This is a genomic window from Pseudomonas pisciculturae, assembly GCF_015461805.1.
Taxonomy (GTDB): Bacteria; Pseudomonadota; Gammaproteobacteria; order Pseudomonadales; family Pseudomonadaceae; genus Aquipseudomonas; species Aquipseudomonas pisciculturae.
This window is the reverse complement of sequence record NZ_JACVZE010000010.1, coordinates 53261-110931: the sequence shown is the minus strand read 5'-3', so window position 1 is coordinate 110931 and position 57671 is coordinate 53261. Positions and strand designations below refer to the sequence as shown.

47 protein-coding genes (2 of these 47 running past the window's edge) are annotated in these 57671 nt (G+C 61.2%); 26 read left to right on the top strand and 21 right to left on the bottom strand.

Features of this window, described 5'->3' with window-relative positions:
* The 11 genes from ICY20_RS24435 to ICY20_RS24385 all read left to right on the top strand — a co-directional run.
* Positions 1–1817, top strand: the 3' portion of a protein-coding gene (locus ICY20_RS24435; protein ID WP_159957363.1) for an ankyrin repeat domain-containing protein. 376 nt of this gene lie to the left of the window's left edge; the window shows 1817 of its 2193 coding nt (coding positions 377–2193); its start codon lies beyond the left edge, outside the window; its stop codon occupies positions 1815–1817.
* 102 nt (positions 1818–1919) lie between these two features.
* Complete coding sequence (locus ICY20_RS24430; RefSeq protein WP_159957361.1) at positions 1920–2159, top strand: hypothetical protein; 240 nt, start codon at positions 1920–1922, stop codon at positions 2157–2159.
* A complete protein-coding gene (locus ICY20_RS24425) occupies positions 2156–3385 on the top strand; it encodes a B12-binding domain-containing radical SAM protein (protein ID WP_194938817.1) in 1230 nt (409 codons plus the stop codon). Before ICY20_RS24430 ends, ICY20_RS24425 begins: the two co-directional genes overlap by 4 nt.
* A gap of 1 nt (position 3386) precedes the next feature.
* Positions 3387–4007: a dTMP kinase gene (locus tag ICY20_RS24420; RefSeq protein WP_194938816.1), complete on the top strand. Its 621-nt coding sequence runs from the start codon at positions 3387–3389 to the stop codon at positions 4005–4007.
* Between the two features lie 146 nt (positions 4008–4153).
* Positions 4154–6811, top strand: coding sequence for a LuxR C-terminal-related transcriptional regulator (locus tag ICY20_RS24415; RefSeq protein ID WP_228758562.1), 2658 nt, complete (start codon positions 4154–4156; stop codon positions 6809–6811).
* A 171-nt stretch (positions 6812–6982) separates the two neighbouring features.
* On the top strand, positions 6983–9067 hold the full coding sequence (locus tag ICY20_RS24410) for a hydantoinase/oxoprolinase family protein (protein ID WP_324187962.1): 2085 nt from the start codon (positions 6983–6985) through the stop codon (positions 9065–9067).
* 13 nt (positions 9068–9080) lie between these two features.
* Positions 9081–10739 (top strand): hydantoinase B/oxoprolinase family protein, encoded by a 1659-nt coding sequence (locus tag ICY20_RS24405; RefSeq protein WP_194938814.1) that lies wholly within the window; start codon positions 9081–9083, stop codon positions 10737–10739.
* Between the two features lie 64 nt (positions 10740–10803).
* Positions 10804–11694: a hypothetical protein gene (locus tag ICY20_RS24400; protein ID WP_194938813.1), complete on the top strand. Its 891-nt coding sequence runs from the start codon at positions 10804–10806 to the stop codon at positions 11692–11694.
* A 33-nt stretch (positions 11695–11727) separates the two neighbouring features.
* Positions 11728–12549 (top strand): aspartate/glutamate racemase family protein, encoded by an 822-nt coding sequence (locus tag ICY20_RS24395; protein WP_194938812.1) that lies wholly within the window; start codon positions 11728–11730, stop codon positions 12547–12549.
* 21 nt (positions 12550–12570) lie between these two features.
* Positions 12571–13926 carry an MFS transporter gene (locus ICY20_RS24390; RefSeq protein ID WP_194938811.1) on the top strand — a complete coding sequence of 452 codons (1356 nt, stop codon included), beginning with the start codon at positions 12571–12573 and terminating at the stop codon, positions 13924–13926.
* A 142-nt stretch (positions 13927–14068) separates the two neighbouring features.
* Positions 14069–16042, top strand: a complete 1974-nt coding sequence (locus ICY20_RS24385) for an avidin/streptavidin family protein (RefSeq protein ID WP_194938810.1) — start codon at positions 14069–14071, stop codon at positions 16040–16042.
* Positions 16043–16089: 47 nt separating this feature from the next.
* Here the strand turns inward: ICY20_RS24385 and ICY20_RS24380 are convergent, their stop codons facing one another.
* The 6 genes from ICY20_RS24380 to pstS all read right to left on the bottom strand — a co-directional run bounded on the left by ICY20_RS24380 (position 16090) and on the right by pstS (position 21212).
* Positions 16090–16683, bottom strand: a complete 594-nt coding sequence (locus ICY20_RS24380) for a trehalose-phosphatase (RefSeq protein ID WP_194938809.1) — start codon at positions 16681–16683, stop codon at positions 16090–16092.
* Positions 16683–17381: a hypothetical protein gene (locus ICY20_RS24375; RefSeq protein WP_159957343.1), complete on the bottom strand. Its 699-nt coding sequence runs from the start codon at positions 17379–17381 to the stop codon at positions 16683–16685. The genes ICY20_RS24380 and ICY20_RS24375 overlap by 1 nt, the downstream gene beginning before the upstream one ends.
* A 31-nt stretch (positions 17382–17412) precedes the next feature.
* A complete protein-coding gene (pstB, locus tag ICY20_RS24370) occupies positions 17413–18174 on the bottom strand; it encodes a phosphate ABC transporter ATP-binding protein PstB (RefSeq protein WP_228758572.1) in 762 nt (253 codons plus the stop codon).
* A gap of 76 nt (positions 18175–18250) precedes the next feature.
* Positions 18251–19144, bottom strand: coding sequence for a phosphate ABC transporter permease PstA (gene pstA, locus ICY20_RS24365; protein WP_122488632.1), 894 nt, complete (start codon positions 19142–19144; stop codon positions 18251–18253).
* Positions 19141–20109 (bottom strand): phosphate ABC transporter permease subunit PstC, encoded by a 969-nt coding sequence (gene pstC / locus ICY20_RS24360; RefSeq protein WP_159957339.1) that lies wholly within the window; start codon positions 20107–20109, stop codon positions 19141–19143. Before pstC ends, pstA begins: the two co-directional genes overlap by 4 nt.
* 74 nt (positions 20110–20183) lie before the next feature.
* A complete protein-coding gene (pstS, locus tag ICY20_RS24355; RefSeq protein WP_159957337.1) occupies positions 20184–21212 on the bottom strand; it encodes a phosphate ABC transporter substrate-binding protein PstS in 1029 nt (342 codons plus the stop codon).
* A 186-nt stretch (positions 21213–21398) separates the two neighbouring features.
* On the opposite strand from pstS, the gene ppk2 reads away from it, so the two are divergent.
* On the top strand, positions 21399–22316 hold the full coding sequence (ppk2, locus tag ICY20_RS24350) for a polyphosphate kinase 2 (RefSeq protein ID WP_159957335.1): 918 nt from the start codon (positions 21399–21401) through the stop codon (positions 22314–22316).
* A 254-nt stretch (positions 22317–22570) separates the two neighbouring features.
* Here ppk2 and ICY20_RS24345 read toward each other — a convergent pair whose 3' ends face one another.
* The 6 genes from ICY20_RS24345 to ICY20_RS24320 all read right to left on the bottom strand — a co-directional run bounded on the left by ICY20_RS24345 (position 22571) and on the right by ICY20_RS24320 (position 28704).
* A complete protein-coding gene (locus ICY20_RS24345; RefSeq protein ID WP_194938808.1) occupies positions 22571–23506 on the bottom strand; it encodes a FecR family protein in 936 nt (311 codons plus the stop codon).
* Positions 23503–24012 carry a sigma-70 family RNA polymerase sigma factor gene (locus ICY20_RS24340; protein ID WP_159962876.1) on the bottom strand — a complete coding sequence of 170 codons (510 nt, stop codon included), beginning with the start codon at positions 24010–24012 and terminating at the stop codon, positions 23503–23505. Before ICY20_RS24340 ends, ICY20_RS24345 begins: the two co-directional genes overlap by 4 nt.
* A gap of 228 nt (positions 24013–24240) precedes the next feature.
* Complete coding sequence (locus tag ICY20_RS24335; protein WP_159962875.1) at positions 24241–25788, bottom strand: MFS transporter; 1548 nt, start codon at positions 25786–25788, stop codon at positions 24241–24243.
* Between the two features lie 14 nt (positions 25789–25802).
* Entirely contained in the window at positions 25803–27020 is a 1218-nt protein-coding gene (locus ICY20_RS24330; protein ID WP_194938807.1) for a cytochrome P450, read from the bottom strand.
* Complete coding sequence (locus ICY20_RS24325; protein ID WP_194938806.1) at positions 27020–27697, bottom strand: HAD family hydrolase; 678 nt, start codon at positions 27695–27697, stop codon at positions 27020–27022. The genes ICY20_RS24330 and ICY20_RS24325 overlap by 1 nt, the downstream gene beginning before the upstream one ends.
* On the bottom strand, positions 27694–28704 hold the full coding sequence (locus ICY20_RS24320) for a ScbA/BarX family gamma-butyrolactone biosynthesis protein (protein WP_159962872.1): 1011 nt from the start codon (positions 28702–28704) through the stop codon (positions 27694–27696). The genes ICY20_RS24325 and ICY20_RS24320 overlap by 4 nt, the downstream gene beginning before the upstream one ends.
* A 388-nt stretch (positions 28705–29092) precedes the next feature.
* Here ICY20_RS24320 and ICY20_RS24315 point away from each other — a divergent pair, with 388 nt between their 5' ends.
* From ICY20_RS24315 to ICY20_RS24270, 10 genes are all read left to right on the top strand, one after another.
* Positions 29093–31786 carry a TonB-dependent receptor gene (locus ICY20_RS24315; protein WP_194938805.1) on the top strand — a complete coding sequence of 898 codons (2694 nt, stop codon included), beginning with the start codon at positions 29093–29095 and terminating at the stop codon, positions 31784–31786.
* Positions 31787–31795: 9 nt separating this feature from the next.
* On the top strand, positions 31796–32455 hold the full coding sequence (locus tag ICY20_RS24310; protein WP_194938804.1) for a class II aldolase/adducin family protein: 660 nt from the start codon (positions 31796–31798) through the stop codon (positions 32453–32455).
* A 170-nt stretch (positions 32456–32625) separates the two neighbouring features.
* On the top strand, positions 32626–33450 hold the full coding sequence (locus ICY20_RS24305; protein ID WP_194938803.1) for a transporter substrate-binding domain-containing protein: 825 nt from the start codon (positions 32626–32628) through the stop codon (positions 33448–33450).
* Positions 33443–34180, top strand: coding sequence for an amino acid ABC transporter permease (locus ICY20_RS24300; RefSeq protein WP_159962868.1), 738 nt, complete (start codon positions 33443–33445; stop codon positions 34178–34180). The genes ICY20_RS24305 and ICY20_RS24300 overlap by 8 nt, the downstream gene beginning before the upstream one ends.
* A complete protein-coding gene (locus ICY20_RS24295) occupies positions 34170–34841 on the top strand; it encodes an amino acid ABC transporter permease (RefSeq protein WP_194938802.1) in 672 nt (223 codons plus the stop codon). The genes ICY20_RS24300 and ICY20_RS24295 overlap by 11 nt, the downstream gene beginning before the upstream one ends.
* The gene (gene metC, locus ICY20_RS24290; RefSeq protein ID WP_228758560.1) at positions 34838–36028 is read left to right on the top strand and encodes a cystathionine beta-lyase; all 1191 of its coding nucleotides are present in this window, start codon (positions 34838–34840) and stop codon (positions 36026–36028) included. The genes ICY20_RS24295 and metC overlap by 4 nt, the downstream gene beginning before the upstream one ends.
* Positions 36025–37059 (top strand): ABC transporter substrate-binding protein, encoded by a 1035-nt coding sequence (locus tag ICY20_RS24285; protein WP_159962865.1) that lies wholly within the window; start codon positions 36025–36027, stop codon positions 37057–37059. The genes metC and ICY20_RS24285 overlap by 4 nt, the downstream gene beginning before the upstream one ends.
* Positions 37060–37085: 26 nt before the next feature.
* The gene (locus tag ICY20_RS24280) at positions 37086–39374 is read left to right on the top strand and encodes a TonB-dependent receptor (RefSeq protein WP_194938801.1); all 2289 of its coding nucleotides are present in this window, start codon (positions 37086–37088) and stop codon (positions 39372–39374) included.
* A 2-nt stretch (positions 39375–39376) separates the two neighbouring features.
* A complete protein-coding gene (locus tag ICY20_RS24275; protein ID WP_194938800.1) occupies positions 39377–40576 on the top strand; it encodes a dipeptidase in 1200 nt (399 codons plus the stop codon).
* A gap of 340 nt (positions 40577–40916) precedes the next feature.
* Complete coding sequence (locus tag ICY20_RS24270; RefSeq protein ID WP_159962862.1) at positions 40917–41354, top strand: response regulator; 438 nt, start codon at positions 40917–40919, stop codon at positions 41352–41354.
* A 110-nt stretch (positions 41355–41464) separates the two neighbouring features.
* Here the strand turns inward: ICY20_RS24270 and ICY20_RS24265 are convergent, their stop codons facing one another.
* Genes ICY20_RS24265 through ICY20_RS24255 form a run of 3 tightly spaced genes read right to left on the bottom strand, consistent with a single transcriptional unit; the run spans position 41465 to position 47129 of the window.
* Complete coding sequence (locus ICY20_RS24265; protein ID WP_194938799.1) at positions 41465–42829, bottom strand: efflux transporter outer membrane subunit; 1365 nt, start codon at positions 42827–42829, stop codon at positions 41465–41467.
* On the bottom strand, positions 42826–45957 hold the full coding sequence (locus tag ICY20_RS24260; protein WP_194938798.1) for an efflux RND transporter permease subunit: 3132 nt from the start codon (positions 45955–45957) through the stop codon (positions 42826–42828). The genes ICY20_RS24265 and ICY20_RS24260 overlap by 4 nt, the downstream gene beginning before the upstream one ends.
* A gap of 2 nt (positions 45958–45959) precedes the next feature.
* On the bottom strand, positions 45960–47129 hold the full coding sequence (locus ICY20_RS24255) for an efflux RND transporter periplasmic adaptor subunit (RefSeq protein WP_194938797.1): 1170 nt from the start codon (positions 47127–47129) through the stop codon (positions 45960–45962).
* A gap of 145 nt (positions 47130–47274) precedes the next feature.
* Here ICY20_RS24255 and baeS point away from each other — a divergent pair, with 145 nt between their 5' ends.
* The 3 genes from baeS (at position 47275) to bamE (ending at position 49838) form a co-directional block, all read left to right on the top strand.
* Positions 47275–48660 (top strand): sensor histidine kinase efflux regulator BaeS, encoded by a 1386-nt coding sequence (gene baeS / locus ICY20_RS24250; protein ID WP_194938796.1) that lies wholly within the window; start codon positions 47275–47277, stop codon positions 48658–48660.
* Positions 48661–48663: 3 nt separating this feature from the next.
* A complete protein-coding gene (locus ICY20_RS24245) occupies positions 48664–49347 on the top strand; it encodes a response regulator (RefSeq protein ID WP_194938795.1) in 684 nt (227 codons plus the stop codon).
* 104 nt (positions 49348–49451) lie between these two features.
* A complete protein-coding gene (bamE, locus tag ICY20_RS24240) occupies positions 49452–49838 on the top strand; it encodes an outer membrane protein assembly factor BamE domain-containing protein (RefSeq protein ID WP_159962856.1) in 387 nt (128 codons plus the stop codon).
* Positions 49839–49944: 106 nt separating this feature from the next.
* Here the strand turns inward: bamE and treS are convergent, their stop codons facing one another.
* Positions 49945–52011: a maltose alpha-D-glucosyltransferase gene (gene treS, locus ICY20_RS24235; RefSeq protein ID WP_194938794.1), complete on the bottom strand. Its 2067-nt coding sequence runs from the start codon at positions 52009–52011 to the stop codon at positions 49945–49947.
* A 191-nt stretch (positions 52012–52202) separates the two neighbouring features.
* Positions 52203–52955: an SDR family NAD(P)-dependent oxidoreductase gene (locus ICY20_RS24230; protein ID WP_194938793.1), complete on the bottom strand. Its 753-nt coding sequence runs from the start codon at positions 52953–52955 to the stop codon at positions 52203–52205.
* A gap of 109 nt (positions 52956–53064) precedes the next feature.
* Between ICY20_RS24230 and ICY20_RS24225 the strand changes: the two genes are divergently transcribed.
* Positions 53065–53985, top strand: coding sequence for a LysR family transcriptional regulator (locus tag ICY20_RS24225; RefSeq protein WP_194938792.1), 921 nt, complete (start codon positions 53065–53067; stop codon positions 53983–53985).
* Here the strand turns inward: ICY20_RS24225 and ICY20_RS24220 are convergent.
* From ICY20_RS24220 to ICY20_RS24205, 4 genes are all read right to left on the bottom strand, one after another.
* Positions 53951–54772: a helix-turn-helix domain-containing protein gene (locus ICY20_RS24220; RefSeq protein ID WP_194938791.1), complete on the bottom strand. Its 822-nt coding sequence runs from the start codon at positions 54770–54772 to the stop codon at positions 53951–53953. The genes ICY20_RS24225 and ICY20_RS24220 overlap by 35 nt on opposite strands.
* A 17-nt stretch (positions 54773–54789) precedes the next feature.
* The gene (gene eutH, locus ICY20_RS24215) at positions 54790–56022 is read right to left on the bottom strand and encodes an ethanolamine utilization protein EutH (protein WP_159962851.1); all 1233 of its coding nucleotides are present in this window, start codon (positions 56020–56022) and stop codon (positions 54790–54792) included.
* Positions 56023–56104: 82 nt separating this feature from the next.
* Entirely contained in the window at positions 56105–56869 is a 765-nt protein-coding gene (locus tag ICY20_RS24210; RefSeq protein ID WP_159962850.1) for an SDR family NAD(P)-dependent oxidoreductase, read from the bottom strand.
* 326 nt (positions 56870–57195) lie between these two features.
* Positions 57196–57671, bottom strand: partial view of an AraC family transcriptional regulator gene (locus ICY20_RS24205; protein WP_194938790.1) — the 3' portion only. It continues 289 nt past the right edge of the window; only the last 476 of its 765 coding nucleotides appear in the window; the start codon falls outside the window, past its right edge; its stop codon occupies positions 57196–57198.

The following is a 57671-nucleotide window of genomic DNA, read 5'->3' as shown; positions in this document are numbered from 1 at the left end:
CGATGCACGGCACTCGTTGGTGGGAAAGCCCTTTTGCTCATTGGTTGCGGGCGGCGCAGGCCCAGACTGGGCTACCGGGGCGCCTGATCCGCGACCAACTCGGCAATCACCGCGATGTAGACGTGCGGACACTTGAGCGTTGGCAAAATGGTGGACCGATCGGCAAGCTGAGTTGGCCCTACTTGGAGGCAGTGCGTGCGGCCTTCCAAGGCAGCTCGCTGAGTGAGGCACAAACCAAGCGCCTCACCGGCTGGCTCGCTATGGTCGTCTGGGTGCAGTCCTTCAGCCAATCATTACGCAAGAAAGTAAGCGCCATGGTCGACCAGCTGGAATTGCCCAAGCTGCGAACTCTTGATCAGGTTGTCGAGGATCTACACGGCACAGCGGCGCCGTTTGACGCCGACCTGCTGCAGCGGGTTGGTCCTGTAATCGTACGTCTCAATCAACTGCTTAGCGACGCCAAACAACACTGCGCTGCCATCGAACAAAACCTTAGCTTGCTCCACTCGTTGTGTGAGGTCGGGGGGCCAACTGCAGCAGCAGAATATCGGCCACTGTGGTTGTTGATGACTGCGCGGTACTACGCAGGGGTGGAACGCAAAGAGCAGGCGCTGTCCTACTTTGAACAAGCTCATCAGGCCGCCTGGTGGCGCGGTGGGCCAATCCAGCACGATATCCTTCGAGAGGCCCTGTGCTATGCGGTTGGGGTTAACGATAAGGTTCGCTCCAACCAGTACTGGGACGACTTGTACCTGCTCGGTTTGAATACGGGCCCTAAATCTGAGCTGGACAACCAGCATATGCGACGGCTATCACAAGAGTTCAACAACGTATTCGCACCGCTCAAAGCCGTAAAGCGCATCCCCGCGCCCTATCGCGACATTGTTATCGACCAACCTTTCAAGCTGTCAGCGAAGGACTTGGCCAAGCCCAATCGAATCAGCGCCGAAGCGCAAGGCAGTGTTCGCTACAGCGTATTTATGAGGGCGATCATGTTCGGGAGCCTGGCGGACGTGAAAGCACTGGTCGCGAAGGGTGCCAGCATGGACATCGTGGTCGAGGAGTCAGGCGAGCATCCGCTTATTACCGCCTTGCGAAGAGCTGAAGACACTAAAGACCTTGACGTAGTGAGGTACCTGCTGACCCTACCGATCGAGGCAAAGACGATTAACCTTGAAGCATCAACCCGCCGGCAGACTGCACTCTGGCTGGCTATAAACATCGGCGATCCCGAGATTGTCGTGTCTCTACTTGAGAAGGGCGCCGACCCGGCGCAGGCCTGCTACACCTCTGCGAGTTCACTCATCTACGCCATGGGCAAGCTCGCTGATTGCCTACTGCCGGATATGGTTCATCAGCGAGAAGCCTATCTTGCAGGGCGAACACCTGCAGACATCTACGATGCCAACGCGTCTGCGATTTTCGACATCGAGCTGGCCCCCAATAGACAGGCGCAATATGCGTTCCTTAACAACCCGATGGCTGCAAAGATCCACCAGGAAGCCATGGATCACTATCGAGGCGAGGCGCCGGCCCGGCGGGCAGTAGTGATGGCCTTGCTGGCTAACGACGCGGATCCGAACTGCCGCTATCCAGACACGAATGGCCACGATGGCTATTGGACGCCCACACTCAACGCAGCACAACTGGGGGATTTGGCGGTACTCAAAGCCATGATCAGTGCAGGTGGTGACCCCTGGCTATCCTTGGATAACGACTCGCCGCTAGCCCAAAAGGATGCCCTCTGGGCTGCGACACTCTACAAGCAGGACCATGTTGTCCAATACCTCATAGGGCACCTGCAGAGCCGGACCTAAGGCCCCCGGGCATTTTTCCATTTTTCTTTCTCTTTACTGTCGAGCCCCTCCCCCCGTCTCTGCGGCATCGTCCGCAAATCCAAACCCAGCAGAGGCGGCACCATGCACTTGAGCAACGATAAAAGCATCAACCAACTGGCCCAGGACCTATTGAAACAAGGATGGACGCTGATCAAGGGGCGCCACGGCAAGCTGGTCCCACCGTGCGGCCGCGGGCTGGTCATCGTACCCGGCACACCGGGTGACCACCGAGCCTTTCTGAACTTTCGCGGTGACGTGCGGCGGCGCCAGCATGGCCACGCAGAACGGTATCAACATGACGTCTATGGAGCTCAGCCATGAAACCTGTGGTTCTTGTATCGCTGGACTGGCGCCGCCCTCAGGATGGCCGTACCGGTCTTGGCATCGCCTCGATCGCCGCGGCCCTGCAGGCCGCGGGCGTTCCGTTGAAAATCGTTGACGCCCAGGTGAATAGCCCCAGCTTCTCGCTTGAGCAGGTTCAGCGCCAGCTAGAAGAGGCCATTTGCGAGGTAGGGCAACCTTGCCTGGTCGGGTTTGGGGTCTATGTATGGAACGACGACGCAGTGTCGCACCTGTTGCACCAGATCAAGCGACTTGACGTTACGGTAGTGCTGGGCGGCCCGCAGATTTCGTACATGAAAAGAGGCGCCCTGGAGGAGGCTTACCCAGAGGCCGATGTTTTCGTGCGAGGTCAAGGCGAAATGGCGATGGTCGCGCTTGCCACCGACGGACCAACGGTGAGCTGCGGCACCCACATGGCCGGCACTCCTGACCTCGGCGGTAAAGCCGATCACGACTTGCTTATTCTGCCCTCCCCTTGGCTGTCCGGTACCGCGCCGCTGCAGCGAAACATTCGCTGGGAAACTCAGCGCGGGTGTCCATTCAAATGCTCGTTCTGCCAGCACCGCGAGCCCGGTGTCAGGCTAATAAACCAAACATTCCATCAAGACCGCCTCGGTCGCGAACTGGCCCTTTTTGCAGCTCACGGGGTTGAACGGATATCGGTGTTGGACCCAATCTTCCACGCAAATCCACAACGTGCCATCGATATTTTGGAGCAGGCAAAGACCGCGGGGCTCACGGCGCATCTCGCCCTGCAGTGCCGCTTTGAAATGTGCACTTCTGCATTCCTGGACACACTGGATGGCCTATCCGTGACCTTGGAGTTCGGCCTGCAGACCATCATCGAAGCCGAGTACCGGGCGATTGGTCGCCCTAACCGCATGGATGTGGTGGAACGGACAATCCGCGATCTACACGCCCGCGGCCTGGACTTCGAGGTGTCCTTGATCTACGGGCTGCCGAACCAGACCTACGACTCTTTTCAGCAAAGCGTCGACTGGTGCGTGCAACAGCAAATCCCGCGAATTCGAGCCTGGCCACTTATGTTACTGCGCGGCACACCGCTCTACGAAGAACGAGAACGCCACGGCTTTGTGGAGCGAGGCGATCAGCACATACCCATCGTAATCGCGAGCAACAGCTTCACCGAAGCGGATCATGCCCGGATGGAGCACATTGCCGACATGCTTGAACAAAGGAGCTGACATGGCTGCATTCATTGCGTTGGAGGGGTTGGATGGTGTGGGCAAGTCCACCCTTGTGAAGGGGCTCGCTGAACACTTCGCGGGCGTGGCCATGAGCACTCCCGGTGATGCCCTTACACAGGCCAGGCCTCTTGTACTCACCGCTTTTGCCCATGACGAGTTGGCAAAGGCCCTGTTCTATGCCGCGAGTGTCTCCAGCCAAGGTAATGCAGCGAGACGGCAGGTCGAACAAGGGCACTGGGTGGTGATGGACCGTTACTGGGCTTCCACCATTGCTTACGCAAAAAGCCGTGGCGTGGTAGCTGATTTAGAGAGCCTTTCAAGGCATTTTCCCGTGCCCAATCTGACAATCCTGGTGCACCTTGATGAAGATGAGCGCCGAGCACGGCTATTCAATCGTGACGCGACACCTGAAGATCTAGAGACGTTGAACCCAGCTTTTCGCAACCGAGTGTTTGCTGATCTGCAGAATCGCTGCGACGGTATGGCCGACGTTACCGGGCTAGGTAAAGTAGATGCCGTTCGCACGCTGGTGAACTACATCAACACGACACTATCATCGACCTCCAGTCATCTGGGGTCGAACCCACGACCCAAGTTGTCGAAGGAGGATTACGTTTGAGCGTGGAGCCGCCCCTAACCCGCCACTTAGTTTCTGGTCGCCGCCACGCTCAACGCTTAGAAACTACGGGTAACACACTCAATCAACACACCCGGTAATTTGCTGTTAAAACGGCCCCCAATAGCCCTTCATTGGTGCGCCTCTCCATGAACCAAAAACCGCCCCTTCACTCATCCAATGCCTGGTATTGGATCAGTAAACTCACGCCTGCACAGTCAATGCTCACCTGCGTCGTGCGTGAGACCTTGCTGGCCTCGATGCATACGAACGCCCAGGTACCACTGACGCTGCTCACGGCCCCCGCCGGCTACGGTAAAACCACGGTGCTGATGCAATGGCACGCCGCAATACAGCATCAGTCACCCAACGCCGTAGTGGCCTGGCTGTCACTGGACGAGGCTGACGCAGACCCCAACCGCTTCCTTGCGTACCTGATCCTTGCGCTGGACCATGCCGGCGTTGCGCTGGCGCACTTGCCACGCCTGGCTGCCTCGCAAGCCTTGGATGTGCAACCACAACGCACGACCCAGGCGCTGCTGCGTGCGCTCGCCGAAGAGGATCGTGCGATCACGTTTTTTTTGGATGACTATCACCTCGCTGCCAGCCCAGAGGTGGGTGTGATGCTAGGTGTATTAATGGAGCAAGCTTCGTCGGGATTGCGTTGGGTGGTCGCCAGCAGGGCTCGCCCGGACTGGCCGCTGTCACGCTGGAAAGCCAGAGGCTGGCTGCATGAGATCGGTGCCCGGGAGCTGATGCTGTCTTTGCCTGAAGTTCGGGGCATCCTGGGCGATGAGTTAGATGAAATTGACCTATGCCGCGTGCACATCGCTACCGAGGGTTGGGCCGTGGCCGTGCAATTGGCACGTCTGTGGCGCACCAGCATTGACGGTTCGATGTACGGGTTAACGGCGTTCTCCGGGGGCGTTGCAGACGTCGCGAACTACCTCACCGCGCATATATTCAACAGCCTGTCCGAAGACTGCCAGGCACTGCTGTTGCAAACCTCTGTGCTGCAACGTTTCAATGCCGATTTAGCCGATGCTGTGCGCGGCAGCCACGGCAGCGCTGACCTTCTGAGGCAACTGACTCACCTCGACACGCTGCTGATCCCCCTCGACCCCGAACGCCAGTGGTTTCGCTATCACGCCTTGCTGCGCGACTTCCTGCGCCTGCGTGTCGACAGCCAACAGACCCAAACCATCCACCGCGCTGCCGCACATTGGTTGGCACAGCAGAAAGACTGGAGCCAAGCCGTCCATCACGCGCTCAAAGCGGGCGACATCCCGCTGTCGGTAAACCTGGTGGTCAGCGCAGGCGGCTGGGAATTGGTGCTACACCATGGCATTCGTTATGCCCAAGGGCTGTTGAGTCAGTTTGACGCCGTCACCCGCAACAACCAGCCAGATCTGCTCCTTCTCCAGGCCTATCTGCACGCCAAGTTGGGGGATCACAAGCTGTCAGCGCAGCTGCTGCGCCTGGCCCAAGCCTCCGTGGTCGGGGACGCTCGACTCGCGCGCGACTTTCACGTTATCCAAACCCTGGCGGATGCTTATCAGGACTGTTTTGATCGTCTTGACGCCGATATTTCGACGTTTCACAGCAGCCCTTACCCCCTCGACCAGACCCTGGCACAAGCGACATTAGAGTGCGTGCACGCACTGGCAGCCCTGACCCGTGGCGATCTGGCATTGAGCCTTCACCTCATCCAGGACGCTCACGTCAAGATGCGAGTGATCGCCAGCCCTCGTGGCGAAAATTACTGTCGTATCCATGAAGCGCAGGCGTTAGCGTTAACGGGCCACATCAATGAAGCCAACACATTGGTCGAAGACGCACTGGCTTTTGCCGACCGCCACTTTGGTCCAGAAAGTTCGTTGCGAGCATTGGTCGGCTGCTTCAAGGCACGCCAACTCTATTGGCGAGGAACATGGCCTGAAACCCAGCCTTGGCGGGATGATGGCTGGGCAGCATTGGAGCATGCCGATGGCTGGCTGGATGTTGTCGCCGTCACGGCGGAAGTCGCTTGGCGCACTCGCTTGCGCAGTCACGGGCTGCACGCTGCGCTACAGGAACTGGACCATGTGGCACGACTGGCGGGCACGCGCCAATGGCCAAGGCTATCGCGCCTGACACAGGCGTGGCGTATCGACGCCCTGGTGCAGGGAGGGCAAGTGCACATTGCACGTCAAGCCGTCCTGCAAGCAAACCTTGAGCAGATTGCCGATCACAGCGAAGACTGGCGCAGTCAGGAAGCGGCTAACCTGGCGGTCGCGCGCGTTCAATTGCACAGCGGTTTTTCGGGGGCGGCGTTGCTACGCCTGCAACGCGCCGCTGACAAGATGGAGGCTAAAGGCTTGCACCTACCCGCCTGGCGCTTGAGGTTAATGGCGTTGGCGGCCACAGGCAAAGGCCAACAGTTCCTGGCTGAAGAACTCGACAGGGCCCTGGCGCCCATTACGCAACACACCCTGCCCGGCCTGTTGCTGGAAGTCGGCCCGTGCCTGTTACCCGCACTGGAGGCCTACGACAAACCAACACCGCTACTGACTACGATCATCACGCGACTGCGTGGCTGGCGTGCGCACCCAATGCCTGCACAGTTGGCGCTCAGTGGCAAGGAAGCTCAGGTACTGGCGTTACTCGCCAGCGGGCAATCCAATAAGGCCATTGCCCAGGCACTGGATATCTCCGAGAACACGGTGAAGTTCCACCTCAAGCATCTGTTCGCCAAATTGGGCGTAGACAACCGCACCGGCGCAATCAGCGCGGCGATACGTCAAGGGCACCTGGGCACCACCGCCTAAGCCACCAACCTACCCAGGCGGGTAGGTCAAGGCGCCTATTGGACCGCAGCCTACCCGCGCCACCCATGGCCCCCTTCCAACGCCCTGCCTAGCATCGTGACCTTCAGCAACGAGGGGCACGATGTCGGCCTTCTCCTGCTTCCAATGAGAACACCCTCCAGGAGATGCACTGTGCAAACAAGCCGTAAAACCGTGCGCGTGGCCACCGACGTGGGCGGCACTTTCACCGACCTGGTGTACTTCGAAAGTGACCCGGTCACCGGCCAGCAGACCATTCGTACGGCAAAGGTCGACACCACGCCACCGAACTTTGCCCAAGGCATTCTCAATGTCATCAAAAAGGCGCGGGTGACGCTGCCGGACGTCGACTTTCTCGCCCATGGCACCACCGTGGTGATCAATGCGCTTACCGAGCGACGTGGGGTCAAGACCGCGCTGATCACCACCCGCGGCTTTCGCGACATCCTGGAAATCGCCCGGGCCAATCGCCCAGACTATTTCAACCTGAAATGGGTCAAACCCGCGCCTTTTGTGCCGCGTTACCTGCGCCAGGAAATCGCCGGGCGCCTGCACACCGATGGCCGTGAACGCGAACCCTTGGTGCTGGATGTGCTGCCCGCCATAATCGAAACGTTGCGCGCCGACGGCGTAGAAGCAATCGCCATTTGCCTGCTGCATGCCTATGCCAACCCGGTGCACGAGCAGGCGGTGTTGGCCGAGGTAAAGCGGCTCTGGCCGCAAGTGTCGGTGGTCGCCTCGCACCAGATCACCCGCGAATGGCGTGAGTACGAGCGCTCCAGCACCACGGTGCTGTCGGCCTACGTACAACCGATCGCGGCACGCTACCTCGATGAGCTGGAGGCCGGCCTGCGCAGCGCAGGCTACGAGGCGCCCCTGTACATCATGCAGTCCAATTGCGGTGTCGACAGCGTGGCCCATGCCAGGGATATCCCGATCACCATGGTCGAATCCGGGCCGGCCAGCGGTTTCTGGGCGGCCGCCGAGCTGGGACGCCTGATTGACGAGCCCAACCTGCTGGGGCTGGACATCGGCGGCACCACGGCCAAATGCGCGCTGATCCGCAACGGCCAGGTCGCGATCAAAACGGACTACTGGATCGAACGCGACCGCATCAATGCCGGCTACCCCATCATGGTGCCCGTGGTCGACCTGGTGGAAATCGGCAACGGCGGTGGTTCCATCGCCTGGGTCGACAGCTTCGACAAGCTGCATGTCGGCCCTCAATCCGCAGGCGCCCTGCCCGGCCCAGCAGCTTATGGCAACGGTGGCACCGACATCACCACCACCGATGCCAATCTCGCATTGGGGCGCATCAACCCGGCCTACTTCTGCGGCGGCGAAGTGATGGCCGATCTACGTGCGGTGGCGGATGGGTTCAGCCTGCTGAGCGAGCGTTTGGCACTGCCCGCCGATGAAATTGCCCGTGGTGTGGTGCGCCTGGCCAACAACAACATGGTCAATGCCCTGAAGCTGGTGTCGTTGAGCCGTGGCCACGATCCGCGCGAGCTGACCCTGATGGCCTTCGGCGGCGGTGGCGCGCTGCATGCCGTCGCCCTTGCCCAGGAACTCGGCGTCAGAAAGGTCATTGTGCCGCGTGGGGCTTCGGTGTTTTCGGCCTGGGGCATGACGCTGTCGGATTTGCGGCGTGACCTGTTTATCAATCGCTTTGTCGATACCACCCAGCCGCAAGCACAGGTACATACCCAGGTGTTTCTGAACGAGCTGATGGCCTCGGCCCGTGAGCAATTCATTGCCGAGGCAGTGCCTCCAGAGCGAGTCGAATTGAAGGTGCATTGCAAGCTGCGCTACCAGAACCAGGAGCACTCGGTGGAAGTGCCGCTGGAGGCCGACGAACACCTCGACCGCGACTGGGCACACATCGAGCATCGCTTCCACACGCTGTACGAGCAGCACTACACCTACTGCCTCGACGCTCCCGTGGAGATCGTCGGTTTCCATCTGGTCGCCATCGCTCAAATTGACAAGCTGACCCCCGAACCCCTGCCGGTTACCGGACGCACGCTGGAGGCCGCACGCAAGGGCCATCGCGTCGTCGATTACGCCACAGACGGCATCCACGACGCAGCCCTCTACGACTACTCCCTGCTGGAACCCCAGATGTGTTTCGACGGCCCCGCCATTGTCGAAGACGCCGGCACCACCGTCGTCGTTCACCCACACAACCGGGTGCAGGTCGACTACCTCGGCAACCTGCACATCACGATCCACGGCTGACCGGAGTTTAGCCATGCACACACTCGACATCTTTACCCGTGACATCATCCAGAACTCGCTGCAAGCCATTGCTGACGAAATGTTTGTGGCCATGCGTAAGGCCGCCATGAGCCCGGTGATCTATGAAGTGCTCGACATGGGCACCGGCATCACCGACGCCCACGGTGAAATCGCCAGCTCCGGCGCGGGTATTCCGGCCTTTGTGGGGGTGCTCGACAAAGCGGTCAAACAGATCCTGCTGCAACATGCCGGCCCTGGCGAAATCCAAGACGGTGATGTGTTCATCTGCAACGACCCCCACAGCGGCGCAGTGACCCACCTCAACGATGTGGTGCTGGCCATGCCGGTGTTTGCCGAAGGCCGCTGCGTGGCCTGGACCGCCAATATCGCCCACTGGAACGATGTAGGGGGCATGGTCCCCGGCTCGCTGTCGACCCAGGCCACGGATATCTTTCAGGAAGGCCTGCGCCTGTGCTCGGTCAAGTTGATCAGCCGTGGCCAACCGATTCGTTCGGTGTTGCAGATTTTGCAGGCCAACACGCGTATGCCGGACTTCATGGAAGGCGACCTGTGGGCTGGGGTGGCCGCCGTACGCAGTGGCGCCGTGCGCCTGCGTGAGTTGACGGCCAAATACGGCCGGGACTTGTTCTTGCTGGCAATGCGCGACTTTATGGACCTCGGCGAAAAGGTTTCGCGCAAAGCCCTGGCCGAGTTGCCCAACTTCAACCTCTCACTGGTAGAGCCGCAGGACGATGGCAGTCTATTCACGGTATCGGTGCAGATCCACGACCGAGAACTGACCATCGACCTGCGTGACAACCCCGACCAGTGTGCAGGGCCGACCAACCTCAGCCGCGACGGCGCGGTAGTAGCGGCGCAAATGGCATTCAAAGCCCTCACCGCCCCGCAAGGTGTGACTAACGGCGGTACTTTCCGGCCGCTGAATGTGCTGACCCGCCCAGGTACGCTGTTCGATGCCCTGCCACCGGCCGCCGAAGGCTTCTACTTCGAAAACCTGATTCGGGTGCATGACCTGATCCTGCGCTGCCTGGCCCAACGGTTCCCCGACCGCTTGCCTGCCGGCAATTTTGCCTCGGTGTGCGCCACCATCATCGGCGGCCGGCACCCGGACACCGGACGCGCTTTCACCCTGGTGGAGCCCCAAATCGGTGGTTGGGGTGCCGAACCGGGCCGCGATGGCAATAACGCGGTGTACTCAGGCCTGCATGGCGAAACCTACAACTGCCCGGTGGAAGTTTGCGAAGCCCGCTACGGCCTGTATGTCGAGCGTATGGCGCTCAACGTCGAGCCGGGGGGCCACGGCCAGTTCCGGGGCGGTCGCGGTATCTGTATCGACTACCGCGTGCGCGCCGATGGCAGCTTCCTGACCTGCGGCTATACCCGCTCGGTGGTGCCGCCCTGGGGCCTGCAACAGGGCCTGGACGGTACGCCCAACTACGTCGAAGTGCTGCGCGACGGCAACCCGCCGCAACGGTACGCCATGGCCAGCAGCATCCCCCTCAATGCCGGCGATGTGGTGCGGGTGCGCACCGGGGCCGGCGGTGGCTACGGCCCACCCGCCGCCCGCGACCCAGCGGCTGTGCGCGACGACCTGAAGAATGGCTACCTCGACGCGCAAACCGCCCGCGCCGTGTATGGCGTTACCCCCTGATTCAAACCCGCCGCCGCTAGGCGGCTTTCCATGCGTTCACCTAAAACAATAAGAGGGAACCGTCATGTTGCAACATCCGCTATCGCGCTTCGGCGCCGTGTGCTCGCTGGCTTTGGTGGTGGGCAGCAGCCCTTCTATCCAAGCCGAACAATTCATCGGCTTTGGCCAGCCAGGGCTGCCTGGACGCTGGGCCCTCGAAACTTTTCCAACCTTCAACCGCAACACCGCCGGCAACGTACGAGCTGGCGGCAACACGGTGCTTGCGTACTTTTCCGAGACTGGCTTTACCGACACCACCCGCGACCAATTACAGTTCTGGGTCGGTGCTGTACCCGGTTACGCCAGCACCCGCGATGCGAAAAGCGTCAGCCCATGGGGCATCGCCTCGCCCAATCTCGGCTTTGCCTACTACTACAACGTGGTCGAGCCCACCAGCGCCTACGGCGCCGATGACTACACCACGTTCTGGACCAACCCGACGCTGTCGGTCGAGTTCCCCAACGGCAATAACGAGCTCGCGGGTTATGGCGCCTTCGCCAACCGCTATGCGGTGAGCTTCAGCCTTGCCAACTACCTGCGCGTGGGTAAATTTGCCGCCACCTTCACTCCGGTCGGCATCCATTACGCCGCACGTAACCGCAACACCACCGATTTGGGCACCGGCGACCCCAAGCGCTTGCAAGGCGGTGTCAGCCTATGGCTGGCCAACGTCGCCGCCGGTTACCTCGTCACCGACGATTTATGGCTGGGCGTGCATCACGTCTACCACATCAACAATCGAACCGCCTCGGACTACGCCGAGTCGCGGGTTGGAAAAATCGGACCATCGATGACCTACACAGGTTTTTCTCAACAGGGGCTCTACCTGTCTGCAAATCTGAATGTCGACTACTACCACAGCGCCAACCTGGCCCATTCCAATGAGCTGACCATGGCGCTGGTGAAGTTTTTCTAGCCCCTTTGGCCCCACTATTCGAGGAAATACCCTATGCACACCCCAACTCCCACTCCCCCGCCACACGATGTACCCGTGACGGTGCGTTGGCTTAACCCCATTGGTTGCTCGACATTCAACGCACCGATCGCCGACCTGTTGCACGGTATCAAGCAGCCGTCGACACGCATCGAGGTGGTGTCGTTCGATATGAAACCCAGCCCCACACACCTGGAGTACCGGGCCTACGAGGCAATGACCTACGAGCGTACGGTACGCATTGCCCGCGATTGCGCGCAGCAAAACATCGATGCCCTGGTGATTGGCTGCTTCTACGACCCAGCCCTGGAAGACGCCCGGGAAATCTCCGGCAATTGCCTGGTCGTTGCCCCCTGCCAGGCCAGCTTGCAGATCGCCGATCAACTGGCTAACCGTTATTCGATCATCGTTGGACGTGACAAATGGATGGAGCAGATGCGCGAGCGCGTACGCGGCTACGGCGCGGCGGATCGACTCGCCTCAATGCGTGCGCTGGGCATGGGCGTCGATGCGTTCCAGAAAGACCCGGCTCTCACCCGTCGCAAGATCATAGAGCAAGCTTTTTTGGCCGTTGAGGAAGATGGCGCGGAGGCCATCATCCTCGGTTGCACGATTGAGTTTGGCTTCTTCGAACAGGTGCAGCGCGAGGTCGGTGTGCCCGTGATCGACCCGGTAGTTGCCGCGTTCAAGATGGCCGAAGCCATGGCGGGCATGAAGCAGCGCTTCGGCTGGAGCCCCAGCCGCGTCGGCAGTTGCGAGCCGCCGCCGGAAGCCGAAATAGAAGCCTTTGGCCTGTTTCAGGGCCCGGTGCCGATTGGTAACCGCGTGCAAGCCTAGCCCTTACTCGGAGCATTCATTATGAGCGACGTCACGCCAGTGCCCGCACAAGGCAGCTGCACCTCCACCTACACCTCCACTCGCCAAGTGGGCGATGTATTCAGAGACGTACCCCTGACCCGCGAACACCTCAAGTGCTGCCTGGCGCTGTTCTTTGTGTTCGCCATTGAGGCGTGGGAGATGATGATCATTGTCTACACCGCGCCGCTGATCGCCCGAGACTTTTCCCTGGATGCGCTCGCCGTCGGCCATTTGATCGGCGCCATGTTCATCGGCATGCTGCTGGGCTCGCTGGTCTGGGGCAAGCTGGCCGAACGCATTGGCCGCAAGGGTGCGGTCATCTGGAGCTTGTCCAGCTACGGCGTGGTGTCGCTGGCGAGCGCATTTGCCCCGGACTACGCCACGTTGTACGCGTTGCGGCTGCTGTCGGGTGTGGCGGCAGTGGGCATGATGGTCGTGACGTTTGCCCACTATCAGGAACTATTGCCCGTACGCTATCGCGGCGCGCTGACCGTGTACCTGGCCTCGGGCTGGCCAATCGGCATGCTGCTGGCGCTGGGTGCGACCGTATGGTTGATGCCCTATGGCTGGCGCACGATCATCGTGGTGAGTTCACTGGGTGGTTTGTGGGCGCTGGTGGTAGCGCGTTGGGTGCCGGAGTCGCCGTATTGGCTGGCCAACGTCAAGCGCCAGCCGCAGGCGCGCGCGGTCATTAAGCGATTAAGCCGTGGCACCGTGCAAATACCCGAGAATTGCTTGCTGCAAGTGGACCAAACGACGTTAGGGCGCCAGCGCGAGTTGTTTTCGCCGGCGTTACTCAAGATCAGCGCTTTGCAGATCCTGGTGAACTTCACCTTCTCCTGGGGCTACTGGGGTTTACAGACCTGGCTGCCGACGCTGTTGCAGCAACGCGGGCTGAGCCTGCCGCAAAGCTACGGGTTTATCGCGCTGTCGGCACTGTGCATGATCCCAGGCTACATGGCGGCATCGTGGCTCACCCATCGCTATGGCCGCAAAAACATCATCATCGGTTTCATCAGTGCCTCAGTCGTCGCGGGCTACGGCTTTGCCAATGCGCAAAGCCTGGAAATGCTGTACCTGAGCAACTTCGCCCTGGCGTTCTTCAGCTTGGGTGCATGGGGCGTGTGGGGCACCTGGATCGCCGAGCTGTACCCGACCCCGCTGCGTACCATCGGTTATGGCTGGGCGATTTTTGCCCAGCGAGTGGCCAATATCCTGGCGCCGTCGTTGATCGGCGCACTGGTGGCTTACGGCGCCTCGTTCAACATGACCACCACCTTCATCAATGCCTTCATGCTGGTCACGGTGTTACTGGTGCTGTTCATTCCTGAAACCGAGGGCAAAGCGTTGGATTAGCACGGTGCGTATCGCGCTTTCAGGCATGCGCGCTGTGCCTGGGCTGACAGCCGTCCCCTGCCCTGTGGGATTTAATAGGTGCGGAGCTCAAACGGGTCACCCATTGAGGTGACCCCATCGCACAGTAGAAACGGAATTCATCATGAACACTCGACAACAGGCTGACGGGATCACCGTCACCCTGCAACGCGGCCCTTGCCAAAATAACGGCGCCAGCCCTTGGTATACGACAGTGTTGGTCGGTACACCGGGGCAGTGCCTGAAACTGTCGCTGGACACCGGCACCAACATCACCTGGATAACCTCCAGCCTGTGCGCCCCTGACCGTTGCCAACACTACAGCGGGGGTCGGTTTGACTATCAGGCGTCCAGCAGTTTTGCCTTCACCGACTGCCTGCAACGGCCCTACAGCTTTGGCCCCTGGGGCACCCTGCAGGCTGAGTTGGGTTCGGAGGTACTGACCCTGAACGACACGAAGCTGCCCACCCAACTTATGCTGGCGGCAGACTACACCGGTGCGCAGTTTCGCCAGTTGGACTGGGACGGTGGCATTGGCTTTCCCAGCAGCAGCGCTTATGTCGACGCCAGCAGCTCGTTTGTATTTCAGACGTTGATGAACAGCGGCAAAATCGATCCGCGACAACCCTTCGTCACCTTCGACTTGAACCCTTCTTTGCGTCGCGGCGTATGCCAAATGGGCGCAGTAGATGCGAGCAAAACCGTCGGCCCGCGCCTGTTTCTGCCGTGGGCGCTCTACAACAAAGTGCGCGGTGTGGAATACATCTGGTCGACACCCTTGGTGTCTTACACCGTCGGCGCAGACGTCTTGGCCACAAACGTGACCTTCGCGCTGGACTCTGGCACATCCGGGTTCAAAGGGGATGACCGGCTGATGCGCCAAACCCTTGAGCGCATTGCTCGGGGCGGCAATCCAGAGGTTGTTCTGGGCTTCGCCGATGGCGAGATTACCCTGGGTGCCGACCTGTACAACGTCCTGATCGAGGAAGGCCCGGACCAAGGTAAAACCCTTGCGCAATTCGAGCCGCTGGGGCTGGCTGACCTGGTGTTGGTGGGTTCGCTGGTGATGGAGCATTGCTACACCGTTTATGAATATCGTGTGGTGCAATGTCGCCCTGGCACTTACTCACTGGCGCCGGTGGGCGTGTGGTTGTTCAATCGCCCGGACGGGCCACAGATTATCAGCCGCTCATCCTCACAACGTTTTGATACCCAGGCGCGCACGCTTGTCAGTAAAAAATTCGTGCTCAGCCCGACCGCAGCCACTGTCGAAACAGCCCCGCCGTTATCCGTCACGGGCACTTGGAAAAATGGCTACGGCTCAGTGATGACGTTGACGGTCGCGGGTAACGTAGTTACCGGCGCCTATCAATCGTCGACGGGCTCAACGGGGCGATACGCGATAACGGGTTATCAGTCGAGCACCTACCCATCGCAGGAAAAAGGGCTGCCAGTGGCATTGACGATCGAGTGGCACGCGCTGGATGAAGGGCCGGCGGACCCCAGTTGGCATTGGGTGTCGGGTTTGTGCGGCCAACTCCACCGGGTTACAGGCGAGGACCGGCTCAAGCTGTCGCACTTGCTCGTCGTTACCAATGACTTTCCCGATCTGGCTAATCAAGGCACGTACCTCGACAAACTGAGCTATCGACGCGTTGCAGCTGAGGCCATAGCGCCATGCAAAGTCGCGCCCGCTCTGGTTTCAGAGCAAGACAACCCGCTAAATGGCACATGGCTGGCGGCGGATGGGCATCACCTGAAACTGCACGTAAGCGCGTCAAGTCAGCAGGCTTTTGGCTGTGTCAGTGGCACGTTGACGACCCCCACAGAGCGTGTCGAGGTATCAGGTTTTACCGATATCAATGCGGGTGCGGGCGGGTTAACACAGCAATCGGTAAGCCTCGCTGCGCTGCAAAAGAGTGGTGAAGCGGCACTGACCTTGGCCGGTTCGCTGGATCTCAAGAAGGATGGATTGACGTTGCTGGCACTGTTCACGTCATCCACAACAGTGTCACAGCGCTACGTGCAGACGCAGATCAAATCGATCATGTTCAGGAGGACGCTCGGCGCTGGCGCCCATCAAATCAAGCCCTGCTGAATCGCACCCTCTTAAGTACGCAGAGCTCCCTCGCCACAGGTGAGCACTCAGCCGTTGAGGGTAATGCCCGAATAGACCGGCGCTGGCACCTTGTGCCGACGCGGTTGTTGCTGCCAGGCAAGCTGTGCCTGCACGTGGGCAACGGCTGCAAGCACCTTCTGCGCCCACTGCTCGTCTTCCGGGCTCACTACCACCACGCGAAAACCATGGTCGTGACCCTCGATCTGCACGCCTTCGGAGTCGTCCACATGCAGGTCGATATCAAACGCTGTCGGCAGTTTCGAAGGTGCGTTCGACAACCCGCGCGCCGCAAGGGCCTCGCCGTGGCGCACGCTGTTTACCACGCCATCGACGTGGATGCCATACAACAACAACCAGCGGCGGATGTAGGCCGGGGTACGGCCTGACGAGGTATAGACCCAGATACTGCAATTTTGGCGACGCAACTCACGGATCAAGGCGCGGGTGCCATTGCGCAATGGCTCGCCCAGCCAGCGGTGCACGCACTCCGGCAGCTTGCTCTCTTCAGCGGCGCTGTGGTGCGGCTGGCAGGCCAGGGTGTCATCGATATCAAATGAAATACGCACGCGCTGTGGGTTGAGCACGTTCTTTACGGTGTCGAGCACTGGATTCCTTCCCATCAGTAGCCACTCTGGTAAACAGGGGCCTGTGTGTCCCCAAGGAAAAATTGCGCCGGGTCAGCGGCGTTATCTTCCAGGAAAGCGGCGTACTTCTTTTTGATCTTGGGCAATTCGTACAAAGCCTTCACACCATGTTTAGCGGAGTTGCGAATAACCGAAGACGGGTTGAAGTAACCCTCGGCGTTGGCCAATGTCAGCACAAACGGCGCCAGCCCCTCGCGCATCAGCAGGTAGCTCACGATCAGCGAGCCACTGCGGTGATTGCCTTCGATAAACAGCTGCGGCTTGCTGAGCACCCGCACGTACACGCCGGCGGCACGCTTCCACACCGATTCACCGTGGTGCTTGCAGTACCAGCTGTGCAGATCCTTGATGCCGCCTTCCACATTGTTGAAAAAGTGTTGCTCTGTCGCCGCCAGGTGCTGGGCGTATTCTTGCCGACGCACCGGGTCTTTGCCGCAGAGCACGGTGGCGTTGATTTCCAGCATCAGGTTCAGTTGCTGAAGATCAAACAGGTCCACACCCCGCGCGACATACTCGTCAATCAGGGCATAACCATCAAGCACATTCTGCAACACCTCGTCGGTCAGAGGGTCGCGCGGCTCGTCAAAGTCGCGGCTGAGCGCAGTAAAACGGCTCTGCACCTCACGCAGGGCGCGCTCAATCGCGCCCAGATCAAGACGACGTGTTGCAGTCATTGGCAATCCTGAAAAACGGTGCATAGGTCAATCAGCTGAACTTGCCGCTGATGTAGTCCCCGGTCATTTGTTCCCGTGGGTTTTCAAAGATCTGGGCGGTAGGCCCCATCTCCACCAGGTAGCCCGTGCGGGTGCCCTGGGAAATATCCACCGAGAAAAACGCCGTGGTATCGGCCACACGGATCGCCTGCTGCATGTTGTGGGTCACCAGGGCGATGGTGTAGTCCTTTTTCAACTCGACCATCAGCTCTTCGACGCGACGGGTAGCGATAGGGTCGAGTGCCGAGCAGGGTTCGTCCAGCAACAGCACTTCTGGCTCAGTGGCGATAGCGCGGGCGATGCACAGGCGTTGCTGTTGGCCGCCGGAGAGCGACAGGCCGCTGACCTTGAGCTTGTCTTTGACTTCATCCCACAGCGCGGCGCCTTGCAGGGCGTGCTTGACGCGGTCACCGAGGTCGCCTTTGTAGCGATTAAGGCGCAGGCCAAAGGCCACGTTGTCGAAAATGCTCATCGAGAACGGGTTGGGCTGTTGGAACACCATGCCGATGTAGCGGCGCACCACTACCGGGTCGACGCCCTTGCCGTACACGTCCTGCCCGAGGAAATGCACATGCCCCTCAAAACGGAAGCCCTTGACCAGGTCGTTCATGCGGTTGAGGCTGCGCAGCACAGTACTTTTGCCGCAGCCGGACGGGCCGATAAAGCCGGTGATTTTGTTCTTTTCGATCGGCACATGGCTGTCACGTACAGCCAGGAAGTTACCGTAGAAAATCTTGTCCAGTTTGCAGTCCATGACCACAGGCGACTCGGTAACAAACGGACGGGCAATTTGCGCAGTAGATACGTTCAAAGTTCAGGTGCTCCCGTTCTTAATACTTGGGCTTGCCGAAAATACGGCTCACGATATTCACGACCAGCACGATCATTACCAGCACCAACGAGGCCGCCCATGCGAGCTCAAGCTGGTTGTCGAACGGCATGCCGGAGAAGTTGTAGATCAGCACGGCCAGGGAGGCGGTCGGGTTCATCACCGCCAGGCTGCCGTCGTGGTAGATCCAGTAGTTGCTGAACAAGGCGGTAAACAGCAACGGTGCGGTTTCGCCCGCGGCACGTGCTACAGCGAGCATCACGCCGGTGAGGATCGCCGGCATGCCGGTGGGCAACACGATCTTCCAGATCACCTGGGAGCGGGTGCAACCCATGCCGTAGGCGGCGTCCTTCATGATCTTGGGCACCATGCGCATCGACTCTTCGGCCGTCAGCACCACGATGGGCAGCATCAGTACCGCCAGCGCCACGCCACCGGCCGGGGCCGAGTAGGTGCCGGTGGTCATCACGACCAGAGCGTAGGCAAATACACCTGCCAGGATCGACGGCAAGCCGGTGAGCATCTTGGCGGCAAACCGTGCGGCGTTGGCCAGCTTGCTGTCGGGGCCCAACTCGGCCAGGAAGATCGCGGCCATGATGCCTACGGGCACTGCGATAGCGGCTGCGATGCCGACCATCACAAAAGTACCGGCCATGGCGTTACCGAAGCCACCGCCGGTCTCGAAACCAGTCGGGGGCAGTTCGGTGAACACTTCCAGGCTCAGGCGTGCACCGCCACGGGTGATCAGCATGTACAGCACAGAAATCAATGGCACGCTGGCCAGTACTGCGCCAGCCCACACCAGCGTGGTCAGCACCAGGCTGCGCAGGGCGCGGCCTTCGAACTTGCGCTGCAAGCTCGGCATGGCCGTGATGGGGGAGTTCAGGTTAGTCATTGTTTGTTACCCCGCTGGGCGTAGAGCATGATCATCGAGCCGAGGACGTTCACCAGCAGCGTGATAAACATCAGCACCAGTGCGGCGTACATCAATACCTCGATCTCGGTCGGGCCGGCTTCGGGGAAGTTCAGCGCCAGCAAGGCCGCCAGGGTGTTGGCCGGAGCAAACAGCGACAGTGAGATGTTGTTGGCGTTGCCCACCAGCATGGCCAGGGCCATGGTTTCACCCAGTGCACGTCCCAGGCCCAGCACAAGGGAGCCGAAGATGCCGGTGGCCGCAGACGGCACCATCACCTTGAGAATCGCTTCCCAGTGGGTAGTGCCCATGCCGTAGGCCGCCTGCTTGGTTTTCATCGGGACTGCCGTAAGGGCGTCCTGGGAAACCGCGGCAATGGTCGGCAGAATCATGATGGCCAGTACCAGCGCTGCTGGCAGCAAGCCCGGCCCGCTCAGGGACGTGCCGAAAAAAGGAATCCAGCCCAGTTCAGTGTTCAGCCACGCGGTGAGCGGGCGGATGGCCGGGATCACCACATAGATACCCCACAGGCCGTAGACGACGCTGGGGATGGCAGCGAGCAATTCGACGATGGTGCGAAACACCGCCGCCAGTTTTGCTGGCAAAAAGTCTTGGGTGAGGAAGATCGCCATGCTGACGCCGAAAAAGCCTGCGATCAGCAGTGCGATGAAAGCACTGTAAAGCGTGCCCCAAATCGCCGGCAGAATGCCGTACTTGCCTTGGTTAACGTCCCAGACGCTACCAAAAATCACGTCCAGGCCATGTTTTTCCATGCCGGGAAGTGCCTTGCGCCCTACTTCGAAAACCAGCGCGAAGACCAGCGCCAGCACCAGCACCACGCCAATGCGTGCAAGCCCACGGAAGGTGCGATCAACCAGGAAGTCTTTGGTAGACGGTGGTCGGCAAGCAGAATCCGGGTTAACCGGTACGACAAAAGGTGTGTTCATGGGCTAATTCCGGAACAGGGGGGAAACTCGTTCGGCGTGGCGGGCAGCGCACGCCGAAGGAGGTCTCGCGAGCCTTACTGGATGTTGGCGGACGCTTTGCGAACCTGGTCGACTACCGACTTAGGCAGCGGGATGTAGCCCATCGAGTCAGCGATTTTCTGACCTTCGGTCAAGCTGTACTCGACCATTTCACGCATGGCCTTGGCCTTGGCTGGGTTGCCGTTGTCCTTGCGGAAGATCATCCAGGTGTAGGTGGTGATCGGGTAGGACTTGGCACCGGCCGGGTCTGGCAGCCAGGCGATCAGGTTTTCCGGCATGGTGACAGCAGCCAGTGCTTCGGCACCGCTTTCGGCGTTAGGCACGACGTAGTGACCGGCCTTGTTTTGCAGCTCGGCGAAGTCGACCTTGGCCAGTTTGGCGAAGCCATACTCGATGTAGCCGATGGCGCCCGGGGTCTGGCGCACGGTGGCGGTTACACCGTCGTTTTTCGGCGATTTGATGAATTTGTCAGTGGCAGGCCAGTTGACGGTGTTGCCTTCGCCCAGTGCAGTCTTGAATTCGGCATTGATGGCCGCCAAGTGCTTGGTGAACACGGCAGTGGTACCGCTGGAGTCAGCACGTACGACCACAGTGATCGGCATGTCGGTCAGTTTGATGCCTGGGTTGGCGGCGACGATCTGCGGGTCATTCCACTTGGTGATCTTGCCCAGGAAGATGTTCGAGTAAACATCACGCGGCAGCTTCAAACCCTTAGGGCTACCCGGCAGGTTGTAGGCCAGCACGATTTCGCCAGCGGTCATCGGCAGCAACTGAGCGCCTTCGGCCACCTTGGCAATGTCTTCGTCTTTCATGGCCGAGTCGCTGGCGGCGAAATCAACGGTCTTGTTCAGGAAGTCCTGCACACCTGCGCCGCTACCCTTGGATTGGTAGTCAACGGTGACACCTTCGGTTTTCTTGCTGAAATCCTTGAACCAGGTGAGGTAGATCGGAGCCGGGAAACTTGCGCCGGAGCCGGTCAGGCGGATGCTTTCGGCAGCAAACACCGAAGTGGCACTAAGAGAAACCGCAACGGCGAGTGCAGCAGACTTCATCAGACGTTTCATTCAGGAAAATCCTTGTGAATTTCGGGCTCGGGCACTCTGCAACATTCTTGTTACGCTTTTATGAACGTGGAATGGCAAATTGCCGCGTTTGCCTCTTCCACCCCCTCGAACAGGCCTTTTGATGTCATTGGTTGGTAACAAATTGCGTCTATGAATTTGCCATCTCCCCCCACGCGAGCGGCACCCATGTCCTCAGTAGAAGACGCCTTGATGCAACGCATCCACCGCGAATTGCTGGATCACAGCGATGAAGAGCTGGAACTGGAACTGTCTGAAGACGGGCATGACCTCAACGCGCTGTTTGATGACCACGTCGGTGAAAGCCCCGAAAAAGCTGCCCGCCGGATTTATTTCAGCGAGCTGTTCCGCTTGCAGGGCGAATTGGTGAAATTGCAGAGCTGGGTGGTCAAGACCGGCCATAAAGTGGTGATCCTTTTCGAGGGCCGCGATGCTGCGGGTAAAGGCGGCGTGATCAAACGCATCACACAACGTCTCAACCCGCGAGTGTGCCGGGTGGCCGCCCTGCCCGCTCCCAATGACCGTGAACAGACCCAGTGGTACTTCCAGCGTTATGTGTCGCACCTGCCGGCCGCTGGTGAAATCGTGCTGTTCGACCGCAGTTGGTATAACCGCGCAGGCGTTGAGCAAGTCATGGGCTTTTGCAATGACGACCAGTACGAAGAGTTTTTTCGAACCGTGCCGGAATTCGAGCGCATGTTGGCCCGCTCCGGCATACAACTGATCAAATACTGGTTCTCCATTTCCGACCAGGAGCAACACTTGCGCTTTTTGAGCCGCATCCACGACCCGCTCAAACAGTGGAAGCTCAGCCCCATGGACCTCGAATCCCGCCGGCGCTGGGAGGCCTACACCAAGGCCAAGGAAATCATGCTAGACCGCACCCACATCGCCGAAGCACCGTGGTGGGTGGTGCAGGCCGACGACAAGAAGAAGGCCCGACTCAACTGCATCAACCACCTGCTGGGGCAGATGCCCTATGAAGAAGTGGAGTTGCCGGTGATCGAGCTGCCCCAACGCGTGCGGCACGAGGAATATTCGCGCAGCCCCACGCCGCCGGAACTGATCGTGCCGCAGCTCTACTGATCCCAACCAAATCCAAATGTGAAAGTGGGCTTGCCCACGATAGCTGTGGCTCAGCCACCACCTGTGCAAGCTGACCCACCGCCATCGGGGGCAAGCCCCTCCCACATGGGCTTGGCGGTGTACCTATCTCCTGAGCCTGGCCAGATCCAAATGTGGGAGGGGCTTGCCCCCGATGGCGCTGGGTCAGTCAACACAAGCATTGGCTGATACACCGCTATCGGGAGCAAGCCCCTCCCACAAGTGGTCTCTGTGCCTTAAGCTCGCGCTCCAATCAACACAACCACATCCCCCCACTGGCGAACTGTGATCGGCAAGCTCTGCTCCAGTGCCTCCAGCGTCTGGCGCGCATCATCCAACGGAAAGCGGCCTGTCACGCGCAACCCCGCCACCCTGGCATCCAACCGCACAATGCCACTGCGATACGGCCGAATCGCATCCACCACCGTGGCCAGCGTCTGGTTACGCACCACCAGCCAGCCGTCGAGCCAGGCGGTTTCGGTCGCGGCCATGGGCACTTGGGTGAGGATGCGCTGGTGATCGAACAGCGTACTTTGGTGCATGGCGATGCGTTGCTGGGTGCCGCCTTCGAAGTGCAGCATAGCGTCAGCGTCCAGGGTGACCAAACGCATAGCACTGCCCTGCTCGCTCAGCATCAGCCGCCCACGGGTGGTGCTAATGCGACCCGCTCGGGTGTCGACCTGTAACGGGCGCAGCGCATTCACCAGCATTTCACCGGCACGTAATTGCAGGCTGTGCGGCTCGGCTGATGGTTGCGACAGCACCTGGCTGCGGGCGTTGAGCTTGAGGGTGCTGCCATCGGCCAGTTGCCAGGTACGCCGCTCAGCGGTGCCGGTGGCGTAGGTTTGCCCCGCTTCTTCAAACCGCGACACCCACCCTACCCCCGCCGCCAGCCCTACGGCACACAGGCTGGTGCGCAGAAAGGCGCGACGGCTGTTGGGCTGTTCCAGGCTGCGTAACAGCTGCGCGCTTGAACGGCCGCGCCACGGCGAGGCCTTGAGCTGATCGAGGCCGGCGATGAGTTGCTGGTACACCTGGCGATGATGAGCCGAGGTGCTGCGCCATTCGTCCAGCGCATCCTGTTGCGCAGGGGTGAAATCACCGGACTGGAGCTGCACCAGCCAACCGATGGCCTCCTCGGCCACCGGGTCGTTCAACGGGTGTTTGCTCACTCGCTCAACCCCACATAACAGGCACGCAGGGCCTGGGTCATCAACTGGTGAATACGCCCCAGTGACAGCCCCAGCCGTTCGCTGATCTGCGTGTAGGTCATGCCATCCAGCTGGCTATGCACGAACACCGCCTTCGCTTGCCCCGACAACCCATCCAGCAGGCGGTCGATGGCCAGCAGGCTCTCGATCAGTATCAACTGCTCCTGGGGCGATGGGTGCACGTGCTCCGGCACGTCGGCGAGGATCTGCAAGTAGGCTTTTTCCAGGTCGCGACGGCGCCAGCTCTCGTACATCAGGCGTTGCGCGATGGTGGTCAGTAGCGCGCGCGGCTCGCGGATTGCCGTGGGGTCGGGCAGCATCCACACCTTGAGGAAGGTCTCGGCGGCAATGTCCTCGGCGCTGTGGCTGCAACCGGTGCGGTACGACAAGCGCGCGCACAGCCAGCTGTAGTGCTGCTGGAAGATCTGCCCGATGAGTCGGGTCTTGAGCAAGGCATTCGGGTCCATAGGTCCATAATCTTCATGGACTGCACACGCCAGCGGACAAGTGGTGGTGGGCCTGTCGGGTTGAGGTAGACCTGCATCCTGGCAGGTGAATCCAGTTTGCCCCAGTGGGCTTCGCTAGATAAAAGAATAAAAACAGTTAACACACTGCATTTTTTGCATAACCGTCGACAACCTTTCAGCCACGTAAATACTCCGCCTGCAACCCTCGCAGGCGGTGTAGCAACGCGGTCAGTGGGTTGCCAGTTGTGCCTCGGTACGCTCCTGCTGACGCAGCGGGCGCACCAACCAGGTGACCACCAGGGTCAGTACCAGCAGAATCGCCGCCAACACCCACAGCACGCCGTGGAAGGCACTGTCATAGCCGCCGATAAACAGGCTGTGCACGGTGCCGGCCTGTTCGGTGTTCAGCGCTTGCAACGAGCCGGTGAGATTGCCGGCAGCCACTTCGTCGACCCAGCGTTGCAGCGTGCTGGCGTCAGGTGCCAGGCGACTCAAGGCGCCGCGCAGTTGGGTGTCGAGCAAGGTCGCCAATAGCGAACCGTACAAGGCCACTGCAATTGCTTCGCTGCCCAACCGGAAGGTGTTGAGTAACCCCGCCGCCATACCGGCTTTTTGCTCTGGTACGGTCTTGAGAGCCAAGCCATCGACCAGCCCGGCCGACAGCCCCATGCCGATACCTACCAGCAACAATGGCAGTGCCAATTGCCACAGCGTCACACCCACCTGGCTGACCAGCGCCAACGCCACCACGCCCACCAACAGCGCAAGCAGGCTGGCCTTGAGAATGCCGATGGCCGACACCCCGCGCGCCGCCCATTTGCCCGCCAGAATCGGGCAGAACAGCATCGGCACCGTCAGCAGCAACATCGCCAAGCCCGCATGGGTCGCGCTCAATTGCAGCACGCCAAACAGGTAGCTTGGCAGGTAAGTCAGCAGCGTCACGAAGCCAAACGACGCCGCAACGGTGACCAACGCCAGCCCCACAAACGGCCCGCTCGACAGCAACGACAGGTCGAGCATCGGCTGCAAATGGCGCCGCTCTTGCCAGGTAAATAGCGCCAATAACACCGCTGCCACCGCCACCAGGCCCAGCACGCCAGGGCTGGTCCAGCCCCACTGCGAGCCCTGCACGATGGCCACCATCAATGCCAACAACGCGAGTACAAACAAGGTCGCACCGGGCACGTCGAAACGGGCGGTACGCTCAGCCAGTACGCCGTCACGGGTGATCAACGGGCTGCCCAACAACACAATCAACAACGTCACTGCATGGGCCCAGAAAATCGCGCGCCAACCGACGCTGTCCAGCAGCAGACCGGACAAGGTCGGCCCCAGGCTCACCCCCAGCCCTGCCACGGTGCCGAACAAGGCAAACGCCCGCAGCCGCGCCGGGCCCTCAAAGTGGGTGGACAAAATGGCGATGCCACACGAGAAAATCGCCGCCGCCCCGATACCCGCCAGCCCCCGCGCCGCATCCAGCAGCCACGCACTCTCGGCCACGGCCGACAGCACGGAAGCCACCACATACAACGACGCCCCGGCCACAAAGCAACGTTTGCGTCCCAGCCGATCAGCTAGCGCGCCCCACGCCAGGGTGAAGCAGGCAAACGCCAGGTTAAAGGCATTGACCACCCATTGCAGGCTGGTCAACGGCGCCTGGATATCCGCGCCAATCGCCGGCAACGCCAAGGCTGTGCCAGAGATGGAGCTGGGTACGACGAAAATCGCCAGCAGGATAATGGTGAGTAGAGCCGTATCGGCAAACGAGTTTTTCATGGGTCCTTCCAGGGTCAGGTTGAAGTGAAGCCGTGCACCGGCAAGCGGGCAGGACGGCGCAGGATAATGCCGTCGACCCAGGGCACCTGGTCCGCCGGCACCGCCAGGCGCAGGTTGGGGAAGCGTTGCACGAGTATCTGCAACACCGTGGTGATTTCCAGGCGCGCCAACGCGGCGCCCATGCAGTTGTGCATGCCGTAGCCGAACTGCAAATGCCGGGCGTCGTTGCGGTCCAGGCGAATCGCCAAAGGCTCGGGGAACACCGCCGGGTCACGGTTGGCCGCGAACGCGTCGGCATAGATGATGCTGCCTTCGGGGATCAGCCCCCACGGCCCTTCCAGGTCGACACTGGCCAGGCGCGGGAAGGTCGAGATAGTGCCCAACGGGATCACCCGCAGCAGCTCTTCGACGGCGTTCGGGATCAGCGCCGGGTCATCGACCAATTGCTGCCACAGTTGCGGCGCGGCCAACAGGGTGTACACCGACTTGGTCAGCACGGTGAGGATGTTCTGGTCGCCGCCGATCAGCACGCCCAACAGAATACCGACCAGCTCCTTGTCATTGAGCGGCGGCTCGCTGTCGGCGCGACTGGCGACGAAACGCTGGATAAGGCCGTCCGGGTGAGTCGGCCGGGCGCCGGTCACCAAGTCGGTCAGGTAGTTGTACACGCCCCAGAACTGGTTGAGCAGCTCGGGCACATCGGCATCCGAAGCCACTTGCACGGTGTGACTCAAGGGCCGGTAGTACTCGCGGTCGCTCAACGGAACGCCGAGCAACTGGCAGTCCACGGTCGCGGGGATATGGTCGAGTACCTGGGCAAACAAGTCCGCACCGGGGGCCTGGCGTTGCAGCACGTCGAGGCGTTCATGGGTGGCTTGCTCAGTCCTCTCGCGCAGCACCGTGACGCCACTGGGGCTGAAGTCCCGAGCGACCACTTTACGCAGGCGGCCATGGTCGGGAATGTCGTTGTTGAGCAGCAGCTCCGGCGGCGTGATGGTGGGCAGAAAACTTGCACCGTCCTCTTCGTTGCACGGGGCGCGGATCGCGCGGTTGTCCAGCAGCAACGCCTGCACGTGTTCGTAACGGGTCAGGTGAAACGCCAGATGGCCGCTGGGCAACAGAATCCTGGGCAAGCCATTGGCCGGGCTGGCGGGTTGATAAGCGGGCGGCGCGTCCAAGTTGGGAATGCGCGCAACGGTAACCTGGGGTTCGGCAATCACGGCGCTATTCATCAGGCAGGCTCCACGACGGGTTGCAACAGGCTGACGCCCGTGAGGCGCTGCAACTGGGTGAGCGCTTGATGGTTGTCGGCGAAATGCAGCACTTGCCAGCCCAATGCACCGGCGGCTTCGATGTTTTCGATGACATCGTCGATCAACAGGCTGTGTTCGGCGGCCACGCCTGAGCGCGTAATTGCTGCCTGAAAAAATGCCGTTTCGGGCTTGCGGGTGCGCTCCTGGCTGGAGTCGACGATCAAGTCGACCACCTCGTCCAAGCCCACCATGGCGCGCCAGTGCTGCTCCCACTCCACCACGTTATTGGTGAGGATGCCGACGCGAAAACCGGCGCGTTTGAGCGACCGCACTGCCGCCACCAACGGCGCATTGGCCGGCACGCCAGCGAACCATTGCGCGCCGAAGGTTTGCAGGCGGGCGCGGCTCAAGTCGATGTGCGGGTCACGGCGGCGCAGCGCCAACTCCAGGCGTTGGCCCCAGTCCTTTTCGCTGAGCAAGGCACTCTCGACCGGCGCCAGCATGGGCACACCCAACTCATCGGCCACATCGCTCATGGCCTGCTGCAACACACGCGGGGCCAGGCCGGTCTTGACCTGGTACTGCTCAAACAACGCGGGGATGGGCGGCGACAACACGCCGCCGAAATCGAACCAGATAAACTGCAAATCGCTCATCGCACACCCCCTGCCACCAGCGTCAACGGCTGGGTAGCGACCAGGGGCAGCAACTCAAGCTCGGCAGTGGCGATCACTGCGCCGCCCTGCTCTACCTCCAGCGCAAGGCTGATACGGCCGTGTTCATCGCGGGCCAGGCGATTGAGGTCGGCGCGCACCCGCGTGGGCAAGCCGAATTCGCCAAAGCGGGTGAACACCACATGGCAACTGGACAACAGCAGTTGCTCCGGGCCGGTCTGCAATTGCCGGTCGGCCACCACCAGGGCGACCTGCCGGAAGCCTTCGAGCAGCAACATGCCGGGGATATGGTCCAGGGGGTGGTCGAAGATCGCCGGGTTGTTCAGGTCGACGATCAGCGGCGCCACCAGGCTGTCGGCGCCCTGCTCCAGGTCACGGCCCAACACCACGTTATTCAACCAATGCCGGCCCACCGCAGAGGGGCTCAAGGGAGGTGGCAACTGCGCCAATGGGTCGGCATCGGCGGGTATGGCCGCGAGGCCACGGGCCCGCATTTTGTTCCACGCCGCGCCACTCATCCAGCGAATGCTCATGCGCTCATGGCGGGCGGCCACTTCGCCGTTAATGCTCAGCGACATATTGAGCGTCACGCCACTGCGCTCGCCATGGCGCAGGTATTCGTCCACCACATACACGTCGATCTGCGCCGATGCCGGGCGATCGCCCACTACCAGTAAACTACGCTCGGTCACGCGGGTGACGCTGTCCAGGTAGATGAACTTGTCTTGGGCGCTGACATCGAGGAACGCATGGGAAATATAAATCGACGCCTGACGAAACACTTCGAGCAACAACAACATGTCGTAGTGCGCGGCGCGGTGAGTATGTTCACTGAAGTAACTGTGGGTGCGCGGTAGTTGCGCGCTGCAACGAAAGTGCCCTTCTTTCACTAACTCCGCACCGGTCAGGAACACTTCGCTGACGGCAGCACGGTGCACCATGCTGCGGGGCACGGTGTTTTCACAACGAATAGCCAAGGCTTCAGACATAGCAATCTCCTCCTTTGATTACGGAGGGAAGGCTACGCTGAAACGTTTTTTCGCCGCTACTGACCGAACGGCTAGGTAACTGTAGTGCTGGCACTTTAGACATGGGCATCTGTCTCCTGGTGAGCTTTTCCGTAAGCGTGCAGACCGCCCTGCAAGTTCACCACGGCGAACTATGCAGGCATTGCGCGGACAACCGGTGCTGGCTGTCAGTACCCTTGTGCAGATACTCCCTTATATTTTCACTGCACACTTAGATCAGTTTGTTCGAAGCTTATGCGCACAACAAAATCATCTAGGCACCGAACTAAGCGTTCTAACTTAGTACTGAAAATTTGCCTGCGAAGTTGCTCAAGGTCGTAAAGAACATCACGACCCGGAGCAGATTGGCATGTTGAAAACAGGATTCACCCTGGCCCCGTTGGCCTGCGCTTTGGCCTTGGGCGGCCTGGCGCTGCCAACACTGGCGCTGGCCCAGACTGAGGCGGCGTCGGTGCAAAACGTCATCGACTTCAATATCCCAGCCGGGCCCTTGGATGAAGTGCTGCTGAGCATTTCCCAACAGAGCGGCCATTCGATCGCGTTCGACCCACCCCTGGTAGAAGGCCGGGCAAGCCGGGCGATCCAGGGTCGCTTGAGCCAGGCACAGGCATTGGGGATTGCCTTGAGCGGCTCACAGTTGGGCTTCAGCCAGGCCGCCAGCGGCGCGGTCTTGATTCATCGCCTCGCCAACACCGCCGCACCGGCCGCCGCGATCAGCAGCGAGCCCCAAGCGCCGCGCCTTAAATCCGTCGAGGTGATCGGCACCCGGCGCAGCGACGTGACTGCGCTGCAAAGCGCCGCCCCGGTGGATGTGATCAGCAGCGAGCAACTGGAGCGCGCCGGCACCGACAACCTGGCCAAAGCCCTGGAAACCCTAGTGCCGTCAGTGAACTACCCGCAGGTCAACGGCACCGATGGCGTGTCGTCGCAGCGGCCGGTGTCGCTGCGCGGGCTGGCGGCCGACCAAGTGCTGGTGCTGGTCAACGGCAAGCGCCGGCATGCCTCGGCCTTCGTCAACACCAAGGCCACTATCGGGCGTGGCTCGCAAGCAGTGGACTTATCGACCATTCCCGTCAGTGCCGTCGACCATATCGAAGTGCTGCGCGACGGTGCTTCGGCCCAATACGGCTCGGATGCGATTGCCGGGGTGGTCAACATTGTGCTCAAGGAGCAGGACCACGGTGGCGCCGTAAACAGCACCTTTGGCAAGTACACCAAGGGCGACGGGTTTCGCCGCTCAGTGGGCGGCTGGACCGGTTTCACCTTGCCCGGCGATGGTTTTCTCACCCTCAGCGGTGAAGGCCTGCGGGCCGAGCGCACCTCCACTGGCGGCACCGATGGGCGCCAGTTCTACCCAACAGGTGACGCGCGCGAAGCGGATGCCGACCGGCACTGGCGCTACGGCTCGCCGGGCCTTGAGGACTGGAACCTGGCCCTCAACAGCGGCCTGTCCTTGAACGACCGCGTCGACCTCTACGGCTTCGCTACGTATCAAGACCGCACCGGCGAATCCCAGGCCACCTTTCGCCGCCCCATCGATGCCAACAACCTGACTGACGTGTACCCCAACGGCTTCTTACCACTGCTGGACGTACGCTCGCGGGATGCTTCGGTCACGGGCGGCGTGAAGATGCGCGATGACCGCCTCGGCACCTTTGACCTGAGCGCCAACTACGGGCGCAACCGCATCGACTACCACCTCAGTGATTCGCTGAATGCGAGCCTCGGCCCCAGCAGCCCCACCCGCTTCAATGCGGGCGCGCTGGTCAATGAGCAGACCAACGTCAGCCTCGACCACGTAAAGGAATTCAAGGTGGGCTGGGGTGCCGGCCCCCTGGTATTTTCCAGCGGGCTGGCCTGGCGCAACGAGTCGTATGAAGTGATCGCCGGCGACCTCGCCTCCTGGGTCCATGGCACCACACTGCCCGCCCGCGCTGGCGGCGCCCAAGGGTTCCCCGGCACCCAGGACAGCGACGAAGGCCGCTATGCGCGCCACGTGTTCGGCGGCTACCTGGGCCTGGAGCAACAGGTCACCGAGCAACTGCAACTGGGCCTGGCCGGGCGTAGCGAGCATTACGACGACTTCGGCACGACCACCACTGGCAAGCTTTCCGCACGCTATGACTTCACCCCGCAGTGGGGGCTGCGTTCAACCGTGAGCAGTGGCTACCGCGCGCCCACGCTGGGCCAGATCGGCACCTCGGCGACCCAGACCGAATTCAAGGCGGGCGACCCCACCGCGTACCAAGTCGGCACCGTCAGCGTGAACACACCGGTAGCCCGCGCCCTCGGTGCCAGCGACTTGAAGCCGGAAAGATCCACCAGCCTGTCCCTGGGCGTGGTGTGGCAGCCCATCGAGCGGGCCAGTGTCAGCGTCGATGCCTATCACATTCGCATCAAGGACCGCATCGCCCTGTCCGAAACCCTCAGCGGCACACAGGTCAGCCAGATTCTGGCCAACCAGGGCTATGGCAACTACTCCGGTGTGAGCTTTTTCACCAACGCCCTCAACACCAAGACCAGCGGCGTCGACGTGGCCGCCCACTATCGCCTCGACCTGGCCGACGCCAGCCAACTGACCCTCAACGGCGCCTTCAACTACAGCAAGACCCAGGTCACCGACATCAAGGGCAACCCCGGCCCGTTGGCCGGTAGCGGTATCACCCTGATCAACCGCGAAGCCCTCAGCTACGTTGAAAGCGCCTCGCCCAACAGCAAGCTGATACTCGGTGCCGACTGGCGCAAAGGCCCGTGGCAGGCGAGTTGGAACACCATTCGCTACGGCACCTACACCCTCGACTCCAACCTGGGCGAAGCCCGCGACCAGACCTTTTCGGCGCAATGGGTGAGCAACGCCAGCGTGTCCTACGACATCACCCAGGCCCTGACCCTGACCCTGGGCGGCAACAACGTGTTTGACAGCTACCCGGACAAGATCGACGTGGCCAACCGCTTCGTCGGCGGGCGCGTGGCCTACCAGAGCATCTCCCCGGCGGGTGCCGAAGGCGCCTTCTACTACGTGAAAGCCGACTACCGCTTCTGAGGACTTCCCATGAGTTTTGACCCTGTGCGTTTTACCCAAGTGTTCGAACAAGACTTTGCCCAGGCCAAGCAATTGCTGATCAAGCACCAGGTGTTGTCGGCCAATGAGGCGGGCAATATCAGCCTGCGTATTCCCGGTGAGCAACGCTTGGTGATTGCCTCGTTGAGCGGGGCCGACAGTGGCGTGGCGGCGATTGTGGATTTCGATTTGCAGCACAGCCAAGGCAGCCTCACGGACAACCTCAAGGAGGTGGCAGTGCTGCACGCGGCGATCTATCGCGAACGGCCGCAGGTGAATGCGGTGATCCATACGCACTCGCCGTATCTCACCGCTTTCGCCATTGCGGGGCGGCCGCTACGGGCGCATGCCACGCAGTTGCTCGGCGTGTTGGACGAAGACCAGGAGATTCCGTTGACGGCCTGGGGCCCGCGTTATGCGCCGCAGCCGGTGGTGGATGCCTTGCGTGAGCACCCGCGGGCGCCGGCGGCGTTGTTGGTCAATCACGGGCCATTTGCCTGGTCTGAATGCGACGTCCTCGCGGCCACGCGTTTGCTGATCAATCTGGAAGAAGCGGCGTACCTGACGTTTCTGGCTGCTCAACTGGGCACACCCCAACCGTTCCCCCAAGGCGCGGCGCAGCGCTCACGCCTGGGTTGGAGCGCATCATGACCAATACACCGCCGTCCAAATGTGGGAGGGGGCTTGCCCCCGATAGCGATCTAGCAGCCAACCCAATTCCATCAAGCGCAACACGGTCTAAATGTGGGAGCGGCGGTGCGACGATTCGACTTGCTCGCGAAGGCGCCCTTCAAGCCGCCGAGCCTCTCGGATTAGCCCGAGTGCATCTCTACTCCTCCTTGGCCTTGGCGGCGTTATTAGCGGTGGGCTCGCTTCCCGCTTTCGCCGAACCCCTCCTGGAACGCGCACAATCGCGTGGCACCTTGAACGTCTGCACCAGCGACGAATTCCCCCCCTTCAAAACCCTCGATGCAGACGGCAAACCCTCCGGTCTGATCATGGATTTGATCGTCGACCTGCAACACCAACTCTCCACCCGCGTCGGCCAGCCCTTGAAGCTTTCACTGGTGCAGGTCAACCCGCTGAACCGCTTGCTGTTCCTCGATCAAGGCCGCTGTGAAGTACTGGTCACGTCGTTACTCGACACCCCCGCCCGCCGCCTCGAAGTCGATTTCGCCAGCCCCGGTTTCTATAGCTCCGCCGCCACGGTCTTCGCGCCCAAATCCACAGCCGTTTCCGATTGGGAAAGCCTGCGCGGCAAGACCCTGTGCGCACCCGCCACCAGTGTGTGGGTACGCCCATTCGAAAGCCGCTACGGCGTGCAATTCGCTTCGTTCAATGGCACCGCCGAAGTGCGCAAAGCCGTGGCAGACAGCCGTTGCCTGGGCGCAATGGGCGACGACGCCTTGTACAGCGCCCTCGCCCGCCAGCCGGAGTGGGCCGATTACGAGGTGAAGCTGCCGGGCCAAGACCCGGCGCCGTGGGGCATTGCACTGCGCAAGGGCCAACCGGAGCTGCTGGCGGCGGTGTCGGGCATTGTCGAAGGTTGGCATGCCAATGGGTTGATCATCCAACTGGAGCAGCGCTACGGCCTGGCACCCAATGCCTGGGTGGCGCAGCAGCATGTGCAGGCACGGCATGAGTGAAGTCAGCCTGCGTCTGTGGCTGGAACAGCATGGCGTGCTGTTGAGCATCCTGTGGGACCCAATGGACCGTGAGCGCTTCTTGCTGGGCCTGGGCCTGACCTTGGGCTTGTCGGTGGCGAGTATCGGGCTGTCGCTGTTGCTCGCAGTTTTCGGTGCAGCAGGCCTGGGTTCACGCCATCCGGTGTGGCGCGCTATCAGCGGCGCTTACGTCGCGTTGTTTCGCAACACCCCCCTGCTGGTGCAATTGTTTTTCTTCTATTTCGGCGTAGGTGCGCTGCTGCCGATGGTGGACGGCGTGCGCCTGCTCAACGGCACGCAGTGGGCGATCATCGTGATCGGCCTGCACAACGGCGCGTTCCAGGCACAGAACCTGCGCGCCGGGATCGACGCCGTACCACGCTCGACGCTCAACGCGGCGGCCGCCCTGGGGATGCACGGGCGCACAGTGTTGCTGCATATCGTGCTGCCACTGGCCCTGCGCAACAGCCTGCCAGCGATGGGCAATACGGTGGTGCAGACGATCAAGTCCACCTCGATTGCCTACGCGATTGCCGTGCCGGAATTGCTCTATGCGAGCAACCGGATCTGGTCTGACAACTTCAATGTCGCCGAGATGATGCAGGTGCTGTTGCTGGTGTGGCTGCTGCTGATTGGCGCCAGCAGTTGGTTGCTGCGCCGCCTCGAAGCACGCCTGCGTCTGCCTGGCCAGGAGTTGCCCAATGCCGCCTGAGCCGTTTGTGTTGCTGTGGCAGTGGGCGCCGGCGCTGCTACAAGGCTTTGGCCTGAACATTCTGATGGGCGTCACGGCGATGCTGGTGGCGACCGTCGCCGGTGTATTGCTCGGCAGCGTGCAGGTCAGCGCCCACGCCAATTTGCGCCGGGCCGCCGGGCACTTAAGCCGTTTGCTACGCAACCTGCCATGGCTGGTGGTGATGTTCTACGTCGCCTACCTGTTGCCCTATGAAGTGCACTGGGCCGGGCGTTGGTGGCAGTTGCCGGACTGGCTCAAGGTGGCACTGGGCCTGGCGTTGCCGGCCATCGGCTACGTCTCGGAGATCGTGCGCGGCGCGGTGCGAGCGGTGCCGATCGGCCAATGGGAAGCGGCCCAGGCCTTGGGGTTACGCCACGGCCAGGCACTGCGCTACGTGATCATCCCGCAGACCCTGCCGAGCCTGGTTGCGCCGTGGGTGAACCTGTATTGCGCGGTGACCATGTCTACCTCCCTGGCCAACTTGCTCGGGGTGGAAGAATTGATGACCACCGTACAAACCCATCTCTCGACCCAATTGCGCAGTGACCTGCTGCTACCGGCCTACGGCTTGGTCTTTGTCGCGTTCTTTCTCTACATCTACCCCCTTTCACGTTGGGCCAAACGGCTGGAGCGGCAATGAGCATGCGCGACGATACCTTACTGACCCATCTGGGCCGCGACCCTGCCCACCACGCAGGCACTGTCAATACGCCGGTGTATCGCAGTTCCACGTTTATCTGGCCCGACACCAGTACCCTCGCCGATCATCTGGCCAATGCGGACGACCCGCACTATCGCGGCCATATCTACGGCCGCAACGGCAACCCCACCACCGCGGCGTTCGAAGATGCCGTGGCCCAGTTGGAAGGCGGTTTTCGCGGGTTGATCATGCCCAGTGGGTTGGCGGCGATTGTCGGCGCGGTGCTGGCGGTAGCACGGGCCGGCGACCATATCCTGGTGACCGACAACTGCTATTGGCATGCGCGCCAGGTGTTTGACCAGATTCTGCCGCGCTACGGCATCCAGGCCAGCTATTTCGCGCCGATGCTTGGCGCAGACATCGCTGCCTTGATCCAACCGAACACCCGCCTGGTGTACGCCGAAGCCCCCGGCTCCAGCACCTTTGAAGTACAAGACATCCCCGCCCTCGCCCGTGTTGCCCATGCCCATGGCGCGCTATTGATGCTGGATAACACCTGGGCCACGCCGCTGTTCTTCAAGGCGTTCGAACACGGCGTGGACATCTCGATCCATGCCGCCACCAAGTACTTGGTGGGTCACAGCGACGCCATGCTCGGCGTGATCGTGACCACTGAGGCCTTGTACGCCGGCGTGCGCGAAACCGTGCGGCAATTGGGCTACATCGCCAGTGCCGACGACGCCTACCTCGGCCTGCGGGGCCTGCGCACCCTCGGCGTGCGCTTGCGTCAGCACGAAAGCAATGCCCTGGCCGTTGCGCGTTGGCTGCAACAACGCCAGGAAGTTGCCCAGGTGCTGCACCCTGCATTGCCGGATTCCACGGGGCATGAGGTGTTCAATCGCGACTTTCTCGGCTCGACGGGCCTGTTTGGCGTGGTGCTCAAACCCATCTGCGAAGCCGCGACAAAGACCTTTCTTGAAAGCCTCCAGTTGTTTTCCATGGGCGCCAGTTGGGGCGGTTTCGAAAGCCTGATCCGCACCCAAAAGCCCCACCCCACCGCACAGATCGCCCCCGGCGTATTGCTGCGCTTGCATGTGGGCCTTGAAGCGGTCGAGGACCTGATCGCCGACCTGCAACAAGGCTTCGAACACCTGAGTCACCCACCATCATCAAGGAGTCTGCCATGAGCCAACCATTGCCTACCCACTACAGCATTTGCCCGCTGTTGGTCGCGTCCAACATCGCCGTGGAACTCGGCTGGCTGGATGAGGAATACCAGCGTGTCGGCGCCGAGGCGATCTATCTGCGCTCGCTGCCCGACAACCAGGGCTGGCTGCCCCACTTCACTCACGGTGAAGCACGCCTGATCCGCGACGGCGGCGCAGTACCGGCGCTGTGGGCACGTGCCGACCAGGCCGACACGCTGCTGGTGGCCACCACCGCCACCCAACGCGCCGGCCAGGTGCTGGTGCGTGCCGACGGGCGCATCCGCCAGGTGGCCGACCTGTTCGGCAAGCGCATCGGTGTACCGGTCAGCCGCAACAAGGCGCGGGTGGATGTGCTCAAGGCGTTGGCCGAGCACGGCCTGTTCAACGCCCTGCAACTGGCGGGGCTGGAGCCGTCGCAAGTACGCCTGATCGAACTGGAAGACGAAGGCGACCCCCACACCTTGCAACCCGCCATAAAGCCTTCGGCATTCTGGTCGCAACTGCATGGCCTGCACGGCAAGCCCGGGCACGAGGTGCGCGCCTTGGCCGAAGGCCGCGTGGACGCAGTGCACATTGCTGCCGGGCATGTACCGGCATTGCTGGCCAGCGGCGAATTCACCGTGATCGAAGACCTGGAACGCTACCCGGACTGGACCCTCAAGAACCATAACGGCCCCTACGCCACCACCGTCAACCGCGCCTTTGCCGAGGAACACCCGCAGGTGGTGGTGGCGTTCCTGCGTGCTGCGATCCGTGCCGGGCGCTGGATCAACCAGCACCGCGATGCCGCCGCAGAACTGTTCACCCGGGTCACCTTCCTGCCGGATGCGGCCTTTATCCGCAGTGCCATCGCCGAACTGGATTTCGTACCGCAACTAGGCCCCCAGAACCTCGCCGCCCTAGAGCTGAAAAAGGACTTCCTGGTGCAGCGCGGCTTCTTGCAGAACGACTTCAGCGTGCACGAATGGGCCCAGCCCGAGTTTCTCGCCCAGGCCTACGCCGGGCTCTGACGCCACACTTTTGCCAAGGACCGACAATGATTGCTCAGTACCGCAAGACCCTGCTCGTCAGCTTGTTGCTGGCCGATACAACGTGGGCGGCACAGGCCGCCAGCGACACCGAACCGCAACTGAGCAAAGTCGAGGTGGTGGGCGCACGGGTAACCGAAGCCAGCGCCGCCATCGGCGAAGACAAGATCAGCAATACCCTGGCCATCTCACACCAGGCGCTGCAATCGGCGCCGGCCGGTACGTCGGGGCTGAAAATGCTCGAAGCCCTGCCGGGCTTCAACGTGCAGGTCAACGATGCGCTGGGCTTGTACGAGTTCGGCAACTCGGTGTTTGTGCGGGCGTTCAACCTGCAACAGATCGGCTTCTCTATCGACGGCGTGCCGTTGGGTCGTACCGACCAGTTTGGCGGCAGCCCGATCTATCGTTACGTCGACAACGAAAACACCGAACGGGTAACGGCCTCGACTGGCGCTGGCGATGTGTCGCAATCGGGTTATGCATCGCTTGGGCCCTATGTGGATTACCAAACCAGCAACCCGGCGCCTGAGCCCGGCGTGAGTTTGTCTTACACACTGGGTAGCGACAGCCTGCGGCGCAGTTTTGTCAGGTTGCAGACCGGCGAGCACCAGGGCCTGTCGGCCTATTTCAGCCGTTCGAAAATCGACGGCGACCTATGGCGCGGCCCCGGCACCATCGACCGTGAACACTTGGAAGCCAAGGTGCGCTACCGCTTCGGTGATCGTGACGAAGTGTGGCTGCGCGCCGTGCACAACTCGTTCTATGACTATGACTCGCCCTACGTCAGCATCGCCCAGTACGAAGGCACCGCCAACGATCCATTCGGGCGCTCCGGCCGAGATTTCGCCTACCTGGGCAGCCTGCCGAACCTGCCCGAAACCGTACCGGGGGTGCGCTACAGCAACACCAATTACAACCAGTACTACAAACAGGCGGTCAACCAGCGGCGTGATACGTTGTACAGCCTGGGCGGCCAGTTCGAGATCCGCCCGGATTTACTCAACTACACCACGCTGTACTACGAGGCCAAGAAAGGCTTTGGCGTATCCCCCGAGGCCTACGCCACCTCGCTGGCCCTGCACAATGCCGAAAGCAATGTGGACGGCCTGTTCGCACCCAGGGGCGTGCAATACGGATTGTCGTCCCTCAGCGGTCACCGTTTTGGCGGGCGTACCGGCTTGCAATGGGAAGTCGGCCAGCACCAGATCGATACCGGCCTGTGGGCCGAAACCGATGTGTTCAACCGCCAGCAGGCGCGCTACAACCTCACCGATGGCAGCCCGGATGGCACGCCGTTGTTCAATGAGCCCGTACACCGGCAAGGGGATTTCAGCTCCACGCGCAACTCGCTGCAATACCACCTCAAAGACACCTGGACCCTGCTCGATGACCGCCTGCGCCTGCAATTGGGTTTCAAGAGCCTGAACCTCAAGTACCGCATCGAGGGCTACCGCAATGCCGGCGACTACATCAACAATCGCCAGCCGCGTATCAGCACCCAGTGGAACGACGCCTTCCTGCCCCAGGCCGGGTTGGTCTACAACCTCACCGACGACACCCAGGTGTTTGCCTCCTACTCCGAAAACATGGCCCTGCCCCGTGGCGCCGACGATATCTTCCGCGCCGCCAGCCCCAGCGCACCGCCACCGGATGCCGAGCGGGCGAAGAACTACGAGGTGGGTTACCGCATCAACCGCCCAACGTTCAACGCTTCGTGGGCGCTGTATCGCACCGACTTCGACAACCGCTTGCAAGCCTTCGCCTCACCGGTGCCCGGCAGCAGCCAGGTAGAAACCTACTACCAGAACGTCGGCAAGGTGCAGGCTTATGGCACTGAATTGAGCGGGCAATGGAAGCCGCCCGTGCTGTCGGACAAGATTGTGCTCAATGGCAACCTGACCTACAACAAGTCCACGTTCCAGAACGACGCCGCCGGCCTGTCGATCCGCGACAACGATGTACCCGACAGCCCGCGCTGGCTGGCCCAGGCCGGGGTTACCTACGAGCTGGCGCCGTGGGCATTGCTGAACTTCTCGGCGCGTTATATCGGCGAGCGCTACAGCAACTTCACCAACAGCGAATCGGTGCCCGGCTACACCCTGTACAACGCCTACCTGGACCTGGGTGGCGAGCAGCTGCATTACGGCCCGCTGAAAAACGTGAAGCTGCGTTTCAACATCGACAACCTCTTCGACAAGGACTACCTGGGCTACATCCTCACCAGCACCAGCGGCCCCGCCGTGTTCCGGCCAGGCTCACCGCGCACCTTCCAAAGTACCTTGAGCATGGAGTTCTGAACATGACCAAGCGCCTGCTGTTACTTGCCCTGTTGCCGCTATTGGCCAACGCCCAGACCAACGTCAGCCCCAGCACCCTCGCCCTGCATCAACGCTTGCTGGTGCTGGACAGCCACCTCGACACACCGCTGACCCTGACCCGCCCCGGTTGGAACATTATCGAACGCCATGAGTACCGTCAGGACGGCAGCCAAGTCGACCTGCCGCGCATGCGCGAAGGCGGGTTGGACGGCGGCTTCTTTGCGGTGTACACGCCACAAGGCCCACGCACCGAGGAAGGCCGCGCTTATGCCAGCGCCTATGGCTTGGCCACCCTCACCCGTATTCGCGATGTGATCGACCGCAACCCCGACAGCTTCGCCCTGGCCCTTACCGCCGACGATGCCCGGCGCATCGCTGCCCAAGGCAAGCGCGTGGTGTTTATCAGCATGGAGAACGCCGACCCACTCAGTTCCGACCCCGAACTGCTGAACACCTACTACCGCCAAGGGTTGCGCATGCTCGGACTGGTGCACTTTATGAACAACGACCTGGCGGACTCGGCCACCGCCCTGCCGGAATGGAAAGGCCTGAGCCCAAAGGGCCGCGACCTGGTGCAACGGGCCAACCGCCTCGGCATTTTGCTGGACGTGTCCCACGCCAGCGATGCGGTGTTCGACCAGATGTTGGCGTTGTCCACGGCACCGATCATCGCCTCCCACTCCAGCAGCCGCGCGGTCAACCCGCACCCACGCAATCTGGACGACAACCGGGTGCGCCAACTGGCGGCCAAGGGTGGGGTAATTCAGGTCAACGCCTATAGCGACTATCTGATCCCGCTCAAGCAAAACCCGGAACGCAACAAAGCCATGGCCGCATTGGGGGCGCGCTTTCACAACCTCGCGGCCCTGAGCCCGCAGCAGGTCAAGGACCTGTATCAGGAGCGCGACACGATCAATGAACGCTTCGCCCAGCCCAAGGCAGACCTTGATGTGTTTATGAAGCACCTGCTGCATCTGCTGGAAGTGGCCGGGCCGGAGCATGTGGGGATTGGTGCGGACTGGGATGGTGGTGGCGGGCTTACCGACCTTGAAGATGTGAGCCAACTGCCGGTGATTACCCAGCGGTTGTTGGATGCCGGGTATACCGAGCAGCAGGTGGGGAATATCTGGAGCGGGAATTTGCTGAGGGTGCTACAGGCGGCGCAGTCAGCTGCCTTGTGAGCGAAGCGTAAACATGTGAGAGCGGGCTTGCTGTGGTGAGGGGGGTTGCCCCCCGATGGGTTCACTGGAGATCCAATAGGGTTGCTTCGCAGCCCAGCGCGGGACAAGCCCGCTCACCACAGCCCGCTCCCACATTTGGGTCCAGGTACATCAGCAATACTTTCTGTGGCTGATGCATCGCCATCGCAGGCAAGCCAGCTCCCACAGGGGATCGGCGGTGTACTCAGTGTTCAAGCCTGGCACACATCCCAGTGAGCATTTTAAGAACTGTCTTAATCCAATCCTGACCTGTCATCGCTACGCTAGGCCCCTCCAAACCGTACGCTGACAGGTAGTGCCCATGATCGATAAACAGCTGCGCATTCTTATCGTGGACGCCTTGCACGCCCATGTCCTGCTGATTGAGAAGATGCTCAACCGTTTGGGTTACTACGCGATTGCTACCGCTTGCAGTGCCACTGAAGCGGCGAAATTGAGCCGTGCCGGGTTGGCTCCGTTCGATGTGTTGCTGGCGGCTGATCACTTGGTGCGACGGCCGGAAACGGGCGGCTCTTCGTTTGAGGTCTATGGCATCGAAAACGCGTTTATCTACAGCCGCCCTGCCGATAGCCAGGACGTGCATTTCGTGCGCCACGGCGAGCAATACTGGCGTTATGGTTTGCCCGAATACCTGATGTTGGAATGGTTCATGGCTCGGTCCAAACGCCGGGCGCCCGAGGTCTTTTTTGATCTCCCCGCAGCGCCTTGTTACTGTGACCTGCCCTCTGGCAGACGCTGACAACCCAGGGGCAGTGGGCCAGTGCACGCTATAGTGACTGACCCACCGCCATCGGGGGCAAGCCCCCTCCCACATTGGCCTCCTTCCACAGTTGGATTGGTGTGTGTCAGTTATTGCCAGCCACCGCCCATGACTTTATATAAGGTCACGCGGTTGCTTTGCTCGGCCAGGCGCAAGGTGATCAAGTCCTGCTGGGCGCTGTACAGCGAGCGTTGGGAATCGAGCGCTTCGAGATAGCTTTGGTAGCCCCCACGATACAGCGCATCCGACAGCTCGAAGCTCTTCTGGCTGGCATCGGTCAACGCCTGCTGCGCCGCCAATCGCTGGTCCAACGTGCTACGCACTGCCAACGCGTCCGCCACTTCCTTGAACGCGGTTTGCAGGGTTTGTTGATAGGTCTGCACCTGAATCTCCTTCTCGACCTTCGCCCCATCCAGCGTGGCGCGGTTACTGCCGGCGTCGAAGATCGGCAGGCTGATGCTCGGCGCAAAGGTCCAGGCACCGCTGCCGGCCTTGAACAGACCGGATAACGCCGAGCTCGCCGAGCCGGCATTCGCCGTCAGGCTGATGCTGGGAAAGAACGCCGCACGGCCCGCGCCGATATCGATATTGGCCGACTTGAGGCTGTGCTCTGCCGCTAACACATCAGGGCGGCGCTGCAACAGGCTCGACGGTAACTCGGCCGGCACCTGCACCAACGCGGCCGCCGATTGCAGGCGAGTGCCCGGTAACAAGGCGTCGGGGATGTCGCTGCCTACCAGCAGGCGCAAGGCGTTGCGGTCCTGGAGAATCTGGCTCTGGTACTGCGCCACATCGACCCGTGCCGACTCGACGGTGGTTTGCGCCTGGGCTACGGCGAGTGCTGCCGAGCCGCCCAGTGCGTGGCTGCGCTGGGTGAGTTCATAGGTGGCTTGCTGACTGGCCAAGGTGTCTTCGGCCAATTGCAGGCGTTCGTTGTCAGCGGCCAGGGTCAGCCAGGCGGTGCCCACTTCGGCCACCAGGCTGATCTGAGTGCTGCGCTTGGTTTCAGTAAGGGCCAGGTAGGCTTCCAGCGCTTCGTCTTGCAGGTTTTGCACGCGGCCGAACACGTCCACTTCGTAGCTGCTCAGCCCCAACTGTGCGCTGTAGTCGTGCGTGGTGCCGGTGCTGGCGGTGCGTGTGTGGGTGCCGCTGACACCTGCATCAATCGTTGGAAACGCCGCCGCCCGCTGGATGCGGTACTGGGCCTGGGCCTTCTCGATGTTAAGGCTGGCCAGGCGCAGATCGCGGTTGTTGGCCAGGGCCAGGGTTTGCAGTTGGGCCAAACGGCTGTCGGTGAAGAACTGCTGCCACTGGATATCCGCCGCCACTTCGCCGTTGGCGGTGGCTTGCCACTCAGTCGGCACCGGGGCCTCGGGCTGCTGGTAATCCGGCGCCAGGTTGATGCAGCCACTCAGGGCCAGTGCGGCCAGGATCGGCCAAGGGAACCTCATCATGCGTCACCTTTCTGGACGGTTTGGGTTGCGGTGCTCACGCGGCCAAAGCGGCGGCGGATCAGCACAAAGAACAGCGGAACAAAGAAGATCCCCAGCACCGTCGCGCTGAACATGCCGCCCAGCACGCCAGTACCGATGGCACGGCGGCCAGCGGAACCTGCGCCGCTGCTGATGGCCAGGGGCAGTACGCCAAACATGAAGGCCAATGAGGTCATGAGGATCGGCCGCAGGCGCTGGCGCACGGCGGTGAGTGTCGCATCGCGCAAGCTTGCGCCCTGCTCTTGCAGGTGCTTGGCGAACTCGACGATCAGGATCGCGTTCTTCGCCGCCAGCCCCACGGTGGTCAACAGCCCCACCTGGAAGTACACGTCATTGCTCAAGCCGGTAAACCGCGTTGCGAGTACCGCACCGACCACACCCAACGGCACCACCAGAATCACCGAAAACGGCACCGACCAGCTCTCGTATAACGCCGCCAGGCACAAAAACACAAACAGCACCGATACCCCGTACAGCAACGGCGCCTGTGAGCCCGACAAACGCAATTGGTAAGACTGCCCGGTCCACTCATAACCGATGCCCTGGGGCAGTTGCTTGGCGATGGCTTCCACTGCGTCCATGGCATCGCCAGAACTCACGCCGGGGGCCGGGTCGCCGACCACTTCCAGGGATGCGCTGCCGTTGTAGCGTTCCAGCAACGGCGAGCCGTAGCTCCACGAACTGCTGGCGAAGGACGAAAACGGCACCATCTCGTCATTGCTGTTGCGCACAAACCAGTGATCCAGGTCCGCTGCCTGCATGCGCGAATCCGCGGCTCCTTGCACGTAGACTTTCTTCACGCGGCCTTGGTTGAGGAAGTCATTCACATAGCTGCCACCCAAAGCAGTGGACAAGGTGGTGTTGATGTCGCTGGTGGTGAGGCTCAAGGCACCGGCCTTGCGGTCGTCGATGGTGACCTTGAGCTGCGGCGTATCGTCCAGGCCGTTGCTGCGTACACCTAGCAGGCGCGGGTCTTGTTTTGCCAGTTCGATAAATTGCTCACGGGCCGCCACCAATGCGTCGTGGCCCAGGCCGCCAAGGTCCTTGAGCTGCAAGTCAAACCCCGAGCTTTGCCCCAGGCCACGCACGGCCGGTGGCTGCATGACGAACACATCGGCATCGCCAACGCTTTTCAGTGCCAGGGTGGCACGCTGGGCAATCGACGCCGCATCCTGGCCACTGGCAGAGCGCTCGCTCCAGTCCTTGAGGCGGATAAAGGCGCGTGCGGTGTTCTGGCTGTTACCGCCCATGCCCAGGCCGGTGATGCTGATCATCGCCTCGACTTCAGGCTGCTTGAGCATGTAAGCCTCAAACTGGGTCATGACCGCCTGGGTGCGGCTGTCGGTGGCACCCACCGGCAACTGGATCTGGGCCATTAGAATGCCCTGGTCTTCATCCGGCAAAAACGAGGTGGGCAGGCTGGCGTAACCGGCCGCCATGGCCAGGGCCACCAGCGCGTACACCAACAGGCTGCGGCGCCCGCGTTGCAATACCGCGCCGACCAAACCTTCATAACGCGCCGAGCATCGTTCGAAACTGCGGTTGAACCAACCGAAGAAGCCCCGCTGCGTGCCATGGGCGTCGGCGGGTTTAAGCAGCGTGGCGCACAGCGCCGGTGTCAACGTCATCGCCACCAGCACCGAGAGCACCATGGCCGAGACGATGGTCACGGAGAACTGCCGGTAGATAATCCCGGTGGAACCGCCAAAAAACGCCATCGGGATAAACACCGCGCTCAGCACCAGCGCGATGCCGATCAATGCGCTGGTGATTTCCGCCATGGATTTACGCGTGGCCTCAAGGGCCGGTAGCCCCTCTTCGCTCATCACCCGCTCGACGTTTTCCACCACCACAATCGCATCATCCACCAGCAAGCCGATGGCGAGTACCATGGCGAACATGGTCAGGGTATTGATCGAATACCCAAACAGCGCCAACACCCCAAAGGTGCCGAGCAACACCACCGGCACGGTGATCGCCGGAATCAACGTGGCCCGCAGGTTTTGCAGGAACAGGAACATGATCAGCACCACCAGCACAATGGCCTCGCCCAAGGACTTGACCACTTCCTCGATGGACAGGCTCACGAACGGCGTGGTGTCGTAGGCGATCACGTTTTTGAGCTGCATTTCGGTCGGGTAGTACGGTTCCATTTCCTTGAGTTTGGCCTTGACCGCCTCGCCCACGTCCAGCGCATTGGCGCCCGCCGCCAGTTGCACGCCCATGGCCGCGGCCGGCTTGCCGTTGAGGGCCGAGTTGACGTCGTAGCTCTCGCTGCCCAGTTCCACCGTCGCTACATCGCCCAGCAGCACGACCGCGCCGTCGCTGGTGGACTTGACGACTACATCGCGAAACTCCTCGGCGGTTTGCAGTTTGCTGCGGGCGGTGATGGTGGCGTTGAGTTGCTGGCCCTTGGCGGCGGGCAATGCACCGAGTTGGCCGGCGGACACTTCAGTATTTTGCGCTTCAAGGGCAGCGCTGACGTCTGAGGGCATCAGCGCGTACTTTTCCAGCAGGGCCGGGTCGAGCCAGATGCGCATGGCGTAGCCCGAACCCAGGGTTTTGACCTCGCCCACGCCATCGATGCGACTGATGGAGTCGAGCAAGGTGCTGGAGATGTAATCGCCGATCTGGGTGCCGGTCACCGTGGGGTTGTCCGAGGCGAGCGCGGCAATCATCAGGAAGTCCGAGCCGCCCTTGGTCACCGTCAGGCCTTCGCTCTGCACCGACTGGGGCAAGCGCGATTCGGCTTGTTGCAGCTTGTTTTGCACCTGCATTTGCGCAACATCCGGGTCGGTGCCGGCGCCGAAGGTCAGGTTGATGCTGGCGCTGCCCGCCGAACTGCTGGAGGACGACATGTAGGTGAGGTTGTCCAGGCCGGTGAGGGCCTGTTCAATCACCTGGGTGACCGAGTCTTCAACGGTCTTGGCCGATGCGCCGGTGTAAGTGGCGGAGATACGCACCGTGGGCGGTGCGATGTCCGGGTACTGCTCAAGCGGCAATTGGCTGATGGACAGCGCGCCGCCGAGCATGATCACGATGGCGATGACCCAGGCAAAAATCGGTCGATCAATAAAGAAACGCGCCATGTTCAACCCTCCTTCGCCAGTGCGCCGGCGTCCACGGCCTGGGTTTGCACCACGGCGCCAACCCGCACCTTCTGCCCGCCTTCGACGATCACCTGGTCACCGGCCTGTAAACCGGCAGTGACCCACCATTGGTTGCCCACGGCGCGGTTGACGGTCATAACGCGTTGCTCAACCTTACCGTCCACTACCACCAGCACCGAGGTCACGCCGCTGGCGCTGCGGGTCACGGCCTTTTGTGGCACCAGGATCGCCTGGTCATCGCGGGCCTGTTCCAGCTCGCCGCGCACGTACATGCCCGGTAGCAACAGGTGATCGGGGTTGGCGAACACCGCCCGCAAGGTCACGGTGCCGGTGCTTTGGTTGACGCTGACGCCGCTGAACTTGAGGCGGCCCTCGTGATTGTAAGTGCTGCCGTCATCGAGTTTTAGACGGATGCGCGCTTCGCCGTCGCTGTTGGCCTGCAACAGCCCGCTGGCCAGGTCACGCTTGAGGCCGAGTAGCTCGCTGGTGGATTGGGTGACGTCGACGTAAATCGGGTCGAGTTGCTGCACGGTGGTCAGCGCCGTGTCCTGGTTGGCCACCACCAGCGCCCCGGGGGTGACGGTGGAGGTTTCAATGCGCCCGGCCACCGGCGAGCTGATGCGGGTGTAGGCCAGGTTGATGCGGGCGGTGTCGACGTCGGCCTGGGCTACCTGCACATCGGCGGCAGCCGTCAGCAGCGCGGCTTGCGCGTCTTCGTTGGTTTGCTGGCTGATGGCGTCGATCTTTACCAGTTGCGCGTTACGGGTGGCAGTGGTTTTCGCCGACTTCAAGGTGGCGCGGGCTTTACTCAAGGTCGCTTCGGCCTGGGCCAGTGCGGCTTTGTAGGGCGCAGCGTCGAGTTGGTAAAGGGCCTGGCCGACCTTGACCTCGGCGCCTTCGACAAACAGGCGCTGCTGCACAATGCCGCCGACCTGCGGGCGGATCTCGGCGACCATAAAGGCCTGGGTGCGCCCGGCCAATTCGGTGGTCAGCACCTGGGTTTTGGGTTGCACCGTCAGTACTGTCACCGTCGGCGTAACGGCCTGCGGCGCCCGGTCGCCAGCCGAGCAACCACCGAGCACAGCGAGAATGATCAATGAAAGGACAACCGCGGCGGTAACCAAGTATTTGGCGAAGAATTTGGTCGACATATCTGCCTCTGCAAAACGGGATGGCGCTAGCCTTACCCTTATGCTGCGAGCCAAATGTGCAGGAAAATTGAAGATTGCCCGGCTGGGTTGAATCTTTTGCGCGCGGGGGCCTAAATGGTCGCGTCCCTTTTCTACGGCCCTGTTCATGAAGCTGAGTATTTCCACCAAGTTGTTTGTCGCGGTACTGGCCGGCGTGTTGCTGGTCATCCTCAGCATGGGGGTGGCCACCAGTTGGAGTTTTGGCCGTGGCTTTCTCGGCTATATCAATGAACAGGCGCTTGAGCGCATGGCGCCAGTGCTGCCGCGCCTGGCCGCCGCGTATGAGCGCGAGGGCAGTTGGGAGTTCTTTCGCAACCAACCCGATCGCTGGTTTGAGGTGATGCGCCCTGAGCCCGGTGAGCAACAGGCCGTGCGCGACTTAAGAACCCCGCAGATTTCGGACCTGACAGGTGCGCTGTTTCGCATCGCCCTGCTCGATAAAGACAAAAAACGTGTCACCGGTTACCCCGCCATTGGTGATGACGCCCTGGCGCTGCCCATTGTCGTGGCCGGTAAAACCGTTGGCTGGCTGGCCGTGACGCCATTTCAGAGCGTGACCGAAGCCGGGGGCGAACGTTTTCAGCAGTACCAGTTTCGTACCAGCCTGGTCATGGGCCTGTTTTCATTGCTTTTGGCGATGCTGATCGCCTGGTGGATCGCCCGCACCTTGCTTGAGCCGGTCAAGCGCGTTGCCGCAGCCACTCACCGTTTGGCCAGTGGCGACTACAGCAGCCGGGTCGCAGTGGCGTCCAATGATGAAGTGGGACAATTGGCCCGGGACTTCAACCAGCTCGCCTACACCCTGGAGCGCAACGAACAGATGCGCCGCGAATTCATGGCCGATGTGTCTCATGAACTGCGTACGCCGCTTTCGGTGCTGCGCGGCGAGTTAGAGGCCATTGAAGACGGCGTGCGCACCCTCGACACTCACTCCATGAAGTCGCTGCAAGGCGAGGTCAGCATGCTCAGCAAGTTGGTGGATGATCTATACGAGCTGTCGCTGGCAGATATCGGCGCCCTGACCTATCGCAAGGCCCCGTGCGTGCTTAACGATTTGCTCGAACACAGCGTCGCGATGTACCAGGAGCGCTTCGCTGCGCGACCGTTGCAGATCGAGTTGGCGCTGCCGCACACTCCTTTGGAAGTGCTGGCGGATGCCAATCGCTTGCAACAGTTATTCTCCAATCTGCTGGAAAACGCTGTGCGCTACACCGATGCAAACGGCACATTGCGCATCAGTGTCGGCGTTGAGCGCGACGCCGTACGGGTCGACTTTCTCGACTCCGGCCCCGGCGTGTCGGCGAGCCAATTGCCGAAGCTATTCGAGCGCTTCTACCGGGGCGAATCCTCCCGCAACCGCGAGAGTGGCGGCGCGGGCCTGGGCCTGGCGATCTGTCGCAGCATCGCCTTGGCCCACGATGGCAGCCTGCAAGCCGATCATTCGCCGCTCGGCGGCCTGTGGCTGACCCTGCGCCTGCCCCGGAGCCTGTAAGCCATGCACGATGAACGCCCGATCCTGATTGTCGAAGACGAACCCAAGCTCGCCGCGCTGATGCAGGACTACCTGATCTCCGCCGGCTACCAGACCCTGTGCCTGGACAACGGCCTGCAAGTGGTGCCCGCTGTGCGCGCCCACGACCCCAAGCTGATCCTGCTGGACCTGATGCTGCCAGGCCGCGATGGCATGCAACTGTGCCAGGACCTGCGCGGCTTCAGCGCGGTGCCAATCATCATGATCACCGCCCGCGTCGAAGAAGTGGACCGCCTGCTGGGCCTTGAACTGGGCGCCGACGACTACATCTGCAAACCCTTCAGCCCGCGTGAAGTGGTGGCCAGGGTCAAGGCCATTCTGCGCCGTGGCCCACAACTGCTGAACAGTGCGGCGCCGCGCCTGGTGCTCGACGAGGCGCAATACCTGGCCACCCTCGACGGTATCGCCCTGGACCTCACGCCCCTTGAACTGCGCCTGCTCAACACCTTCGCCCGCAGCCCCAGCCGGGTATTTTCCCGCGACCAATTGCTGGACCAAATCTACTCCGACCACCGCGTGGTCACTGACCGCACGGTGGACAGCCATATCCGCAACCTGCGACGCAAGCTGGAACAGGCCTGCCCTGGGGAAACGCCGATTGAGTCGTTGTACGGGGTGGGTTACCGGTTTCAGCTACAACCGCTCTAGCACAAGCATTACAGATGACTTTATGGATAAAAGCCTTTAGGATTCGCGGCCAATAGCATCACTTCGCTATCATGCACACCCGCACGTCAAAGGGAATTAATCGTTTGAACAAAGTCAGCATTTTCGCCGCCGCCGCCCTCAGCGTGGCGCTGCTCAGTGGTTGCGCCGCCGCCAAGAAAGTCACCTCCAAACTCGACTACAGCACCGGCACCTACGTGAGCCAGCAGCAAGTCGACGCGTTCCAGAAAGGCAAGACCCGCCAGGCCGATGTCATCGCCGCCATCGGCAACCCGCCGCAGAAAGCCGAGATCATGGGCAAGGAAGTGTGGACCTACACTTACACGCTGATCCCGGCCCTGCCGTTCCAGCCGAACAAGTTTGAGAACACCGTGGTGGAATTCGACAAGCGAGGCGTGGTGGTCAACGCCTACAAATCCGGTGGTACGCCTGGGCAGAGCGGTAACCCGCTGATCAACGCTGCGGGCCTCTAAAGGTTTGCGCTGAACCCTGTGGGAGCTGGCTTGCCTGCGATAGCGGTGGTGGCTGACACACCGCTATCGCAGGCAAGCCAGCTCCCACATTTTTGACCGCGTTCGGTCACACCATTGGAGCGCTGCTGATAACCCGTAGCGCCAGTCCTTCGTACGCATCCAGCGTAATGGTGAACTCCCCTTCTGCCGTCAAATCCCCCTCAACCCGCTCATTGATGATGTCCACCACCAACCCGGCGGCAATGTCCGGCAGGTGCAGGGTTTCAGTGATCGGCGCAGCGCCGAAATTCAACGCCGTGATTTGCGTACCTTTGCCCGCAGGCAATTCGTGAACCATCACTAACAGCCCTGGGTGCTGCACGTCCGGCACCAGAATCTGGCGGCTGGCGGCGATGTCGTAAGCGCGGCGCACCGCGAGGATTTTTTGCAGTTGCGAGGCAAAGGAATCCGGGTCCTGAAGTTGGCTGTTCAGGCTGCCATATAAGGTTCTGGCGCGTGGCATGTGCCCGGCGGACAGTTCAGCCTCCGGGTTCAAGTCCACCAAGTCGTAAGCCCCGCGATGCACCCAGCGGGTATCACCGTCCTGCATCAAATGCCCGACCTCATCGGCCGCCAACGGCAGCGCACCGACTAAATCCCAGCCGGACAAGGCAAACACCCCAGGCTGCATCGCGTTGTACATCACCAGCAGCAGGTGAATCTGCCGAATCTGTTGAATATCGGCCTGGGTGATCGCCTCCAGGTCTCGAATACCCAACGCCGCCGTAATAATGCTGGCGGTGGTGCACGACACTCCATTGGTCACGAACTTGAGGTTGTACGGAGCATGCTCGCCCGCCAGGCGTTCGTACATCTGCTCGCGGATGTGCTCGCGCAAGATATTGCCGGGGAAAGTCTGACCCTGGTACAGGAAGGTGTCGTGGGCATGCAGCGTCCAGAAGTGCACCAGTTCCAACGTGAGCTCATCGTGATTCTGCAACGCGTGGATCAACGAGCCTGGGTCGATGCCCAGGCTGTGCATCTGGCGAAGCATCAGGCGCAAGAACTCGGTGTCGCCCATCAACAGCGCATGCTGGTAAGCCGGCCGGGTGATGAAGTCATAGGACAGGTCAGCACCGCCGTGGGACATCGCGGCAATGTCGTCCACCGTGAGGTTCAATTCCTGGAAGCTGAAACCACCGGCCTTGCGAATCGCCCCGCCAATCAGCTGGTTGCCGGTGATCGACAGCGGGTGGCTTTCGGACCACGCTGTGCCGTCGAGCTTGCGCTCCACACCCAGAAAGCCATTGGCATCCAGGCGCAGGATCTTGGCGCCCATCACGTCGATGGCATGCAGGGCGTCACCGATGATCATCTGTTGCGCGGCGAAGGTGGGGTCCAGCCAGTTCAGTGACGGCTGGCCTTCCTTGAAGTAATGCAGGTATACCCAGCGACGCGGCTTGCCATCCACGCCAACCACAACCGGCGTGGTGCTCCAGTCGGTTTCCTTCACGCCGGGTTCGAAAAAGATCACCCGTTGCAGTTGGCCGACGATGTAATGCTTGTCGCGCAATGCATCCACCTGCAACGGGCTGAGGTTCTGCGCGTCACGGCCTTCGGCGACATCTGGCAGCAAAGGCCAGTCTTCTTCGCGGATCTCTACCATGTGGTACAGGCCGGGATAGTCCTCGTACGCCATCTCGGCCAGGCGAAAGTCAGCGCCCTTGCCGGTGTGGGACGGGATCACGTCGTCAATGATCACCGCATTGTGGGCCGCTGCCATGCGCGTCATCGCCTGCAATTGGGCTTCGGTGCCCAGCTCGGGATCAATTTCAAAGCTGATGCGGTCGAAATTGCCGTCGATAGTCGGCGTATGCCGCGTGCCACTGAGGCCACCGGATTTCTTCAGAGGGCCGTTATGGATGCCCTGAATACCGATCTTCGACAGCGCATGCCACAGGGTTTCGTCGCCCAGGGCCTCCAGCACCGTACCGCCTTCGCGGGTCACGATCGACGCGGGGTAGGCGGTGAACCACACCGACGATAACGCCGTGGCGTCCCGTGGGCGGGTATGCGCATAAGGCTGTTGCCACAACCGACCCTGGCCCGAATAGAGCTTGGCGCGCTGGCGTGCTGCGTAGAGCATCGACTGTTCTACCAGCCAGTTCACATGGTTGTTTTCAGCCGCTGTCATAAGCCCTGTCCCCGTGGTCTTGAAAAGTCGCTAGTAGACATATGAGGGGTGTGGCGGGCCATTCGTTGCATTGCAATGTAACTGTGGCGAGGGAGCTTGCTCGCGCTGGGCTGCGAAGCGGCCCCAGTTTTTAGACTGGGATTGCTGCGCAATCCAACGGGAGCAAGCTCCCTCGTCACACGTGACCCGGCTCAGACTTGCTGCTGGCCACCGTCGACGAACAACTCGATCCCGTTGACGAAACTCGCATCGTCCGACGCCAGGAACAGCGCAGCAGCGGCGATTTCTTCGGGTTCGCCCACGCGGCCCATTGGGATCTGCGAGGCCAGGTAGTCGAGCAAGCCTTGTTGCTGTGCGGCGTCGGGGCCGGCCAGGTCGACCAGGCCCGGGGTGCGGGTGGCGCCGGGGCTGATGGTGTTGATGCGTACGTGGCGGTCTTTGAGGTCGAGGATCCAGTTACGGGCAAAGGAGCGCACGGCGGCCTTGGACGCGGCGTACACACTGAAGGCCGGAGTGCCAGCACTGGCGGCAGTGGAGCCGGTAAGGATCACCGAGGCGTTCTTGGCCAGCAGGGGCAAGGCTTTTTGTACGGTAAACAGTACGCTTTTTACATTGCGGTCGAAGGTGGCGTCGAAGTGGTCTTCGGTGATCTCACCCAGGGGCAACATGGAACCTCCGCCAGCGTTGGCGAACAGAACGTCGAGGTGGCCGTGGCTACCTTGGATCTGTTCGTACAGTGCGTCCAGTTGATCCAACTGGGTCGAATCCACCTGCACGCCAGTGGCGTTGCCCACCAGGGCGACAGCGGCATCCAGTTCGGCGCGACGGCGGCCAGTGATGTAGACGTGGGCGCCTTCAGCGGCGAAGCGGTGGGCGGTGGCCAGGCCGATGCCAGTGGTGCCGCCGGTAACCAGTGCGATTTTGCCTTCGAGTTTGCGAGCCATGATGTTTTCCTCTTTTCGGTAGGTAAGTTGTTGCGGTGTGGGAGAAGCATATCGACGGCCCACTACTTTCAAAATAGAATCATCTGAAACTCATCGTTGCAGATTTGAAATGAGCAAACTCCCGGATTTCGAAGGCTTGGCCATGTTTGCCAAAGTGGCAGAGGAAGGTTCATTCGCAGCGGCGGCGCGGCTGATGGGCGTGTCCGTGCCCACCGTGTCGCGGGCGGTGGCGCGTTTGGAAGAGCGCCTGGGCGGGCGCTTGTTCAACCGCACGTCGCGGCAACTGGCGTTGACCGAGTTCGGCATCAGCATGGCGGCCAGGGCCGGTGAGGTGTATCGACAGGCCGAGCAGGTGGAAAGCGACGCCCGCGAACTGTCGGTGCAACCACGCGGGCATGTGCGGCTGGCGGTGCCGATGGCGTTTGGTGTGCGCTGGGTGGCGCCGTTGCTGCCTAAGTTGATGGCGCTGTACCCGGAGTTGACGGTGGACTTGCACCTCTCGGACGCCTCGGTCGACTTGATCGCCGACGGCTTCGATGCGGCGTTGCGCATCGCCACCCTGCCCGACTCTTCCCTGGTAGCGCGACACTTATGTGCCGTCACCCAATACCTGGTCGCTGCGCCCGCCTATCTCGACGCTAACGGGCGCCCCGCTCACCCACGGGAACTGAGCGCGCGCGCGTGCATGAGTTACGCCTACCGTGCACGCAGCCAGGTCTGGCGATTTACCCACGACGACGGCAGCGCCGAAGATGTGACGCCCAATGGCCCGCTGCGAGTGACCAACTCCGAAGCACTGCTACCGGTGCTGCTCGACGGTCTGGCGATTGCCGAACTGCCGGAATTCATCGCCAGTGAATACCTGGCGGATGGGCGCCTGGAAGTGCTTCTACCGCAGTGGAAAATGGCCACGGGCGGTTTGTATTTCGTCACCCCCTCGGCCCGTAGCCGGCCGATGAAGATCAAGGCGCTCTCGGATTTTTTCGCCGAGCACCTCAGTCAACCAACATGGCGCTGGCCGGCCCGGTGAGGTAGCCGATAAACAAGCGGAACAACTCGGCATTGGTGCAGATGTCGAGCCGTTGGTAGATGTTGTGTTTATGCACCTTCACGGTGCCTTCACTGATATTGAGCACCGCCGCAATCGAGTGACTGCTATGGCCTTGCAGGATCAGCTTGGCGATGTAGCGTTGAGTTTCTGTCAGTTGCCCCTGGAGGATGTGCACAAATGCGTCTTCTGAGCGTGCATCGCCGTGTTGCACACTGGCGTAAAAATCGCTGTGTTTGAGCCGGCAATGCAGCTCCAGCAAGGCGCTGATCACCGGTGCCAGGGTTTCCAGTGCCTTGATCTCAGAGGATAGAAACGCGCCATTTTTCAGGTTGCGCATCAGCGAGTACACCACTGCGACGCCGGGCTGCACCGGCACGATAAAGCCGATTTCTTCAATCTGCGTGCCGTGTTCGGATGACACACAGGGGTGCAGATCCGGGGAAATGGCAAACCCCGAAGAAAAGAAACAGTCGGGTGCCAGGTCGCTCATGCGCCACACGCCGGCCGGGTGATCGTTGATGCAGGCCACGTAGAATGGGTCGAGCAGATAGCCGCCGCGCTGGTAGGCACCCAGGGTTTTTTCCGGTACCGAGCGGTTGTAGCCGTTGTGGATCAACAAGGGTGACCTGTTGAAACGGAACAGGTAGCCACAACTCATATCGAACGCCAGGGTGCTTCTCAGCGCTGTATCGATGCACGCCCCCAGGCGATCGGTGCCAACGGCTCCGATCAGGGTCGAGAGCATCTTCGCGTCTGCGTCTCTCATGGTTGCCACACTTCTTGTCAGGTCAGTTCGGGCGTGCCTACAGGCAACCGCTGCTTGCGGTCCTGCTCCCCGAGTTCGAGGGCCTTGGGCACGGCCAACCAGTAAGCAAGTGCCATGCCGAGCAGGCCGCCGCCGAGTTTACCGATAATCAACGGCACAATCAGCGAAGGCTGGAAGTTGGCAGAATAGGCCAAGTGATCGCCAAACGTGAACGCGGCGCACACCGAAAAGGCGATCACCAGCACCTTGTCTTTGGGTGGCATGTCCTGCACCAGGCGGAACATCGCCAGGATGTTTGCCGACGCAGCCAGCAGGCCCGCAGCGCCTACCGCTGACAGCCCGAGCAACGCAGCGGCTTTTTCGATGGGGCGCGACAGAAAGCGCTTGATCAGATAGACCATCGGGAACGCACCGCAGAGCATGATGCCCACGTAGCCGGCGATCTCAAGGGCGCGGAACTGGTCTTCTTTGTCGGCGATGATCGGCGCAAAGCCCCAGGTGCCGAACACCGTGCTGAAAAACCCGGTGAAATATTCGACGATGGACGCCACCAGCACCAGCGTTACCGCGCCGTACACCACTTGGCCCAGACGCAGGAAAATCTGCACCATCAGGTTGGGCAAGAAGCGCAACGCGGCAGCCAGGGCGAAGCAGAACAGGATCAGCGGCATCAGGTTACGCACCAGCATGCCCAGGTCAAAATGCAGCGCTTGGGTCGGCGCACCAAAGGTGGCGATGTCCGGCCGCACACCCAGCCCCAGAAACTCGATGCCCATGGCAATCATGATGATGCTGATGGGGATACTCAGCAGCCCGGCCATGATGCCCAGCGCCATGTATTTGTGATCGGCCTTGGCCAGCATCGCCAGGCCCACCGGGATCACGAAAATCACCGTGGAGCCGGACTGAAACCCGGTGATCAGCCCCAGAATCCAGCCTTCCGGGCTTTGCGACAACGCGTGGGCCAGTTGATAACCACCCAGGTCGGCGGCAATGAAAATCGGCCCGGCAATGCCGGCATCCGAGCCCATCGCCAGAAAAATTGGCGCTAACAGCTTGGTGATGAAACTGGTGATGAAGGGAATGGCGGCCATGATGCCCGCGACGGGCAAGAAAATCGGCCCAATGCTGTGGATGCCGGCGTTGAACTCTTTGGCCAGCTCCGACTCGGCACTGAATACCGATGCCAGCCCGCCAATGACGGCGCACACCATGATGACGTAAATGACATACGTGCCTATATGTTCCATTGCAGCCTCTGCTTTTTAGAAAGTTATTGTTGGGCAGATGGGTGTTGCAGAAGGTGTTCTTATTGACGGTCAGTTATCTGACTCAGAGTGCGGTGTAGCCATTGTCGACAAACAGGTGGGCGCCATTGACGAAGCTGGCATCGTCGCTGGCCAGGAACAGTGCGGCCTTGGCCACCTCGGACGGCTCACACAGCCGGCCTTGCATTGCGCTGATCGCCGCGTCGGAGGCATCCACACCCAGGCCTCGCAGCAAATCCAACTCGCGCTTGCCATGGGCGGTGGCGATAAAGCCAGGGCAAATGGCGTTGCTGCGGATATTGCGATCACGGAATTCTACCGAAATCGCCCGTGCAAACATGTGGCAGGCGCCTTTGGTGGTGCAGTACAGCACTTCCATCGGCGTACCAGCCACGGCAGAGATGGAAGACGTCGAAATAATGCTGCCGCCCCCTGCCTCGATCATGCCTGGCAGCACGGCCTTGGTGACCAGGAACATGCTTTTGACGTTGATGTTCATCAGGCGCTCCCAATCCGCCTCGGCGGTTTCCAGGAACGGCCCGGCGGCAATGGTACCAGCGTGGTTCATCAAGACTGTGATCGCGCCAAAGCGCTGTTCGGCGAGCCTGACCGAGTGGTTTACCTGATCGGCTATCGAGACGTCGGTGGGCAGGAAATACGCGCTACCGCCTTCGGCATTGATGCGCTCGGCGACGGCTTCACCGTCGCTGCTGGGCAGGTCGAGAATCGCAACCTTGGCCCCTTCACTCGCGAATAATTGCGACACTGCCAGGCCGCAACCGCCCGCCCCGCCACTGATTAATGCCACTTTGCCGCTCAGTCGCCCCATGGGTCGCTCCTCGTTGGTTACCTTGGTAAATCCTGAGGAGGGAAGCTAACGAGGGGACTGAAAATGGTCCATATACCGGGCGGTATATGCAGCCCTCCCAGACTGAATGCGATCAGAATTGTGGAAGCTGGCCTGCCTGCAAAAACGGTGCTTCAGGCCCAACATCTCTATCGCCCGCACCGCCGCCTTCGCAGCCTCGCTAAAGCTCGACAGCTCCCACATTTGCACCGCGTACACCCCGTTGAAATGCGATCAACTGTGGGAGCTGGCTTGCCCGCTCCCACAGTTGGAGCCCCCTTGTCCGTAGGATCTGTATTCCAAGGCCTTCAGGTTTCGCGGTATTGCCTCGGCGTAAACCCGGTGGAGGCCTTGAACTGCCGGCTAAACGCACTGTGGTCGGTATACCCACACTGCAACGCTACTGCGGTAATCGGCAGGTCGGTATGCAACAGGCGGTGGGCGTGCTCCAGTCGCACTTTTTGGATCATCTGCCGGGGCGTCAGGTGGAACACGCGTTTGCAATAGCGCTCCAGTTGCGCAACGGAAATGCCGGCGATCCGCGTCAACTCACTCAGGGTCACACGGCGGTTGAAGTGGGTGCGGATGTGCGCATCCACGGCTGCAAGACGTTGGTACGCCGGGTGGGTTTCGCTGGCTGTTTGCAGGTCTACCGAGATGCCGGCTAGCCCGATAATCACACCGTTGCAGTCGTGGAGCGGCCATTTGTGGGTCAGGCACCAACCGGGTTCGCGGGTGCCGTAGAGGTGTAATTCGAGTTGGTCTTCTAGCACAAACCCGTCTT

Bases quoted from the DNA above. Each gene is read 5' to 3' on its own strand.
- ICY20_RS24430 (WP_159957361.1), top strand. From the start codon at position 1,920: ATGCACTTGAGCAACGATAAAAGCATCAACCAACTGGCCCAGGACCTA.
- ICY20_RS24425 (WP_194938817.1), top strand. From the start codon at position 2,156: ATGAAACCTGTGGTTCTTGTATCGCTGGACTGGCGCCGCCCTCAGGAT.
- ICY20_RS24420 (WP_194938816.1), top strand. From the start codon at position 3,387: ATGGCTGCATTCATTGCGTTGGAGGGGTTGGATGGTGTGGGCAAGTCC.
- ICY20_RS24415 (WP_228758562.1), top strand. From the start codon at position 4,154: ATGAACCAAAAACCGCCCCTTCACTCATCCAATGCCTGGTATTGGATC.
- ICY20_RS24405 (WP_194938814.1), top strand. From the start codon at position 9,081: ATGCACACACTCGACATCTTTACCCGTGACATCATCCAGAACTCGCTG.
- ICY20_RS24400 (WP_194938813.1), top strand. From the start codon at position 10,804: ATGTTGCAACATCCGCTATCGCGCTTCGGCGCCGTGTGCTCGCTGGCT.
- ICY20_RS24395 (WP_194938812.1), top strand. From the start codon at position 11,728: ATGCACACCCCAACTCCCACTCCCCCGCCACACGATGTACCCGTGACG.
- ICY20_RS24390 (WP_194938811.1), top strand. From the start codon at position 12,571: ATGAGCGACGTCACGCCAGTGCCCGCACAAGGCAGCTGCACCTCCACC.
- ICY20_RS24385 (WP_194938810.1), top strand. From the start codon at position 14,069: ATGAACACTCGACAACAGGCTGACGGGATCACCGTCACCCTGCAACGC.
- ICY20_RS24380 (WP_194938809.1), bottom strand. From the start codon at position 16,683: ATGGGAAGGAATCCAGTGCTCGACACCGTAAAGAACGTGCTCAACCCA.
- ICY20_RS24375 (WP_159957343.1), bottom strand. From the start codon at position 17,381: ATGACTGCAACACGTCGTCTTGATCTGGGCGCGATTGAGCGCGCCCTG.
- pstB (WP_228758572.1), bottom strand. From the start codon at position 18,174: ATGGACTGCAAACTGGACAAGATTTTCTACGGTAACTTCCTGGCTGTA.
- pstA (WP_122488632.1), bottom strand. From the start codon at position 19,144: ATGACTAACCTGAACTCCCCCATCACGGCCATGCCGAGCTTGCAGCGC.
- pstC (WP_159957339.1), bottom strand. From the start codon at position 20,109: ATGAACACACCTTTTGTCGTACCGGTTAACCCGGATTCTGCTTGCCGA.
- pstS (WP_159957337.1), bottom strand. From the start codon at position 21,212: ATGAAACGTCTGATGAAGTCTGCTGCACTCGCCGTTGCGGTTTCTCTT.
- ppk2 (WP_159957335.1), top strand. From the start codon at position 21,399: ATGTCCTCAGTAGAAGACGCCTTGATGCAACGCATCCACCGCGAATTG.
- ICY20_RS24340 (WP_159962876.1), bottom strand. From the start codon at position 24,012: ATGGACCCGAATGCCTTGCTCAAGACCCGACTCATCGGGCAGATCTTC.
- ICY20_RS24335 (WP_159962875.1), bottom strand. From the start codon at position 25,788: ATGAAAAACTCGTTTGCCGATACGGCTCTACTCACCATTATCCTGCTG.
- ICY20_RS24330 (WP_194938807.1), bottom strand. From the start codon at position 27,020: ATGAATAGCGCCGTGATTGCCGAACCCCAGGTTACCGTTGCGCGCATT.
- ICY20_RS24325 (WP_194938806.1), bottom strand. From the start codon at position 27,697: ATGAGCGATTTGCAGTTTATCTGGTTCGATTTCGGCGGCGTGTTGTCG.
- ICY20_RS24320 (WP_159962872.1), bottom strand. From the start codon at position 28,704: ATGTCTGAAGCCTTGGCTATTCGTTGTGAAAACACCGTGCCCCGCAGC.
- ICY20_RS24315 (WP_194938805.1), top strand. From the start codon at position 29,093: ATGTTGAAAACAGGATTCACCCTGGCCCCGTTGGCCTGCGCTTTGGCC.
- ICY20_RS24310 (WP_194938804.1), top strand. From the start codon at position 31,796: ATGAGTTTTGACCCTGTGCGTTTTACCCAAGTGTTCGAACAAGACTTT.
- ICY20_RS24300 (WP_159962868.1), top strand. From the start codon at position 33,443: ATGAGTGAAGTCAGCCTGCGTCTGTGGCTGGAACAGCATGGCGTGCTG.
- ICY20_RS24295 (WP_194938802.1), top strand. From the start codon at position 34,170: ATGCCGCCTGAGCCGTTTGTGTTGCTGTGGCAGTGGGCGCCGGCGCTG.
- metC (WP_228758560.1), top strand. From the start codon at position 34,838: ATGAGCATGCGCGACGATACCTTACTGACCCATCTGGGCCGCGACCCT.
- ICY20_RS24285 (WP_159962865.1), top strand. From the start codon at position 36,025: ATGAGCCAACCATTGCCTACCCACTACAGCATTTGCCCGCTGTTGGTC.
- ICY20_RS24280 (WP_194938801.1), top strand. From the start codon at position 37,086: ATGATTGCTCAGTACCGCAAGACCCTGCTCGTCAGCTTGTTGCTGGCC.
- ICY20_RS24275 (WP_194938800.1), top strand. From the start codon at position 39,377: ATGACCAAGCGCCTGCTGTTACTTGCCCTGTTGCCGCTATTGGCCAAC.
- ICY20_RS24270 (WP_159962862.1), top strand. From the start codon at position 40,917: ATGATCGATAAACAGCTGCGCATTCTTATCGTGGACGCCTTGCACGCC.
- ICY20_RS24265 (WP_194938799.1), bottom strand. From the start codon at position 42,829: ATGATGAGGTTCCCTTGGCCGATCCTGGCCGCACTGGCCCTGAGTGGC.
- ICY20_RS24260 (WP_194938798.1), bottom strand. From the start codon at position 45,957: ATGGCGCGTTTCTTTATTGATCGACCGATTTTTGCCTGGGTCATCGCC.
- ICY20_RS24255 (WP_194938797.1), bottom strand. From the start codon at position 47,129: ATGTCGACCAAATTCTTCGCCAAATACTTGGTTACCGCCGCGGTTGTC.
- baeS (WP_194938796.1), top strand. From the start codon at position 47,275: ATGAAGCTGAGTATTTCCACCAAGTTGTTTGTCGCGGTACTGGCCGGC.
- ICY20_RS24245 (WP_194938795.1), top strand. From the start codon at position 48,664: ATGCACGATGAACGCCCGATCCTGATTGTCGAAGACGAACCCAAGCTC.
- treS (WP_194938794.1), bottom strand. From the start codon at position 52,011: ATGACAGCGGCTGAAAACAACCATGTGAACTGGCTGGTAGAACAGTCG.
- ICY20_RS24230 (WP_194938793.1), bottom strand. From the start codon at position 52,955: ATGGCTCGCAAACTCGAAGGCAAAATCGCACTGGTTACCGGCGGCACC.
- ICY20_RS24225 (WP_194938792.1), top strand. From the start codon at position 53,065: ATGAGCAAACTCCCGGATTTCGAAGGCTTGGCCATGTTTGCCAAAGTG.
- ICY20_RS24220 (WP_194938791.1), bottom strand. From the start codon at position 54,772: ATGAGAGACGCAGACGCGAAGATGCTCTCGACCCTGATCGGAGCCGTT.
- eutH (WP_159962851.1), bottom strand. From the start codon at position 56,022: ATGGAACATATAGGCACGTATGTCATTTACGTCATCATGGTGTGCGCC.
- ICY20_RS24210 (WP_159962850.1), bottom strand. From the start codon at position 56,869: ATGGGGCGACTGAGCGGCAAAGTGGCATTAATCAGTGGCGGGGCGGGC.